Origin of the sequence: Herbaspirillum lusitanum, assembly GCF_026127345.1 — a bacterium.
Taxonomy (GTDB): Bacteria; Pseudomonadota; Gammaproteobacteria; order Burkholderiales; family Burkholderiaceae_D; genus Herbaspirillum; species Herbaspirillum lusitanum.
The window spans coordinates 57672-115342 of the sequence record NZ_QXFG01000007.1 but is presented as its reverse complement, the minus strand read 5'-3'; the positions used below and the strand labels follow the sequence as shown (position 1 = coordinate 115342).

41 protein-coding genes, 1 other RNA gene and 1 pseudogene (1 of these 43 only partly in view) are annotated in these 57671 nt (G+C 61.6%); 25 read left to right on the top strand and 18 right to left on the bottom strand.

What is annotated here, in order from left to right; translation table 11 throughout:
* The 6 genes from lpdA to gshA all read right to left on the bottom strand — a co-directional run.
* Positions 1 to 1769, bottom strand: partial view of a dihydrolipoyl dehydrogenase gene (gene lpdA, locus DXT88_RS07930; protein ID WP_265212487.1) — the 5' portion only. It extends 13 nt beyond the left edge of the window; the window shows 1769 of its 1782 coding nt (coding positions 1-1769); the start codon lies at positions 1767 to 1769; its stop codon lies beyond the left edge, outside the window.
* A gap of 139 nt (positions 1770 to 1908) precedes the next feature.
* A complete protein-coding gene (gene aceF / locus DXT88_RS07925) occupies positions 1909 to 3576 on the bottom strand; it encodes a dihydrolipoyllysine-residue acetyltransferase (RefSeq protein ID WP_265212485.1) in 1668 nt (555 codons plus the stop codon).
* A 150-nt stretch (positions 3577 to 3726) separates the two neighbouring features.
* Positions 3727 to 6423, bottom strand: coding sequence for a pyruvate dehydrogenase (acetyl-transferring), homodimeric type (gene aceE / locus DXT88_RS07920; protein ID WP_016835561.1), 2697 nt, complete (start codon positions 6421 to 6423; stop codon positions 3727 to 3729).
* A 333-nt stretch (positions 6424 to 6756) separates the two neighbouring features.
* Positions 6757 to 7428: an amino acid ABC transporter permease gene (locus DXT88_RS07915; protein ID WP_265212482.1), complete on the bottom strand. Its 672-nt coding sequence runs from the start codon at positions 7426 to 7428 to the stop codon at positions 6757 to 6759.
* 8 nt (positions 7429 to 7436) lie between these two features.
* Positions 7437 to 8243: a transporter substrate-binding domain-containing protein gene (locus DXT88_RS07910; protein ID WP_265212647.1), complete on the bottom strand. Its 807-nt coding sequence runs from the start codon at positions 8241 to 8243 to the stop codon at positions 7437 to 7439.
* 162 nt (positions 8244 to 8405) lie between these two features.
* Positions 8406 to 10010: a glutamate--cysteine ligase gene (gshA, locus tag DXT88_RS07905; RefSeq protein WP_265212480.1), complete on the bottom strand. Its 1605-nt coding sequence runs from the start codon at positions 10008 to 10010 to the stop codon at positions 8406 to 8408.
* A gap of 196 nt (positions 10011 to 10206) precedes the next feature.
* Here gshA and folD point away from each other — a divergent pair, with 196 nt between their 5' ends.
* The 10 genes from folD to DXT88_RS07855 all read left to right on the top strand — a co-directional run bounded on the left by folD (position 10207) and on the right by DXT88_RS07855 (position 21346).
* On the top strand, positions 10207 to 11052 hold the full coding sequence (folD, locus tag DXT88_RS07900) for a bifunctional methylenetetrahydrofolate dehydrogenase/methenyltetrahydrofolate cyclohydrolase FolD (RefSeq protein ID WP_265212478.1): 846 nt from the start codon (positions 10207 to 10209) through the stop codon (positions 11050 to 11052).
* Positions 11053 to 11057: 5 nt separating this feature from the next.
* The gene (locus DXT88_RS07895; protein WP_265212476.1) at positions 11058 to 13166 is read left to right on the top strand and encodes a M3 family metallopeptidase; all 2109 of its coding nucleotides are present in this window, start codon (positions 11058 to 11060) and stop codon (positions 13164 to 13166) included.
* Positions 13167 to 13226: 60 nt separating this feature from the next.
* Positions 13227 to 13301: non-coding RNA, sX9 sRNA (locus tag DXT88_RS07890), on the top strand.
* A 102-nt stretch (positions 13302 to 13403) separates the two neighbouring features.
* Positions 13404 to 13823 (top strand): DNA polymerase III subunit chi, encoded by a 420-nt coding sequence (locus DXT88_RS07885; RefSeq protein ID WP_265212475.1) that lies wholly within the window; start codon positions 13404 to 13406, stop codon positions 13821 to 13823.
* Between the two features lie 4 nt (positions 13824 to 13827).
* Positions 13828 to 14334, top strand: coding sequence for a hypothetical protein (locus tag DXT88_RS07880; RefSeq protein ID WP_265212473.1), 507 nt, complete (start codon positions 13828 to 13830; stop codon positions 14332 to 14334).
* A 185-nt stretch (positions 14335 to 14519) separates the two neighbouring features.
* Positions 14520 to 15827: a D-amino acid dehydrogenase gene (locus DXT88_RS07875; protein WP_265212471.1), complete on the top strand. Its 1308-nt coding sequence runs from the start codon at positions 14520 to 14522 to the stop codon at positions 15825 to 15827.
* A 319-nt stretch (positions 15828 to 16146) separates the two neighbouring features.
* Positions 16147 to 17046, top strand: coding sequence for a lipid A hydroxylase LpxO (gene lpxO / locus DXT88_RS07870; protein ID WP_265212469.1), 900 nt, complete (start codon positions 16147 to 16149; stop codon positions 17044 to 17046).
* A 566-nt stretch (positions 17047 to 17612) separates the two neighbouring features.
* Positions 17613 to 18653: a GGDEF domain-containing protein gene (locus tag DXT88_RS07865; protein WP_016835571.1), complete on the top strand. Its 1041-nt coding sequence runs from the start codon at positions 17613 to 17615 to the stop codon at positions 18651 to 18653.
* 231 nt (positions 18654 to 18884) lie between these two features.
* Positions 18885 to 19955, top strand: coding sequence for an asparaginase (locus DXT88_RS07860; RefSeq protein WP_407649281.1), 1071 nt, complete (start codon positions 18885 to 18887; stop codon positions 19953 to 19955).
* A gap of 320 nt (positions 19956 to 20275) precedes the next feature.
* Complete coding sequence (locus DXT88_RS07855) at positions 20276 to 21346, top strand: asparaginase (RefSeq protein ID WP_265212464.1); 1071 nt, start codon at positions 20276 to 20278, stop codon at positions 21344 to 21346.
* Between the two features lie 105 nt (positions 21347 to 21451).
* On the opposite strand, the gene DXT88_RS07850 is transcribed toward DXT88_RS07855, so the two are convergent.
* The 3 genes from DXT88_RS07850 to DXT88_RS07840 form a co-directional block, all read right to left on the bottom strand.
* Positions 21452 to 22096: a DedA family protein gene (locus tag DXT88_RS07850; protein WP_016835575.1), complete on the bottom strand. Its 645-nt coding sequence runs from the start codon at positions 22094 to 22096 to the stop codon at positions 21452 to 21454.
* Between the two features lie 94 nt (positions 22097 to 22190).
* Positions 22191 to 23414 carry a serine hydrolase domain-containing protein gene (locus tag DXT88_RS07845; RefSeq protein WP_265212461.1) on the bottom strand — a complete coding sequence of 408 codons (1224 nt, stop codon included), beginning with the start codon at positions 23412 to 23414 and terminating at the stop codon, positions 22191 to 22193.
* A gap of 364 nt (positions 23415 to 23778) precedes the next feature.
* On the bottom strand, positions 23779 to 24483 hold the full coding sequence (locus DXT88_RS07840) for a GntR family transcriptional regulator (RefSeq protein ID WP_053196718.1): 705 nt from the start codon (positions 24481 to 24483) through the stop codon (positions 23779 to 23781).
* A gap of 472 nt (positions 24484 to 24955) precedes the next feature.
* Between DXT88_RS07840 and DXT88_RS07835 the strand changes: the two genes are divergently transcribed.
* The 11 genes and pseudogenes from DXT88_RS07835 to DXT88_RS07785 all read left to right on the top strand — a co-directional run bounded on the left by DXT88_RS07835 (position 24956) and on the right by DXT88_RS07785 (position 38589).
* A complete protein-coding gene (locus DXT88_RS07835; protein ID WP_265212459.1) occupies positions 24956 to 26218 on the top strand; it encodes an ABC transporter substrate-binding protein in 1263 nt (420 codons plus the stop codon).
* A gap of 100 nt (positions 26219 to 26318) precedes the next feature.
* The gene (locus tag DXT88_RS07830; protein ID WP_265212457.1) at positions 26319 to 27194 is read left to right on the top strand and encodes a branched-chain amino acid ABC transporter permease; all 876 of its coding nucleotides are present in this window, start codon (positions 26319 to 26321) and stop codon (positions 27192 to 27194) included.
* A gap of 8 nt (positions 27195 to 27202) precedes the next feature.
* On the top strand, positions 27203 to 29725 hold the full coding sequence (locus DXT88_RS07825) for a branched-chain amino acid ABC transporter ATP-binding protein/permease (protein ID WP_265212455.1): 2523 nt from the start codon (positions 27203 to 27205) through the stop codon (positions 29723 to 29725).
* A gap of 29 nt (positions 29726 to 29754) precedes the next feature.
* Entirely contained in the window at positions 29755 to 30537 is a 783-nt protein-coding gene (locus DXT88_RS07820) for an SDR family oxidoreductase (RefSeq protein ID WP_016833014.1), read from the top strand.
* 20 nt (positions 30538 to 30557) lie between these two features.
* Positions 30558 to 31493: pseudogene (locus DXT88_RS07815) on the top strand (3-hydroxyacyl-CoA dehydrogenase); the annotation flags it as partial.
* A 433-nt stretch (positions 31494 to 31926) separates the two neighbouring features.
* Positions 31927 to 32859 carry a BKACE family enzyme gene (locus DXT88_RS07810; protein WP_016833016.1) on the top strand — a complete coding sequence of 311 codons (933 nt, stop codon included), beginning with the start codon at positions 31927 to 31929 and terminating at the stop codon, positions 32857 to 32859.
* A gap of 405 nt (positions 32860 to 33264) precedes the next feature.
* Entirely contained in the window at positions 33265 to 33999 is a 735-nt protein-coding gene (locus tag DXT88_RS07805) for a gluconate 2-dehydrogenase subunit 3 family protein (protein ID WP_265212453.1), read from the top strand.
* Positions 34000 to 34071: 72 nt separating this feature from the next.
* Positions 34072 to 35850 carry a GMC family oxidoreductase gene (locus DXT88_RS07800; RefSeq protein ID WP_265212451.1) on the top strand — a complete coding sequence of 593 codons (1779 nt, stop codon included), beginning with the start codon at positions 34072 to 34074 and terminating at the stop codon, positions 35848 to 35850.
* Positions 35847 to 37187 (top strand): c-type cytochrome, encoded by a 1341-nt coding sequence (locus DXT88_RS07795; RefSeq protein WP_265212449.1) that lies wholly within the window; start codon positions 35847 to 35849, stop codon positions 37185 to 37187. Before DXT88_RS07800 ends, DXT88_RS07795 begins: the two co-directional genes overlap by 4 nt.
* A gap of 152 nt (positions 37188 to 37339) precedes the next feature.
* Positions 37340 to 38134 carry a thymidylate synthase gene (locus DXT88_RS07790; RefSeq protein WP_265212447.1) on the top strand — a complete coding sequence of 265 codons (795 nt, stop codon included), beginning with the start codon at positions 37340 to 37342 and terminating at the stop codon, positions 38132 to 38134.
* 221 nt (positions 38135 to 38355) lie between these two features.
* A complete protein-coding gene (locus DXT88_RS07785; protein WP_040503197.1) occupies positions 38356 to 38589 on the top strand; it encodes a hypothetical protein in 234 nt (77 codons plus the stop codon).
* 33 nt (positions 38590 to 38622) lie between these two features.
* Here the strand turns inward: DXT88_RS07785 and DXT88_RS07780 are convergent, their stop codons facing one another.
* Genes DXT88_RS07780 through DXT88_RS07765 form a run of 4 tightly spaced genes read right to left on the bottom strand, consistent with a single transcriptional unit; the run spans position 38623 to position 45547 of the window.
* Positions 38623 to 40110: an efflux transporter outer membrane subunit gene (locus DXT88_RS07780; RefSeq protein ID WP_265212443.1), complete on the bottom strand. Its 1488-nt coding sequence runs from the start codon at positions 40108 to 40110 to the stop codon at positions 38623 to 38625.
* Between the two features lie 27 nt (positions 40111 to 40137).
* Entirely contained in the window at positions 40138 to 41379 is a 1242-nt protein-coding gene (locus DXT88_RS07775) for an efflux RND transporter periplasmic adaptor subunit (RefSeq protein ID WP_407649280.1), read from the bottom strand.
* An 11-nt stretch (positions 41380 to 41390) separates the two neighbouring features.
* Entirely contained in the window at positions 41391 to 43982 is a 2592-nt protein-coding gene (gene mdoH / locus DXT88_RS07770; RefSeq protein WP_407649278.1) for a glucans biosynthesis glucosyltransferase MdoH, read from the bottom strand.
* Entirely contained in the window at positions 43955 to 45547 is a 1593-nt protein-coding gene (locus tag DXT88_RS07765; protein WP_265212439.1) for a glucan biosynthesis protein G, read from the bottom strand. The genes mdoH and DXT88_RS07765 overlap by 28 nt, the downstream gene beginning before the upstream one ends.
* Before the next feature lie 413 nt (positions 45548 to 45960).
* On the opposite strand from DXT88_RS07765, the gene DXT88_RS07760 reads away from it, so the two are divergent.
* Positions 45961 to 46464, top strand: coding sequence for a dihydrofolate reductase (locus DXT88_RS07760; protein WP_265212438.1), 504 nt, complete (start codon positions 45961 to 45963; stop codon positions 46462 to 46464).
* A 37-nt stretch (positions 46465 to 46501) separates the two neighbouring features.
* Here DXT88_RS07760 and DXT88_RS07755 read toward each other — a convergent pair whose 3' ends face one another.
* Positions 46502 to 46813, bottom strand: a complete 312-nt coding sequence (locus tag DXT88_RS07755) for a hypothetical protein (protein ID WP_265212437.1) — start codon at positions 46811 to 46813, stop codon at positions 46502 to 46504.
* Positions 46814 to 46832: 19 nt separating this feature from the next.
* On the opposite strand from DXT88_RS07755, the gene DXT88_RS07750 reads away from it, so the two are divergent.
* Positions 46833 to 49097: an arginine/lysine/ornithine decarboxylase gene (locus DXT88_RS07750; RefSeq protein WP_265212435.1), complete on the top strand. Its 2265-nt coding sequence runs from the start codon at positions 46833 to 46835 to the stop codon at positions 49095 to 49097.
* An 87-nt stretch (positions 49098 to 49184) separates the two neighbouring features.
* Here DXT88_RS07750 and DXT88_RS07745 read toward each other — a convergent pair whose 3' ends face one another.
* On the bottom strand, positions 49185 to 49709 hold the full coding sequence (locus DXT88_RS07745; RefSeq protein WP_265212433.1) for a chromate transporter: 525 nt from the start codon (positions 49707 to 49709) through the stop codon (positions 49185 to 49187).
* On the bottom strand, positions 49706 to 50335 hold the full coding sequence (locus tag DXT88_RS07740; protein WP_016833035.1) for a chromate transporter: 630 nt from the start codon (positions 50333 to 50335) through the stop codon (positions 49706 to 49708). The genes DXT88_RS07745 and DXT88_RS07740 overlap by 4 nt, the downstream gene beginning before the upstream one ends.
* 121 nt (positions 50336 to 50456) lie before the next feature.
* On the opposite strand from DXT88_RS07740, the gene DXT88_RS07735 reads away from it, so the two are divergent.
* On the top strand, positions 50457 to 51380 hold the full coding sequence (locus tag DXT88_RS07735; protein ID WP_265212429.1) for a LysR family transcriptional regulator: 924 nt from the start codon (positions 50457 to 50459) through the stop codon (positions 51378 to 51380).
* Between the two features lie 80 nt (positions 51381 to 51460).
* On the opposite strand, the gene dcd is transcribed toward DXT88_RS07735, so the two are convergent.
* A complete protein-coding gene (gene dcd, locus DXT88_RS07730) occupies positions 51461 to 52027 on the bottom strand; it encodes a dCTP deaminase (protein ID WP_016833037.1) in 567 nt (188 codons plus the stop codon).
* Positions 52028 to 52113: 86 nt separating this feature from the next.
* Positions 52114 to 56262, bottom strand: coding sequence for an ATP-dependent RNA helicase HrpA (gene hrpA, locus DXT88_RS07725; protein WP_407649277.1), 4149 nt, complete (start codon positions 56260 to 56262; stop codon positions 52114 to 52116).
* Between the two features lie 20 nt (positions 56263 to 56282).
* Here hrpA and argA point away from each other — a divergent pair, with 20 nt between their 5' ends.
* Entirely contained in the window at positions 56283 to 57611 is a 1329-nt protein-coding gene (argA, locus tag DXT88_RS07720; RefSeq protein WP_016833039.1) for an amino-acid N-acetyltransferase, read from the top strand.
* Positions 57612 to 57671: the final 60 nt, after the last annotated feature.

The window sequence follows — 57671 nt, the reverse complement described above, 5'->3', positions numbered from 1 at the left end:
ATCGGCGGCAAGTCGGTGCAAACGCCCTTGTAGACTTCCGCCGCCATGCCGATCGATTCGCCCAGCGTCGGGTGAGGATGGATGGTCTTGCCGATGTCGACGGCATCAGCACCCATTTCGATCGCCAGTGCGATTTCACCAATCATGTCGCCGGCGTGCGTGCCGACGATGCCCCCGCCGACGATGCGATGGGTCTCAGCGTCGAACAGCAGTTTGGTGAAACCTTCCGAGCGGCCGTTGGCAACGGCGCGACCGGATGCGGCCCACGGGAAGTGGCCCTTCTCCAGCTTGATGCCCTTGGCCTTGGCTTCGTCTTCGGTGATGCCGACCCATGCCACTTCCGGATCGGTGTAAGCCACCGAAGGAATGACGCTGGCGTCGAAGTGGCTCTTCTCGCCGGCTGCGGCTTCGGCGGCAACGTGCGCTTCGTGCACGGCCTTGTGCGCCAGCATCGGCTGGCCGACCAGATCGCCGATGGCGAAGATGTGCGGCACGTTGGTGCGCATCTGGCTGTCGACTGGAATGAAACCGCGATCGGTGACGGTCACGCCGGCCTTGTCGGCGGCGATCTTCTTGCCGTTCGGGCTACGGCCGACGGCCACCAGCACAAGGTCATACACTTGCGGTTCCGGCGCCTTGGCGCCGGCTTCGGCGGCTTCGAAGGTGACCTTGATGCCTTCCTTCAATGCTTCCACGCCGACCGTCTTGGTCTTCAGCATGACGTTGTCGAAACGCTTTTCGTTGAACTTCTGCCAAACTTTAACCATGTCGCGATCCGCGCCTTGCATCAGGCCGTCCATCATTTCGACGACGTCGATGCGTGCGCCCAGCGTGGAATACACGGTGGCCATTTCCAGGCCGATGATGCCGCCGCCGATGACCAGCATGCGCTTCGGCACCTGACGCAGTTCCAGCGCGCCGGTCGAGTCGACAATGCGTGGATCCTGCGGTACGAACGGCAGGTTCACCACCGACGAACCGGCGGCGATGATGGCTTGCTTGAACTTGACGGTCTTCTTGCTGCCGTCGGCTGCGGTCACTTCGATGTGATTGGCGCCGACGAACTGGCCGACGCCTTGCACGACGTTGACCTTGCGCGCCTTGGCCATGCCGGCCAGACCGCCGGTCATGGTGCCGATGACTTTTTCCTTGTAGGCGCGCAGCTTGTCGATGTCGATTTCCGGCTTGGCGAAGGTCACGCCATGCGAGGCCATCGCGGCTGTTTCATCGATGACGGCTGCAACGTGCAGCAGCGCCTTGGATGGAATACAACCGACGTTCAGGCACACGCCGCCGAGAGTCGAATAGCGCTCGACCAGCACGGTGTTCATGCCCAGGTCGGCGGCGCGGAACGCAGCGGAATAGCCGCCGGGACCGGCGCCGAGGACCATCATGTCGCATTCGATGTCGGCTGAGCCGCCGAAGGTGGCGGCAACCGGAGCAGGTGCTGCCGGGGCGGCGGGCGCTGCTGCCGGCGCAGCCGCAGCTGGGGCCGGTGCGGCAGCAGGCGCAGGTGCAGCCGCCGCATCACCGCTGGCTTCCACCAGCAACAGCACGGAACCTTCGGCAACCTTGTCGCCTACCTTGACTTTCAATTCTTTCACCACGCCAGCCGTGCTGGACGGGATTTCCATGCTGGCCTTGTCGGACTCGACGGTGATCAGCGATTGCTCGACCTTGATCGTGTCGCCAACCTTGACCAGCAATTCGATTACTTCCACTTCCTTGAAATCGCCGATATCGGGGACTTTGACTTCGCTCAGACTCATGTCTTTACTCCGTAAATTCTGTTGTTCGCTTGTTTGCGCTGCGCTGTCTCATTCACGAATGGATGCGCGACGCCGCTTTGTTTGTGCCTGAAGCTAAAGCACCGCACTGATTTTCATCAGCGCGGCGCAACGGCAACAATTACAGCAGCGACTTGCGCAAATCGCCCAGCACTTCGGCCAGATAGGCCGAGAAGCGCGCACCCATTGCGCCGTCGACCACGCGGTGGTCATAGGACAGCGAAGTCGGCAGCATCAGGCGCGGCGCGAATTGCTTGCCGTCCCAGACCGGTTTGATGATCGACTTGGACAAGCCCAGGATCGCCACTTCAGGTGCATTGATGATCGGCGTGAAGGCCGTGCCGCCAATGCCGCCCAACGACGAAATGGTGAAGGTCGCGCCTTGCATGTCGGCAGGCTTCAGCTTGCCGTCGCGCGCTTGCGCCGACAGCTCGCCCATTTCAGTGGCGATCTGGCCGATGGTCTTCTGATCGGCGTTCTTGATCACGGGCACCACCAGGCCGTTCGGCGTGTCGGCGGCGAAGCCGATGTTGTAGTACTGCTTCAGGATCAGGTTTTCGCCCTTGGCATCCAGCGAGGAGTTGAACGCCGGGAATTTCTTCAGCGCCGAGACGCTGGCCTTGATCACGAACGCCAGCATGGTCAGCTTGACCGGCGACTTGGCCTTGGCGTAGGCATCGTTGGAGGTCTTGCGGAATTCTTCCAGCTCGGTCACGTCGGCTTCATCGAATTGCGTGACGTGCGGGATCATGACCCAGTTGCGATGCAAGTTCGGACCGCTGATCTTCTTGATGCGCGACAGCGGCAACAGTTCGGTCGTACCGAACTTGCTGAAGTCGAGCGATGGCCATGGCAACAGATCCAGACCAACGCCGCTGCCGTTCTTGGCCGGAGCGGAAGCCGCCGTACCAGCGCCGGCCAGCGCCGCCTTGACGAACTTCTGGATGTCTTCCTGCAGGATGCGGTTCTTCGGGCCGGTGCCGACCACGCGGGTCAGATCGACGCCGAGTTCGCGGCCGTACTTGCGCACCGATGGCGACGCATGCGACTTGTTGACGGAGCTCGGCGTGACGGCAGCGACCGCCATGGCAGGAGCAGCGGCCGGCGCCGATGCAGGAGCTGCAGGCGCTGCAGCTACCGGAGCCGAAGCTGCCGGCGCTGGCGCCGCTGCGGCAGGCGCTGCGGGAGCTGCTCCACCGCCGCTGGCTTCCACCACGGCAACCAGCGAACCCTTGGCAACCTTGTCGCCGATCTTGACTTTCAGTTCCTTGATCACGCCGGCATGGCTCGACGGGATTTCCATGCTGGCCTTGTCGGATTCGACGGTCAGCAGCGATTGCTCGACCTTGACGGTATCGCCGACCTTGACCAGCAGCTCGATCACTTCGACTTCGGCGAAATCGCCGATATCGGGGACGAGGATATCTTGCAAGCCGCCCGAAGCTGCCGGAGCAGCCGCAGGTGCCGGAGCGGCCGGCGCGGATGCCGTTGCGGCGGCAGGGGCTGCTGCGGCGGCGGCAACCGGAGCGGCTGCTGGTGCAGCAGCCGCGCCTTCGGCGTCAACGATCACGACCACGGAGCCTTCGGCGACCTTGTCGCCGATCTTCACGCGGATCTCTTTGACCACGCCGGCATGGCTGGATGGGATTTCCATGCTGGCCTTGTCGGATTCGACCGTCAGCAGGGATTGTTCGACTTTGATGGTATCGCCTACCTTGACCAGGACTTCAATGACTTCGACTTCCTTGAAATCGCCAATATCCGGTACTTTTACTTCGATTTGACTCATCTCTCGTGCTCCGTTTGTTCTGGATCCGGTGCGTTGCATCGCGCTGATGCCACGCCGGAAATTGTGTCCACATGTTGAAGGCGGCCTGCCGACATCAGTATGTCATGACAAGCCGCCTCGCTGATGGTTCAGGTCCCGCAGATTCCCGAATTATTGGGTCACTGGATTCGGTTTTTCCGGATTGATGCCGTATTTGGCGATCGCTTCGGCAACCACGGAAGGCTTGATCTTGCCTTCGTCCGCCAGCGACTTCAGCGCAGCCACGGTCACATAGTGACGGTCGACTTCGAAGAATTCGCGCAGCTTGGCGCGGGTGTCGGAACGGCCGTAACCGTCGGTGCCCAGCACCTTGTAAGTACGGCCCTTCGGTACGAAGGCGCGGACTTGCTCGGCGTAGGTGCGCATGTAGTCGGTCGACACCACGATCGGGCCTTCGGTGCCTTCCATCGATTGCTCGAAGTGGCTCTTGCGGGCAGCTTCGGCCGGATGCAGCATGTTCCAGCGTTCCGAATCCTGGCCGTCGCGCGCCAGCAGCGTGAACGACGGTGCGGACCAGACGTCGGCGTCGACCTTCCAGTCGTCGCGCAGCAGATCGGCGGCGGCGATGACTTCGCGCAGGATAGTGCCGGAGCCCAGCAGTTGCACGCGCAGCTTGTTCTTCTTGCCGCCTTCGTTCAACAGGTACAGGCCCTTGATGATGCCCTCTTCCTGGCCTGGCTTGATGCCGGGGTGAGCGTAGTTCTCGTTCATCACGGTGATGTAATAGAACACGTCTTCCTGGTTGCCGACCATGCGGCGCAGGCCGTCATGGATGATCACGGCGACTTCGTGGGCGAAGGTCGGATCGTAAGGCACGCAGTTCGGGATTGCCGAAGCAAACACGTGGCTGTGGCCGTCTTCGTGCTGCAGGCCTTCGCCGTTCAGTGTGGTGCGGCCGGCGGTGCCGCCGATCAGGAAGCCGCGGGCGCGCATGTCGCCGGCAGCCCAGGCCAGATCGCCGATACGTTGCAGGCCGAACATCGAGTAATACGTGTAGAACGGAATCATGATGCGGTTGTTGGTCGAGTACGAGGTCGCCGCAGCGATCCACGAGCTCATGCCGCCCGCTTCATTGATGCCTTCTTGCAGAATCTGGCCGGCCTTGTCTTCGCGGTAATACATGACCTGGTCCTTGTCGACCGGTTCGTACAGCTGACCGACCTGGCTGAAGATGCCGATCTGGCGGAACAGGCCTTCCATGCCGAACGTGCGCGATTCGTCGACCATGATCGGCACCACGCGCTGGCCCAGGCTGCTGTCGCGCAGCAGCGCGGTCAGCACGCGCGAGTACGCTGCGGTGGTCGAGATTTCACGGCCTTCGGCGGTCGGTTCCAGCATGACCTGGAATGCCGACAGTTCAGGCACCACCAGTTTTTCGTCAGCTTGCGGACGGCGTTGCGGCAGATAGCCGCCCAGCGCTTTGCGGCGCTCGTGCAGGTATTGCATTTCCGGCGTGTCTTCGGACGGCTTGAAGAACGGAATGCTCGGCAAGTCGGCGTCGGAGATCGGCAGTTGGAAACGGTCGCGCATGGCCTTGATGGCTTCGTCGTCCAGTTTCTTGGTGTTGTGTGCGGTGTTGCGTGCTTCGCCGGATTTACCGAAACCATAGCCCTTGATGGACTTGGCCAGGATGACGGTCGGTTGATCCTTGCTGTCCTGCGCAACCTTGAACGCTGCGTAGATCTTGTGCGGATCGTGGCCGCCGCGGGTCAGGCGCCAGATGTCGTCGTCGGACATCTTGCTGACCATTTCCAGCAGCTTCGGATGCTTGCCGAAGAAGTGCTTGCGTACGAACGCGCCGTCCTTGGCCTTGTAGTTCTGATATTCGCCGTCGACGGTTTCCATCATCACTTTTTGCAGGATGCCTTCCTTGTCCTTGGCCAGCAGCTCGTCCCAGCCGCTGCCCCAGATGACCTTGACGACATTCCAGCCGGCGCCGCGGAAATCGGACTCCAGCTCCTGGATGATCTTCCCGTTGCCGCGCACCGGACCGTCCAGGCGTTGCAGGTTGCAGTTGACCACGATGACCAGGTTGTTCAGCTTTTCACGGCCGGCCATGCCGATGGCGCCCATCGATTCCGGCTCGTCCATTTCACCGTCGCCGCAGAAGGCCCAGACCTTGCGGTTGTCAGTCTTGGCGATGCCGCGTGCGTGCAGGTATTTCAGGAAACGCGCCTGGTAAATCGCCATCAGCGGGCCCAGGCCCATCGACACGGTCGGGAACTGCCAGAACTCAGGCATCAGCTTCGGATGCGGATACGACGACAGGCCGTGGCCGTCGGCTTCGCGGCGGAAGTGGATCAGTTGGTCTTCAGTCAGGCGGCCCTCCAGGAATGCGCGGGCATAAATGCCTGGCGAGGAATGGCCCTGGATGTACAGCAGGTCGCCGCCGTGGTCTTCGGTCGGGGCGTGCCAGAAGTGGTTGAAGCCGATGCCCAGCATGTTCGCCAGCGAGGCAAACGAGGACAAGTGGCCACCCAGGTCGCCGTCGACGCGGTTGGCCTTGACCACCATCGCCATGGCGTTCCAGCGCATCCACGAGCGCAGGCGTTCTTCGATTTCCAGGTTGCCGGGGCAGTGTTCGCCCTGATCGGCAGGAATGGTGTTGACGTAGGCGGTATTGCTGGAGAACGGGATGTGGGCGCCGCGGCGGCGGGCCAGATCGACCATGCGCTCCATCAGGTAGTGTGCGCGTTCAGGGCCTTCGGCTTCGATCACGGCTTCGAGGGCGTCGAGCCACTCTTGCGTTTCAATCACATCGGGATCGTTGGCGGCTTGCGCCAGGACTTGGTCGATTTGGGCTGACATGGTACGTCTCCTGAGTTGAAGGGGATCGGCGGGGAGGCCGGATCGTTAAGCTGCACTACGGCGCTTGTTCAAGCTGCAAATACGCCGTAACACGTTTTTTTTTGGATTCTTTATGCCAATACTTTACGGTCTTTGCGCCGCGTGGACGAGGCATTTTAACAGGGCTTTTTTAATTTTCAAATAGCGATATTTGATTTCATATTATGGGAAATTGCTGCAAAGCGGCATAAACACTCACTCTCCCGGGTGGTGTTTTTGACCACCTTCGGGCAATCGCCCAAAAAACGCTTGCTGCAGTGCGTCGAAAGCAGCTTGCGATCCGCTCATGCAAGCTCACTGTGCCGGCCGGTAAGCCTTTTTGAAGCGCGCTTCGACGCGGCGATGGATGCCGTACTCATATAAAAGGCACAGCGTCCAGTAAATACCGGCCGCCAGCAGATAAAAGGTAAATGGCCGGAACGTCACCGAAATGATGTCGCCCGTGTACTTCATGAGTTCGGCGACGGTGATCACCGACAGCACCGAGGTGTCCTTGAAAAGGCTGATGAGGGTATTGCTGATGCCGGGTATCGCCAGCCGCAGCGCCTGCGGCATGACGATGTGACAAATGGTCTGGAAGCGCGTCAGGCCGAGACTGTATCCCGCGCTCCACTGCCCCGCACTGACGCCTTCCATCGCACCACGCATGGTTTCGGAAAGATAGGCCCCGGCGTTGGCGGTCAACACCAGCGTGCCGATCACGATCAGCGGCAGTTCGACGCCGGCGGCGCCCAGCCCGAAATAGACCAGGAAAGCCTGGATCAGTTGCGGCGTACTGCGCATGAAACTGACATAGACATTCGCCACGGCCGCCAGCACCGGCACGCGCTCATGCCGGATGAAGGTGACCAGCATGCCGAGCGGCAAACCGAACATCATGCCCAGGATTGCGTACAGCACTGTATACAGTGTCCCCAGCAGAATCAGGTTGCCGGAGTCGGCCAGCGCGGCGAACAGGTCGGCCATGCGGATCGCTATTGCACGGCCGGCCTGGACGCATCCAGGCCGAACCATTTTTGCGAGATGCGTGCGTAACTGCCGTCGCGGATCATGTCGGCGATGGCGGCGTCCATGGCGGCCTTGAATTTGGGATTGTTCTTTTTGAACGGAATGCCCTGCTTCTGGGGATCGCCGATGACGCCGGCGGCGCGCAGCGGCAGACGCGTTTCCCGAATCATGTAAGGCACCAGCAGGCGGTCGTTGAGCGCTGCGTCGAGGCGGCCGTTGGCAAGATCCTGCAGGTTCAGCGGCGCAGAGACGTAAGTCTTGACGTTGATGCCGCCGGCGGCGTTGAGTGTTTCGGCGTAGCTGCTGCCCTGGCCGACGCCGACGGCCTTGCCTTTCAGGCCGGCGATGCTGCGGTAGTCGTTCTTGTCGTCCAGGCGCTGGATCAGCTGTGCGCTCGAATAGGTATAGGGAATCGAGAAGTCGAATTCCGCCTCGCGCCTGGGCGTCATCGTGACCTGCGAAATGATGGCGTCGTACTTGCCCACTTGCAGTCCGGCCAGGATGCCGACCCATTCGGTGGCGACAAAGTCGGCGCGCAGTCCGAGCCGTCCGGCCAGCGCACGGGCGAATTCGACGTCGAAGCCGGTCAGTTCTCCGGTCTTGCGGTCCTTGAAATTGAAGGGTGGATAAGTACCCTCCAACGCCACGCGCAACACACCGCGCGCCTTGACCACCTCAAGCAGGTCTTGCGCGCCGGCCGCGCCGGGCGAGGCAAGAATGCCGAGAGCGCCAAGGACGCAGAAAAAACATGCAGAAAGTATCTTGGTCGCCATCATCGCCGCCCCCGCTCATGAGAAGAATCGGGCGGAATATACGCGAAAAGGATGCCGCTTTTGACGCGCTGGTGGACGCACAAGGCGAAGACGGCAAACAATCAGAAAATGATTGCCTGCCGATAGAATTTATTCAAGCAAGAACTTCGTTCAAGCGCAGAATCAGACGCTGATATTACCCAGCGTACTGGCCCGGTAAGCGGCGACGAAGGTATCGAAATCGCCGATCTGGGTGCGCTCGATCGATTGTTGATTCTCGATCGACGTAGCGGCGGTAGCGACGAATTCTGCGGTTTGCTCCGCGTTCAGCGGGCGCGCCAGGAACTCCGCCGCCTGCGCCTTGCTCAAGTTCAGAGCGAAAGCGGCGAATGAATTACCGGCCGCGCGCACTTCACGCAGCACGCGCGCCGACGGCGTCAGCTCGGCATCGCGCAGCTTCTCGCGTTGCGCCTGCAGCGCCTGCACATGCTCGGAACCACCGGCCTGCGCGTCGAGCAAGTCGGCGATCGGCTGCATACGCTCCAGCAGCGACAGTCCCCAGTCCTGCAAGCCGACCGGCTTGCCTTCCTGTTCCAGCTGCAAACCCGGACGACGGCCTTCCTTGACCACGCGCGCGAAGTTGCAACGGCTTTCGGCGCCGCTCTCGTCGGAGGTCAGCGAGCTCTCTTCAAACGCGATGAAATGCAGGAACACGTCGAGGAAGCGCGATGCCTTCAGGCTCACGCCGAGCGGCTCGAACGGATCGATGTCCATGCAGCGCACTTCGACGTACTGCACGCCGCGCGCCGCCAGCGCCTGTACCGGCCGTTCGCCGCTATAGATCACGCGCTTGGGACGGATCGTCGAATAGAACTCGTTTTCGATCTGCAGGATATTGGTGTTGATCTGGATCCACTCGCCGTCGCGCTTGGTGCCGAGTTCTTCGTACGCGGGGTACGGCTGGCTGACCGCCTGCGACAGGCTTCTGATATAGCTGTGCAGGTTGTTGTAGTGCGGCGTGATGTTGGCCTGGGCGTTGCTTTGGTAGCCGAGGTCGCTCATGCGCAGGCTGGTGGCGTACGGCAGGTAGAGCGTGTCGTCGCTGAGCGTCTCCAACTGGTGCGGACGGCCGCGCAGGAAGTTTGTCGCCAGCGCCGGCGAAGCGCCGAACAGGTACATCAGCAGCCAGCTGTAGCGGCGGAAGTTGCGGATCAGCGCGATGTAGCTTTCCGACTGGTAGTCGCGCGCCGAGAACGACGGCTCGACGTTTTGCTCGCGATCGTCCAGCTCGCGCAACAGCTTCCAGACATCTTCGCTGAGCGAGAAGTTGTAATGGATGCCGGCGATGCATTGCATGGTCTTGCCGTAGCGCAGCGCCAGGCCGCGGCGGTACACGTGTTTCAGCGTGCCGATATGCGAGGTGCCGTACCAGGCGATGGGGATGTCTTCTTCAGGCGGCAGCACGCCGGGCATGGACTGGTTCCACAGCAGTTCGCCGTTCAGGTTGGCGTGCACGAAACGGTGGATTTCATCGAGCCGCCGCAGTGCATCGGCAATGTCGTGTGTAGCCGGGGTGATGAATTCCAGCAGGGATTCCGAATAGTCGGTGGTGATCTGCTCATTGGTCAGGGCCGAGCCCAGCACGGCCGGATGCGGCGTGGTCGCCAGCTGTCCGTCCGGAGTCACGCGCAAAGTCTCCCGTTCCACGCCGCGCAGGCCACGACCGAGCAGCGCACGGTTTTCCGGGCTGGCAAAAAGGGCTAGGCGGCGGGTCAGCAGATCGGTCATGCAAGGTCCTCAGATGTCACTCAATTCGATTGGTTGGCGGAGCATAACCGAAAATTAAAATCAGCGTCGTCCGACACCACGACGCCGAAATCGGCGGCAAGGACTCGCATCCCGCCTGCCCAAGCCGTCGCGACCGCCGAGGGCAAGGCCCCTTATAATGACGCTTTATTTTCCCTCTTTTCCAGTCCCAGCCACCATGCCAGCACAACTTATCGACGGTAACCTGCTCTCCCAACAATTGCGCGCCGACGTCGCCAAACGCGCCGCCGCCCTCACCGCCAAGGGCAAACAGCCCGGCCTGGCCGTGATCCTGGTCGGCGACAGCCCGGCCTCGCAGGTCTACGTGCGCAACAAGGTCAAGGCCTGTGAAGACAACGGCCTGCACTCGGTGCTGGAAAAATACGACGCCGCGCTGACCGAAGCCGAGTTGCTGGCGCGCATCGATGCACTCAACAAGGACCCGAAGATCAATGGCATCCTGGTGCAATTGCCGCTGCCGACGCACATCGACGCCAACAAGGTGATCGAAGCCATTGCCGCCGACAAGGACGTCGACGGTTTCCACGTCAGCAACGCAGGCCTGCTGATGACCGGCCAGCCGCTGTTCCGCCCCTGTACGCCTTACGGCGTGATGAAAATGCTGGAATCCATCGATTATCCGGTGCGCGGCGCCAACGCCGTGGTGGTCGGCGCCTCCAACATCGTCGGCAAGCCGCAGGCCATGTTGCTCTTGCAAGCCGGGGCAACCGTCACTATCTGTAATTCCAAGACCCGCGATCTGGGCCACCATACGCGCCAGGCAGATATTCTGGTGGTAGCCACCGGCAAACGCAACATCGTCACCGCCGACATGGTCAAACCCGGCGCCGTCGTCATCGATGTCGGCATGAACCGCGACGATAACGGCAAATTGTGCGGCGATGTGGATTTCGCCAATGCAAAGGAAGTCGCAGGTTACATCACCCCCGTGCCCGGCGGCGTGGGGCCGATGACCATCACCATGTTGCTGGTCAACACTATTGAAGCTGCTGAAAGAACCTGAGTCCCATGACCACCACCATTACTGCAGATACTACGATCACTCCCGGCAACAACCCGCTGCTGGACTTCTCCGGCCTGGCGCGTTTCGACGCCATCAAGCCCGAACATGTCACGCCCGCCGTCGACGCCCTGCTGGCCAAGGCAAGCACATTGGTCACCGCGCTGGAAGCGCCGATGGCGCAAGTCACCTGGGCCAACTTCGTCGAGCCGCTGGAAAACGCCACCGAGCAACTGGGCCGCGCCTGGAGCATCGTCGGTCATCTGAATTCGGTGATGGACACGCCGGAACTGCGCGCCGCCTACAACGAAAACCAGCCCCGCCTGGTCGAGTTCTGGACCGCGCTGGGCCAGAACCTGGCGCTGTTCGAAAAATACAAGGCGGTGCAGACCGGCCCGGAATACGCCTCGCTGTCGGGCGCACGCAAGAAGGTCATCGACAACGCCGTGCGCGACTTCCGCCTGTCGGGCGCCGAGTTGCCTGACGACCAGAAGGAACGCTTCGCCGAAATCCAGGAAAAATCGGCCGCGCTGACCACCCGCTTCTCGGAAAACATCCTCGACGCCACCAACGACTTCGGCCTGTTCGTTGAAAACGAAACTGACCTGGCCGGCCTGCCGGATGACGTCAAGCAAGCCGCGCGCGCCGCCGCCGAAAAAGACGGGACGCCGGGTTTCAAGTTCACGCTGCATTTCCCGTCCTACTTCCCCATCCTGCAATACGCACACAGCCGCAGCCTGCGCGAGCAGATCTACCGCGCCAACGCCACCAAGGCCTCGGAGCTCGGCGCCAAGCCGGAATGGGACAACACCGCCAACATGCAGGAAATCCTGCAATTGCGCCACGAAGAAGCCGTGATGCTGGGCTTCAAGAATTTCGCTGAATTATCGCTGGTGCCGAAGATGGCGCAGTCGCCGCAGGAAGTCATCGGCTTCCTCGAAGACCTGGGCCGCCGCGCGCGTTCGTATGGCGAAAAGGACTGGGAAGAACTGCGCGCCTTCGCCAAGGAAGAGCTCGGCATCGACACGATCGAAGCCTGGGACATGACCTACGCCGCCGAAAAGCTGCGCGAACAGCGCTACGCCTTCTCCGAGCAGGAAGTGAAGCAATACTTCCCCGAGCCGAAGGTGATCGAAGGCCTGTTCCAGGTCATCCAGCGCCTGTTCAACGTCGACATCAAACCCGACAGCGCCCCGGTCTGGCATCCGGACGTGAAATTCTTCCGCATCGAACGCGACGGCAAGCTGGTCGGCCAGTTCTACCTCGACCTGTATGCGCGCAGCGGCAAGCGCGGCGGCGCCTGGATGGACGACGCCCGCGCCCGCCGCATGACCGCCAATGGCGTGCAGACGCCGATCGCTTACCTGGTCTGCAACTTCACCGAACCGATGACCGTCGACGGCAGGGAGGGGAAAGAGCGGAAACCTGCGCTGTTCACGCACGACGAAGTCATCACGCTGTTCCACGAATCCGGCCACGGCCTGCACCACATGCTCACCCAGGTCGACGAAGTCGGCGTGTCGGGCATCTCCGGCGTGGAATGGGATGCGGTCGAACTGCCGTCGCAGTTCATGGAAAACTTCTGCTGGGAATGGGACGTGCTGCAGCACATGACCGCCCACGCCGACACCGGCGCACCGCTGCCGCGCGAACTGTTCGACAAGATGACCGCCGCCAAGAACTTCCAGTCCGGCCTGCAGATGCTGCGCCAGGTCGAGTTCTCGCTGTTCGACATGCACATCCATTACGACTACGACGCCTCGGGCAAGGACAGCGTGCAGTCGGTGCTGAACGCCGTGCGCGACAAGTTCGCCGTGATTCGTCCGCCGGAATTCAACCGTTTCCAGCATTCGTTCAGCCATATCTTTGCCGGCGGTTACGCGGCGGGCTATTACAGCTACAAGTGGGCGGAAGTCTTGTCGGCCGACGCCTACAGCGCGTTTGAAGAAGCCGCGGCCAAGGGCGACAATGTGGTCTCGATCGAAACCGGCCTGCGCTTCCAGAAGGAAATCCTGGCCGTCGGCGGTTCGCGTCCGGCGATCGAGTCGTTCAAGGCTTTCCGCGGCCGCGAACCTAGCATCGACGCTCTGCTGCGCCATAGCGGCATGGCCGCTTAAACCTGCTCACGATCTTACTGCGAGGCCGTGATCCGGCGTCGGGCGGTGCTCGGAATCCTCATGTACTGAAGTACATTCCGGTTCCTGCGCTCCGTCCGCCACCGGCTGACGGCCTCTCGCTACAGATCGTGAACAGGTTTAACGTCAAAGTTGGTTTGAACAGCCACGGCTGGAACGATGAGGGTTTAATTCCCTCTGCGGGTTTTCCTCGATCTGCTATATGTCTATACTTCGTCCATGACCCGCATCGATTTCCACAGCAACGTCCCCAATAAACTCGCCTACGCCTGCCGCCTGGTGCGCAAGGCGCGCGCCGCGCAGTGCAAGATCGTGCTGCTCGGCCGCGATCGCGGCGAACTGACCCAGCTCGATCAGTTGCTGTGGTCGTTCTCGGAACAGGACTTCATCCCCCACGTGCATGCCGGCGATCCGCTGGCGGCGCAGACGCCGGTGATCCTGACCGACAGCGAAGCCGTCGAGTTGCCGCACCATCACGTGCTGATCAACCTCTCGGGCAATACGCCGGAACATTTCGCCCGCTTCGAGCGCATGTTCGAAATCATTTCCTCGGACGAAGCCGACAAGGCCGCCGGCCGCGATCGTTACCGCTTCTATAAAGAGCGCGGTTATCCCCTGAGCCATTTTGTCGCTGACTGAGATCATGAGCCAATCGTCCGCCGACAACAGCATCCCGCTCCTGACCGAGGTCATCGCCCCGCCCGCCGCGCCGGAAAACCAGGCGCCGCAGGCCTTGCAGTGGGAAGATACCCAGCCGCAGCAGCCGCATCATCAGCCCGACTACCAACAGCATTTCCAGCCGGAGCCGATCCAGGCCTTCCAGCCGCAATACCAGCCCACTTACGACGCCGCGCCGCTGCCGGTATCGGTCAGTACGCCGCTGCCTCCTCAGCCCTTCGCTCCGGAACCCAGCGCAGAGCAATTGCGCCAACTCCGCCAGGACATTCAGGAAAACGTCATGCAGACCCTGCTGGGCCAGATCGACAACGTGCTGCACCAGCATCTGCAGGATCACCTCGCGGTCATCCTCGACAACATGGCCGACATCCTCAAAACCCGTGTGCGCGCCAGCCTGGAACAGGCGCTGGCCGAAACCGTGACGCAAGCGCTGGCGGAAGAAATGGCAAAATTTGAAAATGCAAAATATTAAGTTTTAAACAAAAATATTTTGTTTTTCAAACACCATCACTGCCTATTCATTAAAAAATAGAAATCCAGGCACGCTGATTGCTTACCTAAAAAACCGATTACTTCTTACAATTTCACCCATTGAGGCGTGCGCAAATCGGGATTGTCTGGTTTGCGCGGGCTCTGTCATCGAACAAGGAGAATGTGATGAAAGTCATCGTATTGGGAGCAGGCATCATCGGCACCGCGTCCGCGTGGTTCCTCAAGCGTGAAGGTCACGACGTCACCGTCATCGACCGCCAGCCGGGCGCCGCCCAGGAAACCAGTTTCGCCAACGGCTGCCAGATCTCCGTTTCGCACGCCGAGCCATGGGCCAATCCCTCCGCTCCGCTCAAGGTCCTGAAATGGCTGGGCAAGGAAGACGCCCCGCTGCTGTATCGCTTCCGTCCCGAATGGCTGCAATGGAAATGGGCCGTCAGCTTCCTGCGCGAATGCACGCCTGCGCGCACCGACGCCAACATCCGCCAGATCGTCGCGCTGTGCGAATACAGCCGCCAGACGCTGGTGGCACTGCGCGCCGAAACCGGCATCCAATACGACCACCTGAACAAGGGCATCCTGCACTTCTATACCGAAGAAAAGGAATTCGAGCTGTCGCTGCCGGCCGCCAAGCTGATGCGCGACCTCGGTTGCCAGCGCGACTCGATCAGCGCCGATGAAGTGATCAAGATCGAACCGGCATTGGCCAGCATCCGCGACAAGATCGTCGGCGGCGATTTCACCGCCTCCGATGAGTCGGGCGACGTCTACAAGCTCACCACCGGTCTGGCGCAAAAGGCGGAAAACGCCGGCGTCGACTTCCAGTTCAACACCACCATCACGCGCCTGCTGACCGAAGGCGCCGGCGCCGCCGCCAAGATCACCGGCGTTGAAGTCATCGATGGCGCGGGCCGCCACAAGGTGCTGCGCGCCGATGCATTCGTGGTCGCCATGGGCAGCTTCTCGGAGCCGCTGCTGCGTCCGCTCGGCATCAACCTGCTGCTGTATCCGGGCAAGGGCTATTCGGCGACCTACAAGGTCACCAATCCGGATGCCGCGCCGACCGTCTCGCTGACCGACGACGGTTACAAGCTGGTGGTGTCGCGCCTGGGCGACCGCCTGCGCGTGGCCGGCACCTGCGAACTGAACGGCTACACCCGCGAACTGAACACCACCCGATGCGACGCCATCACGCGCCGTACCCGTGAATTGTTCCCGGACGGTTGCGATTACGACAACCCGGTCTATTGGACCGGTCTGCGCCCGCTGACGCCGTCGAACATTCCTTACGTCGGCAAGACCAGGTTCAGCAATCTCTATCTCAATACCGGCCACGGCACGCTGGGCTGGACCATGGGTTGCGGTTCGGGCCGCGCGATCGCCGAAATCATTGCCGGGCGTCAACCGGAGATCGACTTCGGCTTCACGGGCCTGCCGCGCAAGGCGCCGGGCAAGCTTTCCACCCAACCTGCATAGTCCGGCGCAATCCGAATACGTCGGCGGCAGCCACACGCTGCTTGCCGCCGATCATCATTTTGCCCCTCGCTTTGCCCCTCCTTGTCGACCCGGCCTGTTCTCCTTTCCAGGCCCGGTCGGCATTTTTTACGTTTCTTCACTGATCTCCCTCAAAGCTGCCCCAAACCGCTTGGTGTAGAATCAGCCCCATCCATCGCGGCACATCCGCCCGATTTCCAGATCAAACTCTTACAGCATTGATATCGCGCATTGAGCGCTTATCTATTGCGTATCTATACGAGATGGCGGCAGCCGCAGCCATCGACATGAGGACATTGCAATGAAGTGGGTCGTTGTCGGCATTTATCTGTTTTCCATCTTGTTCATCCATTTCCGCGGAAAGGTGAGATTGCCCTTTTTACGTCAATTCTTCGACCATTCCTCGATCATGGCGCCGATCAACCTGTTCATGTATGCCTTCTCGCGCGTGCCGGCCGTGCCGTATCCTGGAGTCAATGGTTTCCAGAACCTGCACCTGCTCGACGACAACTGGGAAATCATCAAGGCCGAAGCCGTCAACCTGCAGAACATCTCCAAGATCAAGGCTGCCGAAAAGAACGACGACGCCGGCTTCAATTCCTTCTTCAAGGCCGGCTGGAAACGCTTCTACCTGAAGTGGTACGACGCCAGCCATCCGTCGGCCGAGCAGTTCTGTCCCAAGACCGTTGAAATCCTGCGCCAGATCCCGTGCGTCAAGGCCGCGATGTTCGCCGAACTGGCGCCGGGCGGCACGCTCAATCCGCACCGCGATCCCTACGCCGGTTCGCTGCGCTATCACCTCGGCCTGGTCACGCCGAACGATGATCGCTGCTTCATCGAAGTCGACGGCCAGCGTTACAGCTGGCGCGACGGCAAGAGCGTGGTGTTCGACGAGACCTTCATCCATTGGGCCCGGAACGGCGCCGAGACGAACCGTATCATTCTGTTCTGCGACGTCGAACGTCCGCTGCGTTATCGCTGGGCCCAGACCATCAACAAATGGCTCGGCAAGACCATGATGACCGCCGCCAGCTCGCCCAACGAGACCGGCGACCAGACCGGCCGCATCAACAAGCTGTTCCGTTTCGTCTGGCTCGCCGGCCAGTACCGCCGCAAGTTCAAGAACTGGAATCGCAATGCCTATCGCGCCACCAAATTCGGCCTGATCATCGCCGTCGCACTGGCCATCATCTATCTGTAATCGTCTTCGTTTTGCAGCGGCGCAATGCGAACAGCTTGCGCCGCATCCCTTCCTTTCCCCCCTTCTCTTCCGCTCCTGTTTTCCCGTGCCGCAACATTTTCGATGCGCGAGAAAGAAGCGCGCATCGCATGCTTCAAATAGTTTGCACCGTGACGGCTCCTGGCCGAGCAATCAGTGCGGCATTGAGAAAAAAATCACCGTCACGCGCATCGCAGCACCACGCGACACGACACGCACCGCATCGCGCCACGCCAATATAGTGCGGACATCGCGCATAAAATCGCGGGAAAATTTCCGCTTGGAAATGAAAGCAAATTTTTCCTTTTGATTTTGCGTTAACTCAATAGCTGTTCCTTTGAGCAGCGTGTAAAATCCCCCTGCTTCATGGCTTGATTCATGGCGTGATTCTTGCGTAAGTTCTTATGCATTCTATGAATGGTAAAGCCTATCAAAACCTGCCGGCGGTGTTCACGCGCAATGTTTCCCGAGCGTGATCAAGCGCAAGCAGGTTCTTAGAGTACCCACTAAACATAGAATAATGTGCTCAAGCAGGAGTCGACATCCGGATGATGAAACAGCTTCTAAAGAACCTGGTAGATATCACAGCCCAGCGTGAAAACTCGCGCCTCGCCGGCGCAGTGATCACCGGCCTGTACGAACTGACCAAGGTCAAACAAATTCGCGTGCTCGACATCTTTTCGCTTCGCGAAGAGATGTTCGTGCAAGAAAAGATGTACCTCAACGAGGGGCATCTGAGCACCATCGCCGAACACACCGAAGACGACCCCAAGGAACCGCTGAGTCATTATTCGGCCATCGTCGAATGCATCCGGCACCACAAGAATGAACACTACGAAATCGCCGCCGACGGCTGGCACGTGCTGTGGCTGCCGGTATGGCTGCACGGCAAGGTCAACACCTGTCTGGAGATCCGCAATCCGCACGCCTACGACACCACGGCGCTGGAACTGATCGACGGCATCTTCGGCATCTACTGCAATTACCAAAGCCTGCTCGACTACAGCGAACGCGACGCGCTGACCGGCCTGTTCAATCGCAAGACCTTCGACGAACAATTCTCGCGCCATGCCTTTGCACTAGCCCCGCATGAAGCACATTCGCTCGACAATAACGAGCGCCGCAACGGCGGCGAAACCAAGGCACACTGGCTGGCCGTGGTCGACATCGACCATTTCAAGCAAGTCAACGACCAGTTCGGGCACCTGTATGGCGATGAAGTGCTGATCCTGGTCGCCAATATTCTGCGCACCTCATTCCGCGCGCACGATCGCATCTTCCGCTTCGGCGGCGAAGAGTTCGTGATCCTGCTGCGCTCGACCACGCTGGCCGACGCCAGCAAGATCTTCGACCGCTTCCGCCAGCACGTGCAGGAATACGATTTCCCGCAGGTCGGCAAGGTCACCGTAAGCCTCGGCTTCGTCGGCATTTCGCAGGAAACGCCGGTGGTGATCCTGGGTCATGCCGATCAGGCTCTGTACCACGCCAAGAAGAACGGTCGCAACCGCATCTGCTACTACGATGAGCTGGTTACTTCGGGCGTCCTCAGCAATGAAATTTCGACCAACGATATCGTCGAATTCTTCTAAATAATTAACGCATTTTTTGTTTTTTTGAAAGCCTATGCACGCCTCGCATAATCTTTCAAAATCCATGCTTTAAAAGCATAAGACTTCGCAATCGCTATTCCGTACTATCCTTGCGTGCCGTTTCATAACGTAAAACTAACCGGTACGAATGTCGCCGTTGCGCGCATGTTCAGGGGCGCAATGGCGGGACCCATCTATGCATCAATTGCATCCATTGCTCAGGAGATCCTTATGCAACATCTGAAGTTGAAACAACTCGGTGGCGTATTGCTGCTGTCGGCCGCCATGTCGCTGTCGGCACAGGCGCAAGAAAAGAAAGCCAACGTCGTCGTCATCGGCACCGGCGGCACCATCGCCGGCGCGGGCGCATCCAGCGTCAACACCGCCGCTTATCAATCCGCCGTGGTCCCGGTCGACAAGATCATCGCCGCCGTGCCGGAAATCTCGAAGATCGCCAACGTGCGTGGCGAACAGATTTTCCAGATCGGCAGTGAAAGCTTCAACGACGAACGTCTGCTGAAACTGGGCAAGCGCGTTTCCGAACTGCTCAAGCAAAGCGACGTGGACGGCATCGTGATCACCCACGGCACCGACACCATCGAGGAAACCGCCTACTTCCTGAACCTGACTCTCAAGAGCACCAAGCCTGTCGTCGTGGTCGGCTCGATGCGTCCGGGTACCGCCCTGGGTGCAGACGGCGCGCTGAACCTGTATGACGCCGTGCTGGTCGCCTCCAGCAAGGACGCTGCCGGCAAGGGCACGCTGGTGGTCATGAATGATGAAATCCATTCCGGCCGCGACGTCACCAAGACCAACTCCTTCAAGGTTGAAACCTTCCGCTCGCCATACGGCCCGCTGGGTTATGTGGTCGAGGGCAAACTGATGTTCTACCGCTTGCCGGCCCGTCCGCACACCACGCAGACCGAGTTCGACATCGACAAGATCAACAGCCTGCCGCGCGTCGACATCGCCTACAACTACGGCAACGTCAGCCGCGCCGCGTATGACGCCTTCGTCACCGCCGGCGCCAAGGCCATCATCCATGACGGCACCGGCAACGGCAGCGTCGCCGAGCAGATCGTCCCCGTCCTGCAGGAAGTGCGCAGCAAGGGCCTGCAAGTGGTCCGCGCAACACGCACCGGCAGCGGCGTCGTGATCCGTAACGGCGAACAGAACGACGACAAGTTCGACTGGGTTGTCACCGACGATCAGAATCCGCAAAAAGCACGCATCCTGACCGCACTGGCGCTGACCAAAACCAACGACAGCAAGGAACTGCAAAAGATCTTGTGGAAGTATTGATGAGGCCTTAGCCGTGGCATTTGGCCGCGGCGGTTCCGGCGGCCGCTGATCGCCGCCGCACCATGTCTGCACAACGCCCGATGGCTTCCATCGGGCGTTTTTCATTGCGCTGCCGGCTGGCAACAATGCCGGTAATCCCCCGAGTTCTCAGGTTTTCCCCACTCTGTTCCGGTTATCAAACAGGCAACTCAAGTCGCACCATGAATAGCGCTCATCGCTGACATGCACCAATGGCAGGCCTGCAATGGCCATTGCTCCCACCCGGGCGCGATACAGACCATCCCCCGCTTCTTTCTTTGTTCCACACCAAGGAGACGCCCATGCTGCACCTGCAACCGAAACATCTCGCCGGATCCCTGCTTCTTTTTCTTGCCTCGTTCTGCCTCTGCCTGCAGGCGCAAGAGAAGCCCCATATCGTCGTTCTCGCTACCGGCGGCACCATCGCCGGCGCCAATATCTCGAGCATTCGTTCCCCGGCGTTCCAGGCCGCCGTGGTGCCCGTCGACAGGATGATCGCCGCCGTCCCCGAGATCCAGAAAATAGCGCACGTCACAGGGGAGCAGATTTTCCAGGTTCCGAGTGAAAATTTCACTGACGAGCGGCTCATCAAGCTGGGCAAGCGCGTGTCCGAATTGCTCAAGAAATCCAATGTGGACGGCATCGTCATTACCCATGGTGTCGACACCATGGAAGAAACTGCCTATTTCCTGAACCTGACGCTGAAGAGCACCAAGCCGGTGGTGCTGGTCGGCGCCATGCGCGCCAGCACCCAACTGGGCTCCGACGGCTCGGCCAACTTCCATGATGCGATCGCTGTCGCCGCCAGCAAGGAAGCCATCGGCAAAGGCACGCTGGTGTCGATGAATGACGAAATCTATTCCGCTCGCGACGTCACCATGGGCAACACGCTCAAGCTCGAGACCTTGCGCTCACCCTACGGTCCGCTCGGCCTGATCATTGAAGGCAAGGTCATGTTCTATCGCCAGCCGACGCGCCCGCATACGGTCGCCAGCGAGTTCGACATCGATAAGCTGAGCACGCTGCCGCGCGTCGACATCGTCTACAACTACGGCAATGTCAGCCCGGTGGCTTATGAAGCGCTGGTGAACGCCGGCGCCAAAGCCATCATCCACAACGGCACCGGTAACGGCAGCGTCGCCGAACAGATCATTCCGGTATTGCAGGACATCCGCAGCAAGGGCATCCATGTGGTGCGCGCATCGCGCACCGGCAACGGCGTGGTGATCCGGGACGGCGAGCAGCCGGACGATCGTTTCGACTGGCTGGTCACGGGCGATCAGAATGCGCAGAAGGCGCGCATCCTGATGGCGCTGGCCCTGACCAAAACCAACGACCGCCAGACCTTGCAGGAAATCCTGTGGAAGTATTGATGCGGAAACAATCAACATCGCGGGACAAAAAAAAGCCGTTCATCACTGAACGGCTTTTTCAATTTATCGACTGCAGTATCGACTGCAATATCAACCTCAGAAAGTTCAGCGCAACGACTTCATGCGCTGGCGCAGGTAACCGATGACGCCCGGCAGGATCGACAACACTACGATCGCCACGATCAACAAGCTGAGGTTCTGCTTCACCACCGGCAGGTTGCCGAAAAAGTAACCGGCATAACCGAAGCTCGCCACCCACAAGATGCCGCCGATCACGTTGTACGCAAAGAAGCGTGTGTACGTCATCGCGCCGACGCCGGCCACGAACGGGGCGAAGGTGCGCACGATGGGGGCGAAGCGCGCGATGATCACGGTCTTGCCGCCGTGGCGTTCATAAAAGGCATGGGTCTTGTCCAGATACTCGCGCTTGAAAATGCGCGAATTCGGATTGTCGAACACCTTCAGGCCGATGGCCTTGCCGATCTGATAATTGACGCTGTCGCCGCTGATCGCCGCAACGATCAGCGTCAGCACCATCAGGTGGATATCGAAGGCGCCGGTTGCGGCAATCGCGCCGGTCACGAACAGCAGCGAGTCGCCCGGCAGGATGGGTGTCACCACCAGGCCGGTTTCGGCGAAGATGATCAGGAACAGGATCAGGAACAGCCACGGGCCGTAGGACGCGGCCAGTTCGGCCAGATGACGATCGATGTGGACGATGAAATCGACCAGGAACAAAAGAAAATCCATGAGCACCCGCAGCAAGGTTGAAGAATGAACTGAAAAGATAAGCATTGAAGCGAACGCGCATTGTATCAATATGTGCCTTCACATCATCCTGTCGTCACGGCGCAAACTGGCGAAACAGTTTTTCGGCCGCCGCGAACAAGGCGTCGTTGGCGCCCTGGCTGGCGATGTTGGTCACCACCACGATGGCGAAATCCTTTTCCGGGCTGAGCCAGATGTGGGCCAGGTTCTTCTGGTTGGAACCACCGTGGAACACCAGCGGCTGCGGCGCCCAGTCCATCTTCGCGGTCACCCAGCCGAGGCCGTACTTGCCGTCGGTCGGCGTGCCCGGCGCCGGATTCTGTACATGCGGCATGTCGATCACCGGCGCGTGCAGCAGCTTCAGCGTTTCAGGCTTGAGCAGCGCCGGACCGCGCTTGCCTTCACCGGCATTCCAGCCGGCCCAGCGGGCAAAATCCAGCACCGACATATTGGCGCCGCCGGCCGGCGCGATCAGTTGCGGATTGTCGTCTCCGGGACCGGCCATGAAAGGTTTGGCGATGTCTTCGCCGACCAGCACGTGACCCAACGCGGCATCGACCCGGCCCAATGTCGCCTGCGAGCCGAGACCGGCGCTCTTGAGTTCCATCGGATCGAAGATCCATTCATTGATCAGTTCTTCCCAGCTCTTGCGCGCCACCCGTTCGATCATCGCGCCGGCGATGGTGTAACCCAGGTTGGAATAGGCGAATTGCTGTCCCCGCTGTCCCGGCTGCACCGGCAGCGGCTTGCTCATCCACTGCTGCAAAGTCCAATAGCGCAGGTCGTCGAGGTTGCCTTCTTCAAACATCGACTTGGCCAGCAACTCGAGGAACTCGGCGTTGTCGGCCGGGATGCCGGAAGTATGCGACAGCAGCTGGCTGATGGTGATACGACGGAAGTCCGGGTCCATCTTCGGCGCCAGTTCAGGGAAGGCATCGCCCAGCGTCGTGGTCCACGCCATCGCGCCGCGATCGACCAGAATTCCCGCCAGCGTGGCGGTGAAGGCCTTGGTGTCGGAACCGATGTGGAAACGATCGTTGACCGTCACCGCGATGCCGGATCCCACCTTGCGCGTGCCGACCGCGCCGGCGGCGATGATGCGGCCGTCCTGCACCACGGCGGCGGCCAGCGCCGGCAATTTGTACTGGACCAGGTAAGACGTCAGGGTCGGTTCAAGCGGCGCAAAGGTCAGGGGCGCGACCGGCGCGGGAGCGAGGTTCTGGGCCCCGGCGAACTGGCTGGCGCACCACAGCAGCGCGGCGACCAGCGCCTTGCGGGAATTGAAATGCGAAACGGACATGAAATCCCTTTGATTGAAAGGCAGCACAGACGATCGGATGCCCGCATTTTATCTCCATTCGCACCGATGCAAACTTACCTTTCTTTACGCGGAAATCGCGCAAGTCTTGCGCGCCGGGGTCGATATCCATGACAGGACCCCGCGCTGCGGAATCCATTTCTTCATCCATCCTTCACTCACCCCGGGGAGAACAGCATGCGACTTCGATTGACCGCGGGATTGTCCGCCGTGTTTTTGCTGATGGCGTTCGCAACGCATTACAAAGTGCGGTTGGAAATGATAGAACAGAGCGCCGGCATCCTGGAGATGCTGGCGGCGGCGATACCGCTGCTCAGTCTTGTCGTGGCGAGTCTGTTTGCAGGCCCTAATCAGGCAAACCGTCGCCGGCCAGGATCATCTGCGCGGCGCTGAGCAGGTCGCCCGACAAGCCGGCGCGCGCCTGCTCCGGCGACTTGTCCTGCAAGCCCTTGAGCAGCGCGGCGTGATGCACCAGCGCCGGCGCCTCCGACAGGCGGCGCGAACCGGCGCGCAGGTCGAGGTTGATGACCGGCCCGACCTGCAGCCACAGGCTCTCGATCAGGCCGACCAGCGTCGCCATGCCGGACCCTTCGTAGGCAGCAAAGTGCAGTTGCTTGTTGAGGCGGATGATCAGGTCGACGTTGGGTTTCTTGCGGTGCATTTCGATGCACAGGGTGTCGTGCAGGTCGGCCACGGCTTGCAGGCCTTCGGCCGAAATGTTCTGCGCCGCATGCTCGACCGCCAGCCCTTCCAGCGCCAGCCGGATCTTGAGCAGCTCGCGGAATTTGTCCTTGGTCATCAGCGGCACGCGCACCGCGCGGTTGGGCAGGATTTCCAGGGCGCCTTCCGCCGACAACTGGCGGATCGCTTCACGCACCGGCATCTGGCTGGTGCCCAGCGCTTCCGACAGGCTTTTCAGCGTCAGCTTCTGACCGGGGCGGACTTGTCCCGCCAGCAGCAGTTCGCGCACATCTTCATACACGCGCTGCGACAGCGTGGCGTGGGTGATTTTGCGTATCTGCGAAAGGTCCGCAAGTATCGTGTGTTCCATGGTCCCCGGCTTCTCACTTGAAACCATTTCATCCGTGCCGATGAAATGCGTCTGTTATTCAAAATTGCCGCGGATTATAGCAGTCGCCCTCTTCCGCTCTTTCCCCCGAATGCAGCGCTACAGCGCGTTCAAGGCAGTTTGATATCCTGCCGGGACGCGTTTCTTCACGGCTGCTCCCTGCGCCGCAAACTTGTCCAACCATGCTGCATCGCCGATTGACACGCCCCAATTCTATCGAATACATTTGATCACATGTCAAATAACTGGCATAAAAAAGAGGTTGTTGCAAAAATCACGAGACGCAGACGGACCGGACCGATGTTCAACAACGGCTTCATGCTCCTGTCATTTCCATCTCGTCTTGCTGCCAACGGCACTCAATAAGAAAACAGGTCGTTCCGGCAGTCCGCTGCCGCTACCGGCTTTTCATCGAGACACCCGGCTCGCGCCGGACCCTTAGGAGGTTTGCACCATGGAACAAGACAACAGCAAGATCCCGTCGCCCGGCCGTCGCACCATGCTAAAAGCCGGCGCCGCCGTCGCCGCCACCTCGGCAATGGGCTTCCCCGCCATCGTCAAGGCGCAGTCGGACAAAATCATCATCGGCCACCTGACCCCGCGCACCGGCTTCCTCGGCCCGCTGGGCGAATATGCCGTGATGAGCATCACGCTGGCCGTGGAAGAACAGAACAAGGCCGGCGGCCTGCTGGGCCGCCAGCTCACCCTGATTTCCGAAGACTCGGTCAATCCGCCGACCGCCTCCTCCAAGGCGCAGCGCCTGCTGGAGCGCGACGGCGCCGCCGTGCTGATCGGGGAAATCTCCTCCGCCTCGGCGCTGGGCATCGCGCAGGTCGCGCAACGCAACAAGAAGCTGTTCATGAATACCGGCTGCAACTCCGACGAGCTGCGCGGCAAGAGCTGCAACAAATACATGTTCCACATCGAGGCCGCCAACTCAACCTATGTCAAGGCCTGCGGCCGCTCGCTGCTGCGCGACAACCTGATCAAGGGCAAGAAGCTCTACGCACTCTCCGCCGACTACGCCTTCGGCCACGACTTGCTGCGCGCAGCCAAATCCTTCGTCTCGGCCAACGGCGGCACGATCGCCAATGACGAGCTGGTGCCGACCGACGCCACCGACTTCAGCCCTTATCTTCTGAAGATCCGCCAGGCCAAACCGGACCTGGTCATCTCCAACCTGGCCGGCAACCAGATCACCAACTTCATCAAGCAATACTCGGAGTTCGGCCTGCCGTTCCCGATCGCCGGTTTCGGCTTCGACACGGCGGTCGCATGGGGCGCGGGCGCGGACAGCTTCGCCGGCACCTGGCCGACCACCTGGCACCACGACGTCAATGCGCCGTCGGCCAAGGCCTTCGTCGCCGCCTTCACCAAGAAATTCGGAAAACCGCCGGAGAACCAGGCATGGGGCGAATACGTCGCTTTCCGCTCGATCGTGCAGGCGATCACCGAAACCAAGACGCTCGATACCGCCAAGCTGATCGACTACTTCGAAAAGGGCGCGCAGGTCGACGTGCTGAAAGCGCGCAAGGGCGTCTACCGCGCCTGGGATCACCAGCTGCTGCAAGAGATGTACACCGTCACGCCCAAGCCGAAGGCGCAAGTCAAGGACAAATGGGACTTCATGCTGCTGGGCTCGTCGGTGCCGGGACCGAATGAGTCGCTGGAAATCCTCGCGCCGACCATGCAAGAGAACGCCTGCACCTTTACCTGAGTCCGGATGATCCGTCGCCGTCGCTCCGGTGAAAGCCCGAGCGACGGCAGATGGTTTCGGATACCGCTCGTTTTTTCCCGTACTCCCCTCCGGAGCAGCAATGCAAATCGTTTTCCTGTTGGAACAAATCCTCAACGGCCTGCTGGTCGGCGGGTACTACCTGCTGATCGCGCTCGGACTGTCGCTGATTTTCAGTCTCGGCGGCGTGGTCAACCTGGCGCACGGCGCCTTCTACGCCATCGGCGCCTACCTCGCGGTGGAGATCACCAAATACCTCGGCTTCACCGGCGCCCTGATCATTTCGCCCTTGCTGGTGGCGCTGATCGGCATCCTGTTCGAGCGCTTCCTGCTGCGCCGTTTCTATTCGGCCGATCCCATCCTCGGCCTGCTGCTGACCTTCGGCCTGGCGATGGTGGCGGAACAGGTGATCCGTATTTTCTGGGGCGCTTCGCCGCTGCCGGCATCGATCCCGCCGGCGCTCAAGGGCCAGATCATGGTCGGCGATTTCATGTATTCCAAATACCGCCTGCTGATGCTGGCGGCCGTCATCGTCGCGCTGGCGCTGATCTGGATCCTGCTCAACAAAACGGCATTCGGCCGCGTGGTGCGCGCCGGCGTGCAAAAGCCGGACATGGTCGCAGTGCTCGGCATCAAGCTGCAGCCCTACATGACCGCCATCGTGATGCTCGGCGTTGGTCTGGCTGCGCTGGCCGGCGTGCTGTTCGCGCCGATCTCCGGAGTGCACCCAGCCATGGGCGCGGAAATCATGACCGCCGCCTTCGTGGTGGTGGTGATCGGCGGACTCGGCAGTTTCTGGGGCGTGGTGCTGGCGGCGCTGCTGGTGGGCGTGGTGCGCGGCATCACGATCCAGTTCTATGCACCGGCCGGTGAAGCGTCGATGTATCTGCTGATGCTGCTGGTCCTGATCTTCCGTCCGCGCGGCCTGCTCGGCGAACGCATCGAACGTTTTGAATGAGAGCGGACATGTATAACAAATATCAAACTCTGTGGATCGGCGCGCTGGCGCTGGTCATCGTTCCCATCCTGCTGCAACTGCTGGGCCTGACCATGTCGTCCTCCACCGACGTCGTCATCTACGCCATCGCGGCGATGGGCCTGAACCTGCTGGTCGGCTACACCGGACTGACCTCGTTCGGCCATGGCGCCTGGTTCGGCGTCGGCGCGTATGCGGCGGCGCTGTCGCAGAAATATTGGTTCCCCGGCCAGATCGTCGCGCCGATGCTGTTCACGATCGCCTTCATTGCGGTGTCGGCGGCGATTGTCGGCTTCCTGATCCTGCGCCGGCGCGGCGTCTATTTTTCGCTGCTGACGCTGGCCTTGTCGGCGCTGACGTTTGCGATTGCCTTCCGCTGGACCGATTTCACCGGCGGCGAATCGGGACTCGGCAATGTGGTGCGGCCGGTCGTCGCCGGCATCGACCTGGACCAGTCGATTCCCTTCCTCGTCTTCGTCAGCGTGATTGCGCTGATCGTGCTGTACGTGCTGCAACGCGTGATCCGCTCACCGTTCGGTCACACCATCGTGGCGATCCGCGAGAACGAGCAGCGCGCACGCTTCCAGGGTTACAGCACCATCGTCTACAAGCTGATCATGTTCATCGTCTCGGCCAGCGTGACCGGCTTGGCGGGCGCCTTACTGGCCTTCCATCATCGCTTCGCCTCGGCCGAACCGACCTCGGTGGCGTTCTCCGGCGAGTTGCTGGCGATGGTGGTGATCGGCGGCATGCGCAGCTTCCTCGGCCCGGCACTGGGCGCGCTGTTCTACATCCTGTTCCGCGAATGCCTGTCGATCTGGACCGAGAACTGGCTGCTGTGGTTCGGCCTCGCCTTCGTCGGCTTCATCCTGTTCTCGCCGACCGGACTGGTCGGCATCTGGCAACTGATCAAGAATCGCCTGCGTCCGCCGGCCGAAGTCGGCGCGGCGATGAGCCAGCGCCAGATCGTTGATGGCCTGCCGCTGCCGGCTTTCTTGCAGCCGCCATCGCAAGAAGGACTGGTGCTGGAGGTCAAGGATGTCGACATCCGCTTCGGCGGCATCCAGGCGGTCAAGAGTGCGCAGATCAATCTGCATGCCGGCGAAATCCATGCGCTGATCGGGCCCAACGGCGCCGGCAAGACCACCACCTTCAATCTGATCTCCGGCATGTTCGTGCCCAACCACGGCACCGTGAAACTGAACGGCAAAGAAATCCAGGGCCTGACGCCGGGCCAGATCTGCCAGCGCGGCCTGGCCCGCTCGTTCCAGATCACCAACCTGTTCAAAGGCCTGAGCATCTACGAAAACCTGCGGCTGTCGCTGCAGGCGCGCCACGCTTCGCGCTTCAACATGTGGAAGGACATCGACAGCTATCCCGAGATCCACGCCGAGACCGACGAGCTGATGCGCTTCCTCGGGCTCAAGGGCATCGACGAGATCGAAGGCGGCGCACTTTCCTACGGCGGCCAACGGCTGGTCGATCTGGGCATCGCACTGGGATCGAAACCGCATGTGTTGCTGATGGACGAACCGCTGGCCGGTCTCGCCGCCGCCGAGCGCGAACGCGTGTCGCGGCTGGTGAAGATCATCGCCGGGAATATCCCGGTGCTGATCGTCGAACATGACATCGACCGCGTGCTCGGCTTCTCGCAACAGGTCACCGTCATGAACCAGGGCAGCGTGCTGATGTCGGGCACCCCGGACCAAGCGCGCGCCGACCAGCGCGTGCAGGAAATCTACACCGGCACCGGCACGCCGCCGGTCACCGGACGCGTCGCCGGCGATGCGCAGGAACGTCCGCAGTTGCTGGCCTTCGACAAGGTCAACGCCTTCTACGGCAAGAGCCACATCCTCAACGACGCCACGCTGGAAGTACGCGAAGGCGAGATCGTCGCCCTGCTCGGCCGTAACGGCGCCGGCAAGTCGACGCTGCTCAAAGCGCTGACCGGTTTGCTCAAGCCTGCTTCGGGCGCCATCCGCTACAACGGCAAGGACATCGCCGGCCTGAGCGCCCCCGATATCGCACGCCTCGGTATCGGCTACGTGCCGCAAGGACGCGGCCTGTTCGCCGGCATGACGGTGGCGGAGAACCTGTCGCTGGGCCGCCTTGCGCGCAAGACGGATTCTTCCAACGGCATCGCCTGGAGTGAAGAAAAAATCCTGCACTACTTCCCCCGCCTGAAAGAGCGCCTGCATACACCGGCCGACTTCCTCTCCGGCGGCGAGCAGCAGATGGTGGCGGTGGCGCGCGCCCTGTCGGGCAACGTCAGGCTGCTGTTGCTGGACGAACCTTTCGAGGGTCTGGCGCCGGCAGTCGTACAGGAACTCTTCACCGTCTTCGATCAGTTGCGCCGCGAAGTCTCCATCGTCATCGTCGAGCACAACCTCGACCTGGTGCTGGCGCTGGCCGACCGCGTGTTTGCGCTGGAACGCGGTGCGGTATTCCACACCGGCCCGGCCGAACCGCTGCTGACCGACCTGACTTACCGCAAGCAAATTCTCTGGCTGTAATTTTTAATTTTTCAGTAACAAGGACCAACATGAACACCAGTTTGAAAGATCAACGCGTTGTCGTCACCGCAGGCGCCCAGGGCATCGGCCTGGCGATCACTGCCTCCTTCGTCGAAGCCGGCGCCCACGTCCACATCTGCGACGTCAGCGACGACTTCCTCGACAGCGCCCGCAAGCAGTTCGCCCACGCGCCGGTCAGCTACAGCAAGACCGACGTCGCCAACGAAGCGCAGGTCGACGCCATGTTCGCCGAACTGGCGCAACGCTGGGGTACGCTCGACGTGCTGGTCAACAACGCCGGCATCGCCGGCCCGACCGCCAAAGTCGAAGAGACCGAATTGTCGGCCTGGGACCAGACCATCGCCGTCAACCTGACCGGGCCGTTCCTGTGCACGCGCCGCGCGGTGCCGCTGCTCAAGAAAGCCGGCGGCGGCTCCATCGTCAACATCTCGTCGGCAGCCGGCCGCCTCGGCTTCCCGCTACGCACGCCCTACTCCGCTTCCAAATTCGGCGTCATCGGCCTGACCGAAAGCTGGGCGATGGAACTCGGTCCCGCCAACATCCGCGTCAACGCCATCCTGCCCGGCATTGTTGCCGGCGAACGCCAGGAGCGCGTGATCGCCGCCAAGGCGGCGTCCTACAACATCGGCCACGAAGAAATGCGCGAGCGCCTGTTGTCCAAGGTGTCGATGCGCAAGATGGTCACCGCGCAAGACATCGCCAACCAGATCATCTACATTTGCTCACCGGCCGGCTCCGCCATCAGCGGGCAGAGTTTGTCGGTCTGCGGTAATGTCGAGCATCTCGGCTAACACCCCAATTCAAGGAGACACCCATGAATGAAAAAATCGCCGTCATCGGCGCCGGACTGATCGGCCGCGCCTGGGCCATCGTCTTCGCCCGCGCCGGTTGCAGCGTCGCCATCTACGATGCCGTGCCGGAAGCGCTCAGCGCCTGCACCAAGCTCCTGCACGACAACATCAGCGACCTCGCCAAACACGGCCTGATCACGGAAACGCCGGAGGTCGTGCTGGCGCGCATCAAGCCGGCGAGCACCTTGGCCGAAGCGCTCAAGGGCGCTGCGCTGGTGCAGGAAAACGTCAAGGAAACGGTCGAAGTCAAACGCCAGATCTTCGCCGAGATGGACAAGCTAGCCGCCCCCGACACCATCCTCACCAGCTCGACCTCGTGGATCCCGACCTCCGAATTCTCCGAACACCTCCCCGGCCGCCACCGCATCCTGGTCGCCCATCCGGTCAACCCGCCTTATCTGGTGCCGCTGGTAGAACTCGCCCCGGCGCCATGGACCTCGGCGGAAACGGTGAAGCGCGCCCACGACATCTACACTCGCGCCGGCCAGTCGCCGGTATTGTTGAAAAAGGAAATCACCGGCTTCCTGCTCAACCGCATCCAGGGCGCGGTGCTCAACGAAGCGCTGAACCTGTACGAAAACGGCTACGCCTCGTCGGAAGATCTGGACAAGGTATTGAAAGACGGCCTCGGCCTGCGCTGGTCCTTCATGGGCCCGTTCGAAACCATCGACCTCAACGCCCCCGAAGGCGTGCTCGACTACGCCAGGCGCTACGGCCACACGTATCGCGACGTGGCAAAGACGCAGCTGCCGAACGAATGGGACGCAGCAACGCTGAAACAGATCGAGGATGAACGACGCACCGTGCTCAAAGCCGATCAACTGGAAGAACGATCACGCTGGCGCGACAATCGATTGATGGGACTGGTCGCGCATAAGCGGAAGCAAGCAACGTAATTGGTTACAGCCGCGGAAGACAATCACGACGCCGCAGGCGAGCCCCCCAAGGCAATGCGAAGCGAGCCGAAAAAAGAATTCCGCTTATGAGTCGCCGTTGGCGCCGTGCTCAAATCGGAAAAAGAAAGGAAACTTGTCTGAGCGCAGCGAGTTTGTTTCCCTTCCCGATTTGAGCACGGCGCCAACGGGCACCTCGCGCAGCGAGGCGGCGAATCGCGGTCGCCTTTCTTTGCTTACTTTCTTTGGCGAAGCAAAGAAAGTGAGTAGCCGCCGGGCTACCCCCGGCAAGGGTTGACCGAAGAGAGAACAGAATGAGCTACAGACGAAGGCAAGTCGGAACAACAAACGCCAAGGCGTCCTTATTTCCCCAAGGACGACGGCAAGAGAATAAGCAAGACAAGCACCACAAACCAACAATCACCAGGAGAACCAAATGAGCAAACCCAAAAAAGTCATCATCACCTGCGCCGTAACCGGCGCGATCCACACGCCCTCCATGTCCCCCCACCTGCCCATCACCCCGGACCAAATCCGCGATGCAGCCTTGGGAGCAGCAGAAGCCGGCGCCGCCATCGTCCACCTCCACGCCCGCGACCCGCAAAACGGCAAGCCGACGCAAGACCCCAACGAATTCCGCAAATTCCTGCCGCAAATCAAAGCCAAATCCAATGTCGTCATCAACCTCACCACCGGCGGCGCACCGACGATGGGTGTCGAAGAGCGCCTGCAACCGGCACTGCAACTCAAACCTGAAGTCGCCTCGCTCAACATGGGATCGATGAACTTCGGCCTGTACGAAATGCTCGACCGTTTCAAGGATTTCAAGTACGACTGGGAAAAGCCCTACCTCGCCGAATCCGACGACCGCATCTTCCGCAACACCTTCAAGGACATCGCCTACATCCTCGAATCGTGCAGCGCCAACCAGACCCGTTTTGAAATCGAGTGCTACGACATCGGCCACCTCTACACCGCCGCCCACTTCATCGATCGCGGCCTGATCAAGCCGCCGTTCCTGATCCAGTCGGTGTTCGGCCTGCGCGGCGGCATCGGCAACGACGTCGAAGACGTGATGCACATGAAGCGCACCGCCGATCGCCTGTTCGGCGACGACTACTACTGGTCGGTGCTGGGCGCCGGCCGCGGCCAGATCCCGATCGCGACCATGTCGGCGGCAATGGGCGGACATACCCGCGTCGGCCTGGAAGATTCACTGTGGGACGGTCCAGGCAAGCTGGCGCAGAGCAACGCCGCGCAAGTCAAGCGCATCCGCACCGTGATCGAAGCGCTGTCGCTGGAAGTGGCGACGCCGGACGATGCGCGCCAGATGCTCAAGCTCAAGGGCGGCGACAACGTCGGCTTCTAAGCGAACCGCCATCACGCCTACACGCCTCTTCAGCCGGCTCCTACAGGCCATGTAGGAGCCGCTTTACTTTTTATCTCCCGCGGCGCTTCACGATTTTTGTGAGCGCCGTTTTTTTTATTTTCTTTTTTCCGTCAGCTTTCTTTTTCGTTCGAAGAAGATGGTTCCAGATGACGGCCGTTTTCCGCCTGTTCATGCGCGGCACCGCCGACTCGCTGTCAGCTTGTGAAAGCGAGTCTGCCGATGGCGAGCTTGCCTGCGGAACACCATTGCGACCACCCCGGTCGAACTTTCAGCAAAAAACAAAAGGCCGAAGCCTTGGCTTCAGCCGACCCCAGGTAAACGGCGCAGCAGGTCCGCTACCGTCCGTGCAGTGCGGCGCCACGTGCTAACCAGCCCAGGTGAACAATGAAAAAAGGTAACCCGCCTCCGAGTGAACCCGGCGTGGCTTCGCGCCGCGGATTTCTCTTCAAGACCATCGCCATCGTTCCGGCTGCGTCTGCATTGACGACCGCGGCGTTGTTGCCGTCGGCGGCGCAAACGGCCGACGTTGCTGTTGGCGCCGACTACCAGCCGCGCTTCTTCAATGCCGACGAATGGACCTTCCTCAAGGCTGCCGTCGACCGTCTGATCCCGGCCGATCCGGAAGGACCGGGCGCGCTCGAACTGAACGTGGCCGCCTTCATCGACGGCCAGATGGAGTCGGGCTTCGGCCACGCCTCGAACTGGTACATGCAGGGACCGTTCAAGGGCGACGCGCCGGCGCTGTTCGGCTACCAGGCCAGCATGGCGCCGCGTGAACTGTACCGCGCCGGCATCGCTGCACTCAACGAACACTGTCGCAAGAATTTCAGCGGCAAGACCTTCGCCCAACTGGCTCCGGCCGAGCAGGAACAACTGTTCAAGGACATGGACGGCGGCACGCTGAAATTCGAACAGGTATCGGCGCAGTGGTTCTTCACCTTCCTGCTGCAGAACACCAAGGAAGGCTACCTGTCGGACCCGATCCACGGCGGCAACAAGGGCATGGCGAGCTGGAAGATGATCGGCTTCCCCGGCGCGCGTGCGGACTTCCTCGACTTCGTCGGCCCGTCCGACAAGGTCTATCCGTATGGTCCGGTGAGCATAGGCAAACGCAGCTAGAGGAAATGAAGGAACTGAGTGAGGCAGCGCCTTACCCGCCACAAGAACAAGGAACAACAAGGAAGAACGAGCATGGCAGACATCACCAAACCGAAAGTAGACGTCGTCCTGGTCGGCATGGGCTGGAGCGGTTCCATCATGGGCATGGAAATGACCGAAGCCGGTCTCAGCGTGGTCGGCCTGGAGCGCGGCGAGACCCGCGACACCAATCCCGACTTCGCCTATCCCAAGATCGCCGACGAGCTCACCTATGCGCAGCGCTACAAGCTGATGCAAAACCTCAGCAAGGAAACCGTCACGGTGCGCCATTCACCCAATGACGACGCTCTGCCGTATCGCCAGCTCGGCTCCTTCCTGCTCGGCAACGGTCTCGGCGGCGCCGGCGTGCACTGGAACGGCGTCACCTGGCGCGCCTACGATGCCGAGCTGCAGATGCGCAGCCATTACGAACAACGCTACGGCAAGCGTTTCATCCCGGTCGACATGACGATCCAGGACTGGCCGATGACCTATGCCGAACTGGAACCGTTCTACGATCGCTTCGAATACGTCGCCGGCGTGTCGGGCAAGGCCGGTAATCTGGACGGCAAGATCATCGAGGGCGGCAATGTGTTCGAAGCGCCGCGCAAGCGCGACTACCCGCTGCTGCCGCTGAAGAACAACGCGCCCGCCACCCTGTTCGAAACCGCCGCGCGCGAAGTCGGTTACCACCCGTTTCCGATTCCCGCCGCCAATGCGTCACAGGCGTACCAGAACCCCTACGGCATGCAACTCGGACCGTGCAACTATTGCGGTTATTGCGAGCGCTTCGGCTGCTACATGTATGCGAAGGCATCGCCGCAAACCTGTATCCTGCCGGCGCTGCTGAAGAAGCCCAACTTTGAGTTGCGCGACAAATCCTATGTCACCAGGATCAACCTCGCCGGCGACGGCAAGCGCGCCACCGGCGTCACCTACATCGATGCGCAAGGACGGTCGGTGGAACAGCCGGCCGACCTGGTGATCCTGTGCGCCTACCAGATGCACAACGTGCGGCTGCTGCTGTTGTCGGGCATCGGCAAACCCTACGATCCCAAGACCGGCGACGGCGTGGTCGGCAAGAATTACGCTTATCAGAAGAACAGTTCGGTATCGCTGTTCTTCGACAAGGACGTGGCGATCAATCCGTTCGCGGGCGCCGGCGCCGGCGGCCAGGTGTTCGACGATTTCAACGCCGACAATTTCGACCATGGCCCGCACGGCTTTGTCGGCGGCGCCTACATCAGCGCGATGGTCACCGGCGGCCGTCCCATCGGGCAATCCATCGTGCCGCCCGACACGCCCAAATGGGGCAGCGGCTGGAAGAAGGCGCTCAAGGACAATTACCTGCACGCGTTCAACATCGGTTCGGAAGGGTCGGTCATGGCCAACCGCGACAACTACCTCGACCTCGATCCGACCTATCGCGACGCCTACGGCCTGCCGCTGCTGCGCATGACCTTCGACTGGAAAGAAAACGAAATCCGCATGACCCAGTACGTCACCGACCGCGTGGTCGACGTCGCCAAGGCCATGAAGCCGAAACTCATGCACGCCGCCGCCACCAAGTCCGGCGAACACTATGATGTGCGCCCCTACCAGACCACCCACACCACCGGCGGCGCCATCTGCGGCGACCGTCCCGGCAACAGCGTGATCAACAAATACCTGCAATCGTGGGACGTGCATAATCTGTTCATCATGGGCGCCAGCGCCTTCCCGCAGAACTGGGCCTACAACCCGACCGGCATGGTTGGCGCGCTGGCCTACTGGTCGGCCGCCGCAATCCGCGAGCGCTATCTGAAAAACCCCGGACCGCTGGTGCAAGCATGAGCGCGCCTCTTTTCACACGGACGACACGGGCGACACGGGCTTTGCTGGCGACGGCGACGCTGAGCCTCTCGGCGATCGCCGCCGCGCAGACCCATCCGACCCCGTCCTCGCCGCAACCGCAGCAGATTCAGCGCGGCGAATACCTGGCCCGCGCCGGCGATTGCATGGCTTGCCACACGGTCAAGGGCAAGGCGCCGTTCAGCGGGGGCCTGCCGATGAACACGCCGTTCGGCACCATCTATTCGACCAACATCACGCCGGACAAGCAGACCGGCATCGGCGAATACAGCTACGACGACTTCGCCTCTGCACTGCGCAAGGGCAAAGGCCGCAACGGCGTGCGCCTGTATCCGGCCATGCCCTACACGTCGTTCGCCAAGCTCAGCGACGAAGACGTGTCGGCGCTGTACGCCTACTTCATGCAAGGCGTGAAGCCGGTGCAGCAAGACAATCCGAAGACCGCGTTGCCGTTCCCGTTCAACATGCGCATCCTGATGGCGGGATGGAACATGCTGTTCTTCGAGAACAAACCGTTCAAGGCCGACTCGACCCAAAGCGTCAGCTGGAATCGCGGCGCCTACCTGGTGCAGAGCCTCGGCCATTGCGGCGCCTGCCACACCCCGCACGGCCGTTTCGGCCAGGAGAAGTCACTGGACGGCAGCGACGACGGCTTCCTGTCCGGCTACACGCTGGACAACTGGCACGCGCCCAACCTGCGCAACGACAAGGATGGCCTGGGCCGCTGGAACAAGGAACAGATCGCCTCCTACCTGCGCACCGGACGTACCACAGACGGCGCAGCATTCGGCGCGATGAGCCAGGTCATCAACGACAGCACCCAGCACCTCAGCGACGCCGACCTGCTGGCCATCGGCGAATACCTGAGCAGCCTGCCGGGCAAGAAATCGGCCGACGGCGCCGCCAGGACACCGGTAGCGACAGCAGCATCCAACGCGGCAGGCGCGGATCAACCGGCCACGCTGGAACTGCGGTCAGGCAAGCTGCAAACTGCAGGCGCGCTGGTGTATCTCAACAACTGCAACGCCTGCCATCGCTCGGACGGCACCGGCGCGATGAAGGCGTTCCCGGCGCTGGGAAAGAATGCGGTGGTCAATGTGGCGGATCCGACGTCGCTGATTCATGTGGTGCTGGCAGGGAGCGCGATGCCGTCCACCAAATCGGATCCGTCGCCGATGGGGATGCCGGCGTTCGGCTGGCGATTGAGTGATCAGGAGGTGGCGGAGGTGGTCAGCTTCATTCGCGGGAATTGGGGGAATCATGCTGCGGCGGTTAGCGCCGAGCAGGTGGCGGCGGTGAGGAAGGGTATTGAGAAGTGAGCTTGATGCCGGTGGTCTCTGATATTTTTCTCCGGCTTGCGTTTGTTCGCAACTGACGCTGATCTTTCTTCGAGCAAGGCAAGCCCCGCCCCAAACCTGCCCTCTCCCCCAAATAAGTTACAATCTCCCTCATTCCATCAGCACCAGATCCCATGCGCCAATACCTCGATTTCATGCGCCATGTCTACGAACATGGCACCGAAAAAACCGACCGTACCGGCACCGGCACGCGCTCCGTCTTCGGCCACCAGATGCGCTTCGATCTGCAGGAAGGTTTTCCCCTGCTGACCACCAAGAAGCTGCACATCAAGTCCATCGTGCATGAACTGATCTGGTTCCTGGCCGGCTCGACCAACATTGCTTACCTGAAAGACAACGGCGTCAAGATCTGGGACGAATGGGCCGATCCCGAAGGCAATCTGGGACCGATCTACGGCTACCAATGGCGCTCCTGGCCTGCCCCCAACGGCGAGCACATCGACCAGATCGCGCAGGTCGTCAGCCAGATCAGGAATAATCCCGACTCGCGCCGCCTGATCGTGTCGGCCTGGAACGTGGCCGACATCCCGCAGATGAAGTTGCCGCCTTGCCACGCCTTCTTCCAGTTCTACGTGGCCGACGGCAAGCTGTCCTGCCAGCTGTACCAGCGCAGCGCCGATATTTTCCTCGGGGTGCCGTTCAACATCGCTTCCTACGCGCTGCTGACGCACATGGTGGCGCAGCAGACCGGCCTCGACGTCGGCGATTTCGTCTGGACCGGCGGCGATTGCCATCTGTATTCCAACCACATGGAGCAGGTGCAGGAACAACTGGCGCGCACGCCCGGCCCGCTGCCGAAACTGGTCATCAAGCGCAAGCCGGAAACCATCTTCGATTACCGGTTCGAGGATTTCGAGATCGCCGGCTATGAAGCCCAGCCGCACATCAAGGCGCCCGTGGCAGTCTGACGCCGGTTTTGCATCCATATGAAAACGCCTGCAGTCGCAGGCGTTTTTGTTGTTGCATCACGCGCACCCTCGCACCTCCGGCTTCGCCCCACCTCTTCCAATGAATTAAAACAAGTCGCCGTTGCGCTCAGCTTGCGTTTAAGCTAAGTCGCATTTGTTATTTCCCTTCGGCGCCGCGACGTCCTATATTGACTGGACACATCGCCCCGAAGGGAATCCCCATGCTGCGCTCAGGAAGAAACATTGCCTTGCTGACATTCATCTGCACTTTGCTGGTGCCGGCATGGTCGGGATTGTCAGGATTGTCGGGATGGGATGCGTTGTGCGCGGCCGTCACGCTCATGATCGTCGGCATCGGCGTGCTCTATCCGCTGATCGTTTCAGGGCAGGCGAATTTGCCTCAGCACATGCAGGACGTTGAAGTGGGACCGGCGACAAGCGCGATCCTGTTCTGAAAAAAAGAAATAATGAAATGAATCGAACGGCGCTCAGGAAGCGCCGTTGATTTTTTGCGGCGTACCGCCCGAGTCGGTGCCCGGATTTCCGTAGCGCACATCGTCGCGCCAGCCGCCGCCAAGTGCCTTGTACAGCGACACCGTGGCCTGCAGTCGTTGCAGCTTGATCTGGCCGAGCTGGTTTTGCGCTTCCGACAGGATGCGCTGCGTGTCGAGCACCACCATCAGATCTTCGGCGCCGCTGCGATAGCGGATTTCCGATAATTCAAATGCGAAGCGCGCCTGGTCGACTTCCTGATTCTTGAGACGATAGCGCTCTTCCAGGGTGCGGATCGCACCCAGCGATTTTTCCACTTCCGACAAGGCGCTCACCACCGCCGAACGATAGACCTGCACCAACTCCTGCTTCTGCGCCACGGCGAGATCCCGGCGGCTGTTCAGGCGGCCGGCATCGAAGATCGGCGCCGTCAGCGAGGCGCCCAGATTGGCCAGCAGATTGGGACCATCGAACAGCGACAATAATGCATTGCTTTGCGCACCGGTCGAGCCGGTCAGGCGGATGCTTGGGAACAGTGCGGCGCGCGCTACCGCCACGTTGGCGTTGGCTTCGGCCAAGCGCGCCTCGGCGCGGCGGATGTCGGGACGGCGCGTCAGCAATTCGGACGGCAGGCCGGGAGCGATCTTCGGCATCTGGATGGTCGCCAGGCCTTTTTCACCGACGCTGAAATTTTGCGGCGGACGTCCCAGCAGAATCGCCAGTGCGGTCTGCGCATCGCGCTCCTGCTGCATCAGGTCGGGCAAGGCGGCCTGCTGATTGGCGAGTGCCGAGCGCTGCCGCGCAAGGTCCAGCGGCGAAGCGGCGCCGGCGCGGCTTTGCGCTTCGACCAGCTTGAGCACGCGCTGGGCGTTGCCGACGTTTTGCCTGGCAATCTCGAGACGGTCGCGCAGCGACAGCACTTGCAGGAAGGTGGAAACGATGCCGCTGGTGACGGTCAGCGCGACGGTCTCGCGGTCGTACATGTTGGCGCGCAGCGAGGCCTCCGCCGCCGCCAGTCCGGCCCTGTTCTTGCCCCAGAAATCGACTTCGTAGTTGATCTCCAGCATGCCGCTGGCTGTGGTGGTCGGCGTGCCGCCGCTGAGCGGCAAGGCGCGGTTGGCGCTGCCGGCGAAGTCGGCGTCGGGCAATAGCGGCGCGCCGGCGATGCGCGCGTTGGCTTCGGCCTGGCGCACGCGCGACATGGCGGCGGCGATTTCAAAATTGTTCTTCTGGCCTTCGTTGACGAGACCGCTCAGCTCGGCGCTGCCGAACTGCTTCCACCAGTCGGTGTCGAGCGCCAGCTGCGCGGCGCTGTTTGCACCGTCGGCGCCGGAAGCATCGCTCCACTGCTTGGGAACGTCGACCTTCTGCACCGGCTCGACGTCGACCTGCGTCGCGGCGCAGCCGGCCAGCAGCAAGGCCAGTGCGGCCAGCACAGCCAAGGCGGCAGGCTTCATCGACGGCAAGGAGGGGCGCAAGATCATGAACGAATACCTGTCATCAGATTGCCATCAGCCGGCGTCGCCGCGCGGCTGCTGCGGTGATTGCTGCGATGGTGCGGACGACGCCGGCAACAACACCTGCTCGCCTTCGGCCAGGCCGGTCAGCACCTGCGCCTTGTCGGCGTTGCGCAAACCTATCCGCACCTCGCGCGTTTCCAGTTTGCCGTCGGCATGCAGGACCTTGAGTTTTTGCATGCCCTTGTTGTCCGGTTTGACCACCAGCGAGGCCGGGATGGTGACGGCGCGCTCGGCCTTGTCAAGCACGAAGAAGACGTCGGCAGTCATGCCGGCCATCAGCTCCCGGCTGGGATTGGCGACATCGAACAACACCGTATAGAACGCCTTCTTGCCCTGGCGGCCACTGTCGTCGGCAGGCAGCAGCATGATCTGGCGCAGCTTGCCGGCCCAGCGCTTGCCGGGATAGCCGGGCGTGGTGAAATAGGCGGTCATGCCCTTGTGGAGCCGCGTGACGTCTTCTTCCGCGACGCGCGCCTGCACGCTCATCTTGCTCAGGTCGGCGATGCGCATGAGCACATCCTGGTTGGCCGAAAGGGTCTGCCCGATCCGCGCCGACAAGGCCACCACGGTGCCGCTGATCGGCGCGACGATGCGGGTCTGCTTCTGGATCGCTTCGTCTTCCTTCATGGCGGCGTCGAGCTGCTGGATCTGGGCGTTGATGGCGTCCACCTTGGCAGCCGCCGAATACATGCCCATGCGGCTCGATTCGTAGGTTTCCTGGCGCGTGGCGTTCTCGGCCTTGAGCTGGGTCTGGCGCTGGAATTGCAGCTGGGCGAAATCGAGCTGGGCGTTTTGCCCGGCCAACTCAGCCTTCAGGCGGGCCATCTGGGCGCGATTGTTTTCCGCGCGGCCGGCCTGCACTACCGGCGACACCGTCACCAGCAATTTTCCTTCCTTGACCGTCTCGCCGATACCGACGTACACGTCGGAAATCTGGCCGGAGACCTTGGTGCCGACGTCGACGTAATTCTGCACGGCGACGTTGCCGATGGCGTTGACCACCTGCTCGATGTCGCTGCGTTCCGCGATCACGGTTTCCAGCCGCACCGGCACCGCTTGCGGATGGCGTTGGCGATAACCGTACCAGCCGGCCACCCCTGCGGCAATCGCCAGCACCAGCGCCAACGCGCTCCAGCCGCGCCGCGCCAAGGTGCGTCGGCGCGCGTCGGCGGACGAATCGGCCGGGGCGCCCAGATGGCGATCTTCAGCGGTCATGTCGTCGAGATTGTCCACGGGTTCCCTCCTCATGTCGGCGTCATCCAGGAAGAGTGTCGCGTCGGCTGGCTCCACACGCCGTAGTGCAAGGCCGACAGCAGACGCGGATCATCGAGCAAGGTGTGCTTCTGCTTTTCGGTCAGCACCGCAGGACCGCGGCGCAGCGCCTGCAACACCAGCGAATCGCCGGCGGCGCGGCTGAGGTCGGGCATGCGCGGATGGCCATGGGCGCCGGCGCAGACCAGCGCGTTGACGGCCGGGTCGACCACGGCGTCAACAAAACCGGGCAGCGGCGCGGTGGCGTTCAGGTGCGCCACGGTGTCGCGCAGCTCGCGCGGCGCATCGACTTCTTCCGGAATCACAAACAGTTGGAGACGACGGAACAGGCGACCGAACGAAACGCGGCTCGACAGCACCGACAGCGGCACCGAGAACATCAATGAGCCGGCGATCGGCATCAGCCACCAGATGAAGGATGGGTTGAGCCAGTACACCAGTGCGCCCCATGCCACACCCAACACCGAGTGCACGCCGTGGCGGCTCACTGCCTGGCCCCAACCGGTTTCATTGTCGGCGCGCGGCGGCGACTTCCAGCTCAGCGCCCAGCCGAGGAAAGCGCCCAGCACGAAGCGCGTGTGGAACAGCATGCGCACCGGCGCCAGCATCATCGAGAACAGCAATTCGATCAGCATGCTCAGCGTCACGCGCAAGGCGCCGCCATAACCCCTGGCGCCCTTGACGATGATCAGCAGCACGCTGAGGACCTTCGGCAGGAACAAAATCGTGGCGGTGGCCGAGACCAGCGCCAGGGCTTTTTCAGGATGCCATTCAGGCCAGATCGGGAACAACTGGCGCGGCTCGACGAAGTATTGCGGATCGATCAGCGTATGCGTGGCCAGCAACACCGTCGACAGCGCCAGGAACAGCGCCCACAACGGCGCCGACAAATACGCCATGACGCCGGTCACGAACACCGCGCGATGCACCACGTGCATGCCGCGCGCCAGGAACAGGCGGAAGTTCATCAGGTTGCCTTGGCACCAGCGCCGGTCGCGGCCGAGTTCATCGAGCAGCGCCGGCGGCATTTCTTCATAGCTGCCGTCAAGGTCGTAGGCGATCCACACCGACCAGCCGGCGCGCCGCATCAGCGAAGCTTCGACGAAGTCATGCGAAAGAATCGGACCGGACAAATTGCCGTCGCCCGGCAGCGGCGCCAGCGCGCAATGCTTCATGAACGGCGCCATGCGGATGATCGCGTTGTGGCCCCAGTAATGCGATTCGCCGAGTTGCCAGTAGTGCAGGCCGGCAGTGAACAAGGGCCCGTACACGCGCGTCGAGAATTGCTGGATGCGGGCGTACAGCGTGTCGCGTCCGGCCGCACGCGGCGCGGTCTGGATGATGCCGGCGCCGGGATGTGCTTCCATCAGGCGCACCAGCGTGGACAGGCATTGGCCGCTCATGACGCTGTCGGCGTCGAGCACCAGCATGTAGCGGTAGTCGGCGCCCCAGCGGCGGCAAAAGTCGTCGATGTTGCCGCTCTTGCGTTTGACGCGGCGGCGGCGATGGCGATAGAAGATGCGGCCGAAGCCATCGACTTCCTTGCACAACGCAGCCCAGGCCTGCATCTCTGCGGTGCAGATATCGGACTCGCCGCTGTCGCTGAGGACGAAGAAATCGAAACGGTCAAGGTCGCCGCTGCGTTGCACCGATTCATAGGTCGCGCGCAAACCGGCGAACACGCGCGCCACGTCTTCGTTACAGATCGGCATGACGATGGCGGTGCGGGCATCGGGGGCGATCCATTTCGGCCCGGCCTGCTCATGCGAAATCAAATACGGATCGTCGCCGCGCATGAGCACCAGGAAGCCGGTCATGGCGGTCCAGAATCCGGCCGAGACCCAGCAGAACAGCAAACCGAACAAACCGAGGATGACCATCTCGAGCGGCTTCTCGCCGTGGTACGGCAGCACGTCGCTCATGAAATACGTGGCCAGCGCGCTTTGCATCAGCATCAGGATCAGCAGCACCACGCGGCGCACGTTGCCGCTGTGCGTCCAGTAGCCGCGCGGATCGGGAGAATCGGGCAGGTCAAGCGTGTCTTCGACGAAGGCCTGTTCTTTCGGCGGCAGGCCCTTGCGGCGTGCGGCGCGCTGTTCGAAGGCGCGCGTGGCTTCTTCGACCCAGCGCGACAGCGGATTGAGCGTACCCCAGGGGCGCGGCACCATCGAGCGGCGATTCAGCGGCGGCGCCACCTTGATGGTGTCGCCGGGACTTGGAACAGGTCGTGGCGATTCAGCCGATCTTGCACGCGCAGCCGGCGCCATGGCGTCGGCCGCAGCGCGTGGATAAGCCAGTTCGAGACGCGCGGCAATCGAGTCCTGCGCGGGATTGTCATGCAGATTGTGCTGCTCCCCTGCTAGCATGCCGTGCAAATTGCGCATGGCGTCGCCGGCATCCTGCCCGCTCACATGGGCGAGCAACGCCCGGCGCTGTTCAGGCGCCAGCGTCAGGCGGTCGAGATAGCGCTCCAGCTGTTGCGACGCGAGTGAGGCCAGTGATGCGTTTGATGCGTTTGGTGCGTCGGAGGCTTGCCTCAATTGGGGGGTAATATGTAGCTCCACGTTTCGGACAGGGTTGCGCCGGCGCCGCTCTGGGCGGCGTTCCTCAGGAACCCGCGCAATTCGACCGGCTTGTTATCTTCATTGCGGCGCAACTTCAACTCCATGCGCCAGCCGCCAGTGACGTCGTTGCGTCGTGTTGTCACGCTCACGATCTTGCCGTTGCCGTCACTTTCCACTGTCCCCTCCACCCTGGCGTTGGCAGGCAGCTTCTTGAGCGTGCCGCCGTCGAAGTCGATCGACATGCCGATGCTGTCGTCGGACTTGGCGCGATAGCCGTGTCCGAGACGCGTCTGCGCCACCCAGGCCAGCGGCGGCTTTTTCTCGCTTTCCCTCTGCCAGTACATCTTGTACTCGACGTTGAACGGCTGGCCCGGCTTGGGCATGGCGTTCGGCATCCAATAGGCGACGATGTTGTCGTTGGTCTCGTCCGGCGTCGGGATCTGCACCAGTTCGACGCGACCCGCGCCCCACTTGCCCTTGGGTTCGATCCAGGTGCTCGGGCGCGCTTCGTAATGGTAATCCAGGTCTTCATAGCTGGAGAACTGGCGATCGCGCTGCATCAAGCCGAAGCCGAGCGGATTGTCGAGGCTGAACGCGGTCACCAGCAGGCGCTTGGGATTGACCAGCGGACGCCAGATCCATTCGCCGGTGCCGGACTGGATCGACAGGCCGTCGGAGTCATGCACCTCGGGACGGAAATCGTCGCTCGGTCCGTTCTGGTTTTCGCCGAAGAAGAACATGCTGGTCAGCGGCGCGATGCCAAGCTTGGTGACATTGGAGCGCAGATACAGCTGCGCCTTGACGTCGATGGTGGTGTCGACGCCTGGACGCAGCACGAAGCGATAAGCGCCGGTGGCGCGCGGCGAATCCAGCAGCGCGTAGATGGTCAGTTCCTTGTCGCCCGGATTCGGGCGGGCCAGCCAGAACTCGGTGAAGCGCGGGAACTCCTCGCCCGAATACAGCGCCGTGTCGAGCGCCAGGCCGCGCGCCGAAATGCCGTAGCCCTGGCCCTTGCCCATGGCGCGGAAATAGCTGGCGCCGAGGAAGGTCAGGACGTCGTCTTTTTCCTTGGCGGAATTGACCGGATAGCGGATGCGGAAACCGGCGAAACCGATGTTGCGCACGCGGCGCGGATCGATGCGGGTATGGCTGTAATCGAACAACGCCGAATTGAAGACGATCTCGCGCACGCCGCCGCCAATGATTTCATTGATGCGCACCGGCTCGACGTAACCGCCGCCCTGATGCACAAATGACAACTCAAAGGGCAGTTTTTCCGGACGCCAATAGGCGCGATCTTGCTTGAAGTGCAACTGATTGGCCTGCTCGTAGCTGAGATCCTTGATCTCCTTGGGCAGTTTGTCGGCCGGCTTCTTGTACGACTTGCCGGCCAGCGCCTTGGCGCGCACGGCAACGTCGTTGAAGTCGAACGCTGCCGCGTTGTTTCCATACAAGGCCAGCAGCGCGGTCAGCGCAGCCGGCACGAGCAGTTGCCCCAGAAGACGAGACGGGTGCAGCTTGGCGGCAGCTTTCAAGGCGCCCCGCCGATACAAAGATAAGACCATTGGATTTCCGTCTGACATGCAGTTTTTCTTATCCGATAACGCTCTTCCGCGTTTCGAAAGTTGGCGTAGTTTACCCAATGTTGCCCAAGTTGACCGAACACTTCGTCGGAACACGGGCAAGACCGTGAAAGATTGCTGCGTTGGCCGGGCTGCTGCGCCTGCGGGCTGCCTGCAATGGCGTCGCAGACTACGCCACAACGTTGCCGCGCAGAACCACCAAAGAACCATCGCTGACTCACCACGGACAGGCTGGCCAGGTTCTTGCGGACGTTACCGGGGATACCTCTATAAGGACAACTCCGACCCATAAAGTTCCATCGCGGGCGAACTGTCCTGTAATATGACGCGCTCACCGGCGGCGCAAAGGGACACAAGGCGCGCCGGACTTCCGGCAATCCTACACAAGTATCGGCATGTCACCTACACCTTCCGCCTCCGGCGCACTGTGCGTCATCGTCGCCACCGACAGCCAGAACGGCATCGGCATCAACAACACCCTGCCCTGGCATCTGCCGGAAGACCTCGCCCACTTCAAGCGCACCACCTCGGGCCATCCCATCATCATGGGACGCAAGACTTTCGACTCGATCGGACGGCCTTTGCCGAATCGCCGTAATATCGTCATCACGCGCAACCGCGACTGGTCCCACGCCGGCGTCGAAACAGTGTCATCCTTGCAAGAAGCCGCGGCGCTGGTGGCCGGCGTCGACGCCTTCATCATCGGCGGCGCCCAGATCTACGCCGAATCGCTGCCGCTGGCGACGCGTCTGATCGTCACTGAAATCAGCAAAGCCTTCGACTGCGACGCCTTCTTCCCGGCCATCGACCGCGAGCTGTGGCGCGAGACCGCGCGTGAAACCCATCGCGCCGAAACGCAGGGATTTGACTACGCATTTGTGACATACGAAAGACGCTGAAAGGCCCGCAGGCCTTTTTGTTGTTTTTCCCTGATTTTCAACAAAAACGCGCGGATTTTTCGCCCCATCGTTTGGCGATATCTGCGAAAATTCGGCTTCTTTTTAAAACCTGCCTCCGCTGCAGCGTCGCCGCGATCCGGAACGCCAGCACGAGCAACAGGTCCACGAAGGTTCTGCCAGGCAGGGAGCGCACCAGATCCGGAACATTCCGATCCAGCCTTTCAACTTGCAGCGACATTGTTTTGACCGGTTTGCCCATATCAAAAAGCAACCGTCCGAGCGCGTAAGCTTTTCGCCCAGGCGCAGTCGAAGTTTTAACTGAACTGAACGCATGACCCTGATCCCGCATGCGTTCTCCTGGAGAACCTATGAAATTCCGTTTCCCCATCGTCATCATCGACGAAGATTTCCGCTCTGAAAACACTTCCGGCCTCGGCATCCGCGCCCTCGCCGACGCCATCAAGGAAGAAGGCATGGAAGTGCTGGGCGTAACCAGCTACGGCGACCTGTCGCAGTTTGCCCAGCAGCAATCACGTGCGTCCGCCTTCATCCTGTCGATCGACGATGAAGAATTCGGCGCCGGCTCGTCCGAAGAAACCGACTTTGCGCTGAAATCCCTGCGCGCCTTCGTCGGTGAAATCCGCCACAAGAACGCCGACATCCCGATTTACCTGTACGGCGAAACCCGCACCTCGCGCGACATCCCCAACGACATCCTGCGCGAACTGCACGGCTTCATCCACATGTTCGAAGACACGCCGGAGTTCGTGGCGCGCCACATCATCCGCGAAGCCAAGTCCTACCTCGACGGCCTGGCGCCGCCGTTCTTCCGCGCGCTGGTGCACTACGCGCAGGACGGTTCGTATTCATGGCATTGCCCCGGCCACTCGGGCGGGGTGGCATTCCTGAAGTCGCCGATCGGCCAGATGTTCCATCAATTCTTCGGCGAGAACATGCTGCGCGCCGACGTCTGCAACGCCGTCGAAGAACTCGGCCAGCTGCTCGACCACACCGGTCCGGTGGCCGATTCGGAACGCAATGCGGCGCGCATCTTCAACGCCGACCACTGCTACTTCGTCACCAACGGCACCTCGACCTCCAACAAGATGGTGTGGCACTCGACAGTGGCGCCGGGCGACATCGTCGTGGTCGACCGCAACTGCCACAAGTCGATCCTGCACTCGATCATCATGACCGGCGCGATTCCGGTGTTCCTGATGCCGACCCGCAATCACCTCGGCATCATCGGACCGATCCCGCTGGAAGAGTTCACGATGGAAAGCATCCGTCGCAAGATCGAAGCCAATCCGTTCGCCCGCGAAGCCGTCAACAAGAAGCCGCGCATCCTGACCATCACGCAATCGACCTACGACGGCGTGGTGTACAACGTCGAGACGCTGAAGGAAATGCTGGACGGTGAAATCGACACGCTGCACTTCGACGAAGCCTGGCTGCCGCACGCGACCTTCCATGATTTCTACAAGGACATGCACGCGATCGGCAAGGACCGTCCGCGCGCCAAGAAGTCGATGATCTTCTCCACCCAGTCGACCCACAAACTGCTGGCCGGCCTGTCGCAGGCATCGCAAATCCTGGTGCGCGAATCGGAAACCGTGCAGCTCGATCAGGACGCCTTCAACGAAGCCTTCCTGATGCACACCTCGACCTCGCCGCAATACTCGATCATCGCGTCGTGCGACGTCGCCGCGGCGATGATGGAAGCGCCGGGCGGCACTGCGCTGGTGGAAGAAAGCATCCTCGAAGCGCTGGACTTCCGCCGCGCCATGAAGAAGATCGACCAGGAATTCGGCCAGGACTGGTGGTTCCAGGTGTGGGGACCGAACAGCTTCTCCGCCGACGGCATCGGCGAGCGCGAAGACTGGGTCATCAAGGCGGAAGACGACTGGCATGGTTTCGGCAACCTGGCGCCGGGCTTCAACATGCTCGACCCGATCAAGGCGACCATCGTCACGCCTGGCCTGTCGCTGGACGGCAAGTTCGGCGAGAACGGCATCCCGGCCTCGATCGTCACCAAGTATCTGGCGGAGCACGGCGTTATCGTCGAGAAGTGCGGCCTGTATTCCTTCTTCATCATGTTCACCATCGGCATCACCAAGGGTCGCTGGAACACGCTGGTGACGGCGCTGCAGCAGTTCAAGGACGACTACGACAAGAACCAGCCGATCTGGCGCATCCTGCCCGAGTTCGCCGCCGCGAACCAGGGCCGCAACGCGCGCTACGAGCGCCTGGGCCTGCGCGACCTGTGCCAGCAGATCCATGAAACCTATCGCGCCTACGACGTCGCGCGCCTGACAACGGAGATGTACTTGTCCGACATGCAACCGGCGATGAAGCCGTCCGATGCGTTCTCGAAGATGGCCCATCGCGAGATCGACCGCGTGCCGCTGGACGAGCTCGAAGGCCGTATTACCTCGATCCTGCTGACGCCTTACCCACCGGGTATCCCGCTACTGATCCCAGGTGAAATCTTCAACAAGACCATCGTCGACTATCTGAAGTTTGCGCGCGATTTCAACGAGAAATTCCCGGGCTTCGAAACCGACGTGCATGGCCTGGTCAAGCGTGAAGTGAACGGCCGCCGCGATTACTTTGTGGATTGCGTGCGCCAGTAAGCGGCAACGCCGGACGTAAGTAAAAAGCCGATCCGGGAAACCGGATCGGCTTTTTTATTGCCGGGATATGCCTGAAACAACCACCAGCTATCGCAGGAAAATCATTCCCGCCATGGCGCCCCCGAACAGCAGCCACAAAGGATGCAGCTTGGTCTTGAGCGCAATGATGGCTGTCGCCGCCGTGATCGCCGCGAGGATGCCGTTGCTGATCGAGGCATGCGCAATCAGTGCGGCGCTGGCGGCCACCAGGCCGGCGGTCACCGGCAGCAAGCCGGATTGCACGTGACGCCGCCACGGCCGGTCCTTGAAACGCTCCCATACGTGCAGCATCAGGATGGTCACCAATGACGACGGGCCGAACTTGGCGATGGTCGTGACCAGCATGCCGTAGAAGCCGGCCACGTGCCAGCCGATCAGCGTCACGATCATCAGGTTGGGCCCGGGCGCGGCCTGGCCGAGTGCGAACAGCGCGCTGAAATCTTCCGCCGTCATCCAGTGGTGCACGTCCACCACCTGGCGCTGCATCTCCGGCAGGATGGTGTTGCCTCCGCCGAAGGCCAGCACCGACAATTCCGAAAAAATCAGTCCGAGCGCGATCAGGGTCTGGATCATGATGCGGCTCCCTTCCTGGCCTCGTCTTTCGCGGCAGTCTTCCCGGCGAACCTGGCGGTGATCGCCACGCTCACCGGGGTCATCACCAGCATGGTCCACAGCAGGGGAATGCGCAGCCAGGCGATGGCGATGAAGCAGATCGTCGCCAGTCCGGCCAGCACCAGGTTCTTGCGCAGCGGCAGCGCGATCTTGACCGCCATCTGGATCAGCAAGCCGGACGCGGCCGCGGCCAGCCCGGCGAACAGGTGCTTGATCAAGGGATCGTGCTGGTAGTGCTGGTAAAGAATTCCCAGCATCACCACGACGATCGAAGGCACCGCAATCAGGCCGAGAATTGCCGCCAGCGCGCCTTTGACGCCGCGAAAGCGCATGCCCAGCGCCACCGACAGGTTGATGATGTTGCCGCCCGGCAGGAACTGGCACAGCCCGAGCAGTTCGACGAATTCGTCTTCGCTGAGCCAGCGATGGCGCTCGACCACCATGCGGTGCGCCAGCGGCAGCGCGCCGCCGAAGGCTGTCATGCCGAGCCCGAGGAAGCCGAGGAACAACTCGCGCGAGGTCGGCACGACACGGATTTCCGGCATGACCGGCGGAGTGGATGAAAGCGGATTGTTGTCGTTGAGCATGCTGTTGGCCTTCTGTTCTGCCTTCTGTTCTGCGCGGCCGTTGCGACCACAGACAGAAGGCTACTCTTGCGTCGTTATTTTGTCTAATATATGGCAAGCACATCAACCATATATAAATCATATGTCAGCCATCGACCTGCGCCTGCTGCGCTATTTCATCGCCGTCGCCGAAGAAGGCCACCTGACCAAGGCCGCGCAACGCATCGGCATCCAGCAACCGCCGCTGAGCCAGCAAATCCGCGCGCTCGAAAAGGAGCTTGGCGTGACGCTGTTCAACCGCCTGCCGCGCGGTATGGAACTGACCGAAAGCGGCCAGGCGCTGCTGACGGATGCGCGCCAGATCCTGGCGCAAGTCGACTCCACCGTGGCCGGCGTGCGACGCATCGCGCGCGGCGAGCTCGGTCGCATCGCCGTGGGTTTCACCGAATCCGCCTCGTTGCATCCGTTCGTGCCGACCGTGATCCGTGCGTTCCGCGACGCCGTGCCGGACGTTGCATTGACGGTGGAGGAAAGCAGCACCACCGACCTGGTGGCGCTGATGAGCCAGAATCGCATCGACGTCGCCTTCATCCGCTCGCCAGTGGGCGACGTCAGCGATATCACGATCGAAACCATGATGGTGGAAGAAATGATCGTCGCCCTGCCCGCGGCCCATCCGCTGGTGCGCAACAAGCGCCGCAAGAGCGTGGCGCTGGCGGCGCTGGCCGAAGAAGTGTTCATACTCAACCGGCGTCCCAGCGGCCCCGGCCTGTACGACACCATCATCGCCGCCTGCCGCGCCGCCGGTTTCAGCCCGCGCGTCGAACAGGAAGCGCGCAAGAACCTGTCGACGCTGAGTCTGGTAGCGGCAGGCTTGGGCATCTCCATCATCCCGGCCTCAATGCGCCATGTCGAACTGGAGTCGGTCAGCTATCTCGGCATCGATGACGCGCCCGACTTGAAAGCGCCGCTGCATCTGGCGTATCGCGACAGCGGACAATCAGGGGCGGTAAAGCGGTTTATTGCAGAGGCGAGGAAATGCGCGAAGGCAGCCGGGAAGCGCTGACAGTCCACCAATGAAAAACAGCCGCATGTTCAGGAAACATGCGGCTGTTTTTTGAGAGCGATACAAGAAAGCGATGCAGTTCAGGTCTTCGGCAAAGTCACCCCATGCTGCCCCTGATACTTGCCGCCGCGATCCTTGTACGACGTCTCGCAGATCTCGTCGCTTTCGAAGAACAGCACCTGTGCGCAGCCTTCGCCGGCGTATATCTTGGCCGGCAGCGGCGTGGTGTTGGAGAACTCCAGCGTGACGTAGCCTTCCCATTCCGGCTCGAACGGCGTGACGTTGACGATGATGCCGCAGCGCGCGTAGGTTGACTTGCCGAGGCAGATCGTCAGCACGCTGCGCGGGATGCGGAAGTATTCGACCGTGCGCGCCAGCGCGAACGAGTTCGGCGGGATGATGCAGACGTCGCCATGGAAATCGACGAAGGATTTTTCATCGAAATTCTTGGGATCGACGATGGTCGAGTTGATGTTGGTGAAAATCTTGAATTCGTTGGCGCAGCGAATGTCGTAGCCGTAGGACGAGGTGCCGTAGGAGACGATCTTCTGGCCGTTGGCCTCGCGCACCTGACCGGGCTCGAACGGTTCGATCATGCCTTCGCTTTCCGCCATGCGACGGATCCATTTGTCGGATTTGATTGCCATTGTCTTTTTGAAAATAGATTGCGGTAAAAGTGCTGCAATTCTACGCTAATCGCAGCATCGTTCTTCAAATACTCCATGCCGGGCCATCAACGCTGCATGGTCTCCCACACCTTCTGCAGCCGCTTGACCGACACCGGCATGGGCGTCTTCAACTCCTGCGCGAAGAGCGACACGCGCAGCTCTTCCAGCAGCCAGCGGAATTCCTGCATCTTTGGGTCGCCGGCGCCGCGGTCTTTTTGCGCGCGCTGCCACGGCGCGGCGACCTGGGTCCATTCGGACAGCAGGCGCGCATCGCGGGTCGGATCGGCGCGCAGCTTTTCAAGGCGCACGTTGATCGCCTTGAGGTAGCGCGGGAAATGCATCAGGTTGTTGTAGTCGCTGTCGGCGATGAAGCGCTTGCCGACCAGGTTCTGCAACTGCGACTGGATGTCGGCCGAGGCCTGCGCATGCGCCTTGATGGTTTGCAGTTTCTTCGGCAGCGTGTAGTACTCGGCCAGCACCAGTCCTGCCAGGCGTGCGATTTCATTGACCAGCAGGCCGAAGCGCGCCTTGCCCTCTTCCTTGCGGCGGTTGAACTCGTCGGCGTTCTTCGGCAGCGGCTCCTGCATGAAGGCGCGCTCCAGGCCTGCGGACAGGATCTGGTCGCGCAACTCTTCCTGCGATCCCAGCGCCATGAACTGCATGCCCATCTGCTGCAGGCCGGGGATGTTCTTTTCCTGATACTTGAGCTGTTCTTTCAGTTGCAGCGCAAACAGGCGGCGCAGGCCGGCAAAATGCTGGCGCGCGGCGTCGGCGGGATCGTCGAAGACTTCGAGATCGCAATGGGTCTTCTTGTCGACCAGCGCAGGGAAGCCGATCAGCGTCTGTGACTTGCCCGAATTTGGCCCGACTGCGCCACGCTGGATTTCCAGCAGCTCGGGCAGCTCGCCGAAGGTCCAGTTGGTGAGGTTGCCATATTCGGAAACCGACGCCGCGCTCGCGCCTGAAGGGGTAGCCGCCGCAGCTTTTCCGGCTGCCGGTTTGGCGCTGGTTGCAGCCAAAGTTGCAGCCGCCGGCGTCGCAATCCCGGTAATCGCCGTCTGCTCGGCCAGTTTCTGGAACTGCTCGCGCGCCTGTCCGCCGAATTCGGCTTGCAGGCTGCCGAGGTTGCGCCCCATCTCCAGCTGGCGGCCGTGCTCGTCGACGATCTTGAAATTCATCGCGTGATGCGCCGGCAAGGTCTCCTGCTTGAAGTCCGTGCTCTTGACCATGATGGTGATCTGCTCGCGGATGTCGGCGATCAGCGCATCGATCAGGTCGCCCTTGCCGAACAGGTGACGCTCCTCCATGCGCGCGCAGAAACCGGCGGCGTAATCGGGCAGCGGCACGCAATGGCGGCGCAGCTTTTGCGGCAGCGACTTGAGCAGCAGGTGCACCTTTTCCTTGAGCATGCCGGGCACCAGCCATTCGCAGCGCGCGGCGGATACCTGGTTCAGCGCGTACAGCGGCACCGTCAGCGTGACGCCGTCGCGCGGCGTGCCGGGTTCAAAGTGATACGACAGCGCCATCGACAAACCCGCCACCGTCATGGTCTTGGGGAACAGCTCGGTGGTCACGCCTGCGGCTTCGTGACGCATGAGGTCGTCACGGTTCAGGAACAGCAATTTGGGGTCGGCGTTGGCAGCGGTGGCGTCCTTGTGCCACTTCTCGAAAGTAATGCCGTTGCAGATGTCGGCCGGAATCAGCTTGTCGTAGAAGGCGGCGATCAGTTCGTCGTCGACCAGCACGTCGAGGCGGCGCGATTTGTGTTCGAGGTTTTCGATCTCGCGCACCAGCTTCTGGTTGTGCGCGAAGAACGGTGCGCGCGTGTCGAAGTCGCCGCCGACCAGCGCGTCGCGGATGAAGATTTCGCGCGCTTCCTGCGGGTTGATCAGGCCGAAGTTGATGCGGCGTTGGCTGTACACCACCAGACCGTACAAGGTGGCGCGTTCGGATGCGGTGACTTGCGCGCTGCGCTTTTCCCAGCGCGGTTCGCCCCAGGATTTCTTGAGCAGATGGCCGCCGATGCGCTCCAGCCATTCCGGCTGGATCTGCGCGATGCAACGCGCGTACAGGCGCGAGGTGTCGACCAGCTCTGCGGCGACGATCCACTTGCCTGCTTTTTTCTGCAAGCTGGAACCGGGCCAGATGTGGAACTTGATGCCGCGCGCGCCAAGGTAATGCGGATCTTCATCCGACTTGAAGCCGACGTTGCCGAGCAAGCCGGTCAGCAAGGCGGTGTGCAATTGCTCGTAGGTCGCCGGCGCTTCGTTCATGCGCCAGCCCTGCTCGCGCACGATGGTCAGCAGTTGCGAATGGACGTCGCGCCACTCGCGCAGGCGCAACTGCGAGAGGAAATTGGCGCGGCAATGGTCTTGCAGCTGGCGATTGGATTTCTTGTGCTCGACGGCTTCTTCGAACCACTTCCAGATCCGCAGGTAACTCTGGAATTCAGATTTCTCGTCGGCGAATTTCTTGTGCGCCTGGTCGGCGGCGGCCTGCGCTTCCATCGGACGGTCGCGCGGATCCTGCACCGACAACGCCGAGGCGATGACCAGCAATTCGGAGAGGCAGGCATTCTCGCGGCCGGCCAGGATCATGCGGCCCACGCGCGGATCGAGCGGCAACTTCGCAAGTTGATTACCCAGCGGCGTCAGCTGGTTGAACTCATCGACTGCGCCGAGCTCCTGCAGCAACTGATAACCATCGGCGATGGCGCGGCCCAGCGGCGGCTCGATGAAGGGGAAGGTTTCTACATCGGCGAGATGCAGCGACTTCATGCGCAGGATGACCGAGGCCAGCGACGAGCGCAGGATTTCCGGCTCGGTGAATTTCGGTCGCTGCAAATAATCCTGCTCGTCGTACAGGCGGATGCACACGCCCGCGGCAACGCGGCCGCAGCGGCCGGCGCGCTGGTTGGCGGCAGATTGCGCGACCGCCTCGATCTGCAGTTGCTCGACCTTGTTGCGGTAACTGTAACGCTTCACGCGCGCCAGGCCGGCATCGACCACGTAGCGGATGCCGGGGACGGTCAGCGAAGTTTCGGCGACGTTGGTGGCCAGCACGATGCGGCGCGCGTTGCTTGATTTGAAGACGCGTTCCTGTTCTTGCGCCGACAGGCGCGCAAACAGCGGCAGGATTTCGACGTGCGGCGGATGGTGCTTGCGCAGCGCCTCGGCGGCGTCGCGGATTTCGCGTTCGCCGGGCAAAAACACCAGCACGTCGCCGGAGCCGATGCGCGCCAGTTCATCGACGGCATCAACCACGGCATCCATCAGGTCGCGCTGGTCGCGGTCCTTCTGCGCTTGCGTCGCTCGACCTTCGGCTCTGGCGCGGGCATTGGCCACTTCCGGCGCAAGATTGCTGCGGTCGGCATTGTCGACCGGGCGATAACGGATCTCGACCGGATACAGCCGGCCCGAGACTTCGATCACCGGCGCCGGCTTGAGCTCGCCGTTGACTTCCGTGCCGAAGTGGCGCGAGAAACGATCGGCGTCGATGGTCGCCGAGGTGATGATGACCTTGAGGTCGGGACGCTTCGGCAGCAGCTGCTTCAGGTAGCCGAGCAGGAAGTCGATGTTGAGGCTGCGTTCGTGGGCCTCGTCGATGATGATGGTGTCGTACTGGCGCAGCAGCGGATCGGTCTGCGTCTCCGCCAGCAGAATGCCGTCGGTCATCAGCTTGACCCAGGCGCCCTTGCTCAGCGTGTCGTTGAAGCGCACCTTGAAACCGACGTGTTCGCCCGGCGGCGTGCCGAGTTCCTGCGCGATGCGCTTGGCGGTCGACGACGCGGCGATGCGGCGCGGCTGGGTGTGGCCGATCAGGCCCTTTTCGCCACGACCGAGTTGCAGGCAGATCTTGGGCAGCTGGGTGGTCTTGCCGGAACCGGTCTCGCCGCTGACGATGATGACCTGGTTGGCTTGCAGCGCCTCGGCGATTTCCTGGCGGCGGCCGGAAACCGGCAGCTCTTCGGGGAAGGTGATCTCGGGCAGCGGGTTGCGCACCTGGACACGCGACGGTACGGCAACACGCGGCGACTGCTGGGCAGACTTGTTTTTTGGCTGGGGAGCTTGGGGAGAATTGGGGGCGGACATAACGGCTGGCATTATACCTACTCCCTGCGCTTGGCCTGCCCGGCGGACCCAAAACGGCTCTTTTCGCGCGGGTGAAACAGCCCTGCAACATTGCGGTGCAAAAAACCGCCCTGCGCCAAACATCTGCGGTACGACTGGTTATAATGCGCAACATGGAAAATGACACCGATTTCGCCAGCTTCGTGGCCTGGCTGCGCTCCGTAGCGCCTTACGTCCACGCCTTCCGCGGCAAGACCTTCGTGATCGCCTTCCCGGGCGAGCTGGTCACGGCCGGCGGGCTGGCCGTGCTGGCCCAGGATCTGTCGCTGTTGCATGCGCTGGGCATCCGTATTGTCGTGGTGCACGGCTCGCGACCGCAGGTCGAAGAGCAACTGGCGCTGCGCAACGTCGAGGCGCGTTTCCACAACGGCCTGCGCATCACCGACCCGGCCGCGCTGGAATGCGCCAAGGAAGCCGCCGGCGAGTTGCGCCTGGACATCGAAGCGGCATTCAGCCAGGGCTTGCCCAACACGCCGATGGCGCACGCCGCGATCCGCGTCATTTCCGGCAATTTCGTCACGGCGCGCCCGATGGGCGTGATCGACGGCGCCGACCTGCAGCTGACCGGCATCGTGCGTAAAGTCGCGGCCGACACCATCCATCCCATCCTCAATGCCGGCGGCATCGTGCTGCTGTCGCCGCTGGGCTTTTCGCCGACCGGCGAGGCCTTCAACCTGGCGATGGAAGACGTGGCGGTCACCGCCGCCATCGCGCTGCGCGCCGAGAAACTGATTTTCCTGACCGAAACACCGCTGATGCACGACGCCGGCGGCACTGACATCCGCGAACTGTCGTCGCACCAGGCAGAGGCCGTGCTGCAGGCCAACTTCCTGCCGCCCGACGCTGCCTTCTACCTGAAGAGCGCGGTCAAGGCCTGTAATGCGGGCGTCTCGCGCGCCCACATCGTGCCGTTCTCCACCGATGGTTCGGTGCTGCTGGAGCTGTTCACGCATGACGGCATCGGCACCATGATCACGTACGAGAACCTGGAAAGCCTGCGCGAAGCCACCATCGAAGACGTCGGCGGCATCATCAAGCTGATCGAACCGCTGGAAGCCGACGGCACGCTGGTCAAGCGCGGCCGCGAGCTGATCGAGCGCGAGATCCATTACTTCTCGGTGATCGAGCATGACAACGTGATCTTCGGCTGTGCCGCGCTTTATCCTTTCCCGAAGGAAAGAATGGGCGAAATGGCCTGCCTGACCGTCAACCCGGAAGTCCAGGCGCAGGGCGACGGCGAACGTATCCTCAAGCACATCGAGACGCGCGCGCGCGAGTCGGGCCTGAACAAGCTGTTCGTGCTGACCACGCGCACTTCGCACTGGTTCCTGCGGCGCGGCTTCGTGCCGGCCACCGTGGACGACCTGCCAAAGGATCGCCAGCACATGTACAACTGGCAACGCAAGTCACTGGTGCTGATCAAGAATCTATAATGTAGAAATCAGGACGTGAGATTGCATCGCCATGCGCTCAACCGCTGACTCCCAAAGCCG

What these genes read in the sequence shown, in the direction of transcription:
- DXT88_RS07860 (WP_407649281.1), top strand. Translation starts at nt 18,885, where the DNA reads ATGCAACATCTGAAGTTGAAACAACTCGGTGGCGTATTGCTGCTGTCG.
- DXT88_RS07865 (WP_016835571.1), top strand. Translation starts at nt 17,613, where the DNA reads ATGATGAAACAGCTTCTAAAGAACCTGGTAGATATCACAGCCCAGCGT.
- DXT88_RS07750 (WP_265212435.1), top strand. Translation starts at nt 46,833, where the DNA reads ATGAAATTCCGTTTCCCCATCGTCATCATCGACGAAGATTTCCGCTCT.
- DXT88_RS07820 (WP_016833014.1), top strand. Translation starts at nt 29,755, where the DNA reads ATGAACACCAGTTTGAAAGATCAACGCGTTGTCGTCACCGCAGGCGCC.
- hrpA (WP_407649277.1), bottom strand. Translation starts at nt 56,262, where the DNA reads ATGTTTGGCGCAGGGCGGTTTTTTGCACCGCAATGTTGCAGGGCTGTT.
- DXT88_RS07850 (WP_016835575.1), bottom strand. Translation starts at nt 22,096, where the DNA reads ATGGATTTTCTTTTGTTCCTGGTCGATTTCATCGTCCACATCGATCGT.
- DXT88_RS07875 (WP_265212471.1), top strand. Translation starts at nt 14,520, where the DNA reads ATGAAAGTCATCGTATTGGGAGCAGGCATCATCGGCACCGCGTCCGCG.
- gshA (WP_265212480.1), bottom strand. Translation starts at nt 10,010, where the DNA reads ATGACCGATCTGCTGACCCGCCGCCTAGCCCTTTTTGCCAGCCCGGAA.
- DXT88_RS07755 (WP_265212437.1), bottom strand. Translation starts at nt 46,813, where the DNA reads ATGCGGGATCAGGGTCATGCGTTCAGTTCAGTTAAAACTTCGACTGCG.
- aceF (WP_265212485.1), bottom strand. Translation starts at nt 3,576, where the DNA reads ATGAGTCAAATCGAAGTAAAAGTACCGGATATTGGCGATTTCAAGGAA.
- DXT88_RS07910 (WP_265212647.1), bottom strand. Translation starts at nt 8,243, where the DNA reads ATGGCGACCAAGATACTTTCTGCATGTTTTTTCTGCGTCCTTGGCGCT.
- folD (WP_265212478.1), top strand. Translation starts at nt 10,207, where the DNA reads ATGCCAGCACAACTTATCGACGGTAACCTGCTCTCCCAACAATTGCGC.
- DXT88_RS07915 (WP_265212482.1), bottom strand. Translation starts at nt 7,428, where the DNA reads ATGGCCGACCTGTTCGCCGCGCTGGCCGACTCCGGCAACCTGATTCTG.
- aceE (WP_016835561.1), bottom strand. Translation starts at nt 6,423, where the DNA reads ATGTCAGCCCAAATCGACCAAGTCCTGGCGCAAGCCGCCAACGATCCC.
- DXT88_RS07810 (WP_016833016.1), top strand. Translation starts at nt 31,927, where the DNA reads ATGAGCAAACCCAAAAAAGTCATCATCACCTGCGCCGTAACCGGCGCG.
- DXT88_RS07735 (WP_265212429.1), top strand. Translation starts at nt 50,457, where the DNA reads ATGTCAGCCATCGACCTGCGCCTGCTGCGCTATTTCATCGCCGTCGCC.
- DXT88_RS07895 (WP_265212476.1), top strand. Translation starts at nt 11,058, where the DNA reads ATGACCACCACCATTACTGCAGATACTACGATCACTCCCGGCAACAAC.
- DXT88_RS07740 (WP_016833035.1), bottom strand. Translation starts at nt 50,335, where the DNA reads ATGCTCAACGACAACAATCCGCTTTCATCCACTCCGCCGGTCATGCCG.
- DXT88_RS07880 (WP_265212473.1), top strand. Translation starts at nt 13,828, where the DNA reads ATGAGCCAATCGTCCGCCGACAACAGCATCCCGCTCCTGACCGAGGTC.
- DXT88_RS07780 (WP_265212443.1), bottom strand. Translation starts at nt 40,110, where the DNA reads ATGATCTTGCGCCCCTCCTTGCCGTCGATGAAGCCTGCCGCCTTGGCT.
- DXT88_RS07845 (WP_265212461.1), bottom strand. Translation starts at nt 23,414, where the DNA reads ATGTCCGTTTCGCATTTCAATTCCCGCAAGGCGCTGGTCGCCGCGCTG.
- DXT88_RS07765 (WP_265212439.1), bottom strand. Translation starts at nt 45,547, where the DNA reads ATGGTCTTATCTTTGTATCGGCGGGGCGCCTTGAAAGCTGCCGCCAAG.
- dcd (WP_016833037.1), bottom strand. Translation starts at nt 52,027, where the DNA reads ATGGCAATCAAATCCGACAAATGGATCCGTCGCATGGCGGAAAGCGAA.
- DXT88_RS07785 (WP_040503197.1), top strand. Translation starts at nt 38,356, where the DNA reads ATGCTGCGCTCAGGAAGAAACATTGCCTTGCTGACATTCATCTGCACT.
- DXT88_RS07795 (WP_265212449.1), top strand. Translation starts at nt 35,847, where the DNA reads ATGAGCGCGCCTCTTTTCACACGGACGACACGGGCGACACGGGCTTTG.
- DXT88_RS07800 (WP_265212451.1), top strand. Translation starts at nt 34,072, where the DNA reads ATGGCAGACATCACCAAACCGAAAGTAGACGTCGTCCTGGTCGGCATG.
- argA (WP_016833039.1), top strand. Translation starts at nt 56,283, where the DNA reads ATGCGCAACATGGAAAATGACACCGATTTCGCCAGCTTCGTGGCCTGG.
- DXT88_RS07760 (WP_265212438.1), top strand. Translation starts at nt 45,961, where the DNA reads ATGTCACCTACACCTTCCGCCTCCGGCGCACTGTGCGTCATCGTCGCC.
- DXT88_RS07840 (WP_053196718.1), bottom strand. Translation starts at nt 24,483, where the DNA reads ATGGAACACACGATACTTGCGGACCTTTCGCAGATACGCAAAATCACC.
- DXT88_RS07855 (WP_265212464.1), top strand. Translation starts at nt 20,276, where the DNA reads ATGCTGCACCTGCAACCGAAACATCTCGCCGGATCCCTGCTTCTTTTT.
- DXT88_RS07745 (WP_265212433.1), bottom strand. Translation starts at nt 49,709, where the DNA reads ATGATCCAGACCCTGATCGCGCTCGGACTGATTTTTTCGGAATTGTCG.
- DXT88_RS07825 (WP_265212455.1), top strand. Translation starts at nt 27,203, where the DNA reads ATGTATAACAAATATCAAACTCTGTGGATCGGCGCGCTGGCGCTGGTC.
- DXT88_RS07885 (WP_265212475.1), top strand. Translation starts at nt 13,404, where the DNA reads ATGACCCGCATCGATTTCCACAGCAACGTCCCCAATAAACTCGCCTAC.
- DXT88_RS07830 (WP_265212457.1), top strand. Translation starts at nt 26,319, where the DNA reads ATGCAAATCGTTTTCCTGTTGGAACAAATCCTCAACGGCCTGCTGGTC.
- DXT88_RS07835 (WP_265212459.1), top strand. Translation starts at nt 24,956, where the DNA reads ATGGAACAAGACAACAGCAAGATCCCGTCGCCCGGCCGTCGCACCATG.
- DXT88_RS07790 (WP_265212447.1), top strand. Translation starts at nt 37,340, where the DNA reads ATGCGCCAATACCTCGATTTCATGCGCCATGTCTACGAACATGGCACC.
- DXT88_RS07805 (WP_265212453.1), top strand. Translation starts at nt 33,265, where the DNA reads ATGAAAAAAGGTAACCCGCCTCCGAGTGAACCCGGCGTGGCTTCGCGC.
- lpxO (WP_265212469.1), top strand. Translation starts at nt 16,147, where the DNA reads ATGAAGTGGGTCGTTGTCGGCATTTATCTGTTTTCCATCTTGTTCATC.